Source organism: Aquisphaera insulae (assembly GCF_011064615.1).
Lineage (GTDB): Bacteria > Planctomycetota > Planctomycetia > Isosphaerales > Isosphaeraceae > Aquisphaera > Aquisphaera insulae.
The window spans coordinates 1-57,671 of the sequence record NZ_JAALJH010000023.1; the positions used below are offsets into that span (position 1 = coordinate 1).

At 68.6% G+C, this 57,671-nt stretch carries 45 protein-coding genes (1 of these 45 running past the window's edge); 9 read left to right on the forward strand and 36 right to left on the reverse strand.

The genetic code is table 11. From position 1 onward, the window contains the following. The 4 genes from G6O54_RS14520 to G6O54_RS14535 form a co-directional block, all read right to left on the reverse strand. Positions 1-1,124, reverse strand: a 1,124-nt coding sequence (locus tag G6O54_RS14520) for an ABC transporter permease family protein (protein ID WP_205678802.1), incomplete at its 3' end; no start/stop codon positions are given. Between the two features lie 52 nt (positions 1,125-1,176). Next, positions 1,177-1,986 (reverse strand): ABC transporter ATP-binding protein, encoded by an 810-nt coding sequence (locus tag G6O54_RS14525; protein ID WP_165226368.1) that lies wholly within the window; start codon positions 1,984-1,986, stop codon positions 1,177-1,179. Between the two features lie 36 nt (positions 1,987-2,022). After that, positions 2,023-2,484: a DUF4198 domain-containing protein gene (locus G6O54_RS14530; RefSeq protein WP_165226369.1), complete on the reverse strand. Its 462-nt coding sequence runs from the start codon at positions 2,482-2,484 to the stop codon at positions 2,023-2,025. Positions 2,485-2,533: 49 nt separating this feature from the next. Further along, positions 2,534-3,451 carry a DUF1559 domain-containing protein gene (locus tag G6O54_RS14535; RefSeq protein WP_165226438.1) on the reverse strand — a complete coding sequence of 306 codons (918 nt, stop codon included), beginning with the start codon at positions 3,449-3,451 and terminating at the stop codon, positions 2,534-2,536. A gap of 824 nt (positions 3,452-4,275) precedes the next feature. On the opposite strand from G6O54_RS14535, the gene G6O54_RS14540 reads away from it, so the two are divergent. After that, positions 4,276-4,725: an acyltransferase family protein gene (locus tag G6O54_RS14540; protein ID WP_165226370.1), complete on the forward strand. Its 450-nt coding sequence runs from the start codon at positions 4,276-4,278 to the stop codon at positions 4,723-4,725. 58 nt (positions 4,726-4,783) lie between these two features. Here the strand turns inward: G6O54_RS14540 and G6O54_RS14545 are convergent, their stop codons facing one another. From G6O54_RS14545 to G6O54_RS14610, 14 genes are all read right to left on the reverse strand, one after another. Beyond that, positions 4,784-5,956, reverse strand: a complete 1,173-nt coding sequence (locus tag G6O54_RS14545) for an HlyD family secretion protein (protein ID WP_165226371.1) — start codon at positions 5,954-5,956, stop codon at positions 4,784-4,786. A gap of 32 nt (positions 5,957-5,988) precedes the next feature. Further along, the gene (locus G6O54_RS14550) at positions 5,989-6,759 is read right to left on the reverse strand and encodes an ABC transporter ATP-binding protein (protein ID WP_165226372.1); all 771 of its coding nucleotides are present in this window, start codon (positions 6,757-6,759) and stop codon (positions 5,989-5,991) included. A gap of 51 nt (positions 6,760-6,810) precedes the next feature. After that, positions 6,811-8,019 carry an ABC transporter permease gene (locus G6O54_RS14555; RefSeq protein ID WP_165226373.1) on the reverse strand — a complete coding sequence of 403 codons (1,209 nt, stop codon included), beginning with the start codon at positions 8,017-8,019 and terminating at the stop codon, positions 6,811-6,813. A gap of 51 nt (positions 8,020-8,070) precedes the next feature. Then, complete coding sequence (locus tag G6O54_RS14560; RefSeq protein WP_165226374.1) at positions 8,071-8,529, reverse strand: hypothetical protein; 459 nt, start codon at positions 8,527-8,529, stop codon at positions 8,071-8,073. Between the two features lie 107 nt (positions 8,530-8,636). Beyond that, positions 8,637-10,922, reverse strand: coding sequence for a serine/threonine-protein kinase (locus G6O54_RS14565; RefSeq protein WP_165226375.1), 2,286 nt, complete (start codon positions 10,920-10,922; stop codon positions 8,637-8,639). A 2-nt stretch (positions 10,923-10,924) separates the two neighbouring features. Then, positions 10,925-11,497 carry a sigma-70 family RNA polymerase sigma factor gene (locus G6O54_RS14570; protein ID WP_205678804.1) on the reverse strand — a complete coding sequence of 191 codons (573 nt, stop codon included), beginning with the start codon at positions 11,495-11,497 and terminating at the stop codon, positions 10,925-10,927. A gap of 223 nt (positions 11,498-11,720) precedes the next feature. Beyond that, the gene (locus tag G6O54_RS14575) at positions 11,721-12,848 is read right to left on the reverse strand and encodes a Gfo/Idh/MocA family protein (protein ID WP_165226376.1); all 1,128 of its coding nucleotides are present in this window, start codon (positions 12,846-12,848) and stop codon (positions 11,721-11,723) included. Between the two features lie 3 nt (positions 12,849-12,851). After that, entirely contained in the window at positions 12,852-13,655 is an 804-nt protein-coding gene (lpxA, locus tag G6O54_RS14580) for an acyl-ACP--UDP-N-acetylglucosamine O-acyltransferase (protein WP_165226377.1), read from the reverse strand. A 60-nt stretch (positions 13,656-13,715) separates the two neighbouring features. Further along, complete coding sequence (lpxC, locus tag G6O54_RS14585; protein ID WP_165226378.1) at positions 13,716-15,059, reverse strand: UDP-3-O-acyl-N-acetylglucosamine deacetylase; 1,344 nt, start codon at positions 15,057-15,059, stop codon at positions 13,716-13,718. 223 nt (positions 15,060-15,282) lie between these two features. Further along, complete coding sequence (locus G6O54_RS14590; protein ID WP_250846896.1) at positions 15,283-16,005, reverse strand: OmpH/Skp family outer membrane protein; 723 nt, start codon at positions 16,003-16,005, stop codon at positions 15,283-15,285. A 424-nt stretch (positions 16,006-16,429) separates the two neighbouring features. Then, positions 16,430-16,843, reverse strand: a complete 414-nt coding sequence (locus G6O54_RS14595; protein ID WP_165226380.1) for an ArsR/SmtB family transcription factor — start codon at positions 16,841-16,843, stop codon at positions 16,430-16,432. A gap of 383 nt (positions 16,844-17,226) precedes the next feature. Next, positions 17,227-18,129, reverse strand: coding sequence for a 4-hydroxy-tetrahydrodipicolinate synthase (gene dapA, locus G6O54_RS14600; RefSeq protein ID WP_250846897.1), 903 nt, complete (start codon positions 18,127-18,129; stop codon positions 17,227-17,229). A gap of 202 nt (positions 18,130-18,331) precedes the next feature. Then, positions 18,332-19,063, reverse strand: a complete 732-nt coding sequence (locus G6O54_RS14605) for a pyridoxine 5'-phosphate synthase (protein WP_165226381.1) — start codon at positions 19,061-19,063, stop codon at positions 18,332-18,334. A gap of 178 nt (positions 19,064-19,241) precedes the next feature. Next, a complete protein-coding gene (locus G6O54_RS14610) occupies positions 19,242-21,524 on the reverse strand; it encodes an ATP-dependent helicase (protein WP_165226382.1) in 2,283 nt (760 codons plus the stop codon). A gap of 265 nt (positions 21,525-21,789) precedes the next feature. Between G6O54_RS14610 and G6O54_RS14615 the strand changes: the two genes are divergently transcribed. Together G6O54_RS14615 and acpS are read left to right on the forward strand one after the other, a co-directional pair. Beyond that, positions 21,790-23,949, forward strand: coding sequence for a PAS domain S-box protein (locus G6O54_RS14615; RefSeq protein WP_165226383.1), 2,160 nt, complete (start codon positions 21,790-21,792; stop codon positions 23,947-23,949). 79 nt (positions 23,950-24,028) lie between these two features. After that, on the forward strand, positions 24,029-24,454 hold the full coding sequence (acpS, locus tag G6O54_RS14620; RefSeq protein ID WP_165226384.1) for a holo-ACP synthase: 426 nt from the start codon (positions 24,029-24,031) through the stop codon (positions 24,452-24,454). 6 nt (positions 24,455-24,460) lie between these two features. On the opposite strand, the gene G6O54_RS14625 is transcribed toward acpS, so the two are convergent. Beyond that, positions 24,461-25,498, reverse strand: a complete 1,038-nt coding sequence (locus G6O54_RS14625; protein WP_165226385.1) for an alpha/beta hydrolase — start codon at positions 25,496-25,498, stop codon at positions 24,461-24,463. Positions 25,499-26,238: 740 nt separating this feature from the next. On the opposite strand from G6O54_RS14625, the gene G6O54_RS14630 reads away from it, so the two are divergent. After that, positions 26,239-28,794, forward strand: coding sequence for a right-handed parallel beta-helix repeat-containing protein (locus G6O54_RS14630; RefSeq protein WP_165226386.1), 2,556 nt, complete (start codon positions 26,239-26,241; stop codon positions 28,792-28,794). Between the two features lie 142 nt (positions 28,795-28,936). Here the strand turns inward: G6O54_RS14630 and G6O54_RS14635 are convergent, their stop codons facing one another. Further along, complete coding sequence (locus G6O54_RS14635; protein ID WP_165226387.1) at positions 28,937-31,507, reverse strand: ComEC/Rec2 family competence protein; 2,571 nt, start codon at positions 31,505-31,507, stop codon at positions 28,937-28,939. Between the two features lie 101 nt (positions 31,508-31,608). Between G6O54_RS14635 and G6O54_RS14640 the strand changes: the two genes are divergently transcribed. Continuing rightward, positions 31,609-32,871: a DUF362 domain-containing protein gene (locus G6O54_RS14640; protein ID WP_165226388.1), complete on the forward strand. Its 1,263-nt coding sequence runs from the start codon at positions 31,609-31,611 to the stop codon at positions 32,869-32,871. Between the two features lie 202 nt (positions 32,872-33,073). On the opposite strand, the gene G6O54_RS14645 is transcribed toward G6O54_RS14640, so the two are convergent. From G6O54_RS14645 to G6O54_RS14690, 10 genes are all read right to left on the reverse strand, one after another. Further along, entirely contained in the window at positions 33,074-34,501 is a 1,428-nt protein-coding gene (locus G6O54_RS14645) for an MFS transporter (RefSeq protein ID WP_165226389.1), read from the reverse strand. Positions 34,502-36,140: 1,639 nt separating this feature from the next. Beyond that, complete coding sequence (locus G6O54_RS38835; RefSeq protein WP_165226390.1) at positions 36,141-37,400, reverse strand: FliM/FliN family flagellar motor switch protein; 1,260 nt, start codon at positions 37,398-37,400, stop codon at positions 36,141-36,143. Then, entirely contained in the window at positions 37,390-38,304 is a 915-nt protein-coding gene (locus G6O54_RS14655; RefSeq protein WP_165226391.1) for a hypothetical protein, read from the reverse strand. The genes G6O54_RS38835 and G6O54_RS14655 overlap by 11 nt, the downstream gene beginning before the upstream one ends. A gap of 13 nt (positions 38,305-38,317) precedes the next feature. Next, on the reverse strand, positions 38,318-39,091 hold the full coding sequence (locus G6O54_RS14660; protein ID WP_165226392.1) for a response regulator transcription factor: 774 nt from the start codon (positions 39,089-39,091) through the stop codon (positions 38,318-38,320). Positions 39,092-39,175: 84 nt separating this feature from the next. After that, positions 39,176-40,414: a hybrid sensor histidine kinase/response regulator gene (locus G6O54_RS14665; protein ID WP_165226393.1), complete on the reverse strand. Its 1,239-nt coding sequence runs from the start codon at positions 40,412-40,414 to the stop codon at positions 39,176-39,178. Between the two features lie 255 nt (positions 40,415-40,669). Continuing rightward, positions 40,670-41,239, reverse strand: a complete 570-nt coding sequence (locus G6O54_RS14670) for a response regulator (protein WP_165226394.1) — start codon at positions 41,237-41,239, stop codon at positions 40,670-40,672. Between the two features lie 126 nt (positions 41,240-41,365). Beyond that, on the reverse strand, positions 41,366-43,837 hold the full coding sequence (locus G6O54_RS14675; protein WP_165226395.1) for a PAS domain S-box protein: 2,472 nt from the start codon (positions 43,835-43,837) through the stop codon (positions 41,366-41,368). Between the two features lie 127 nt (positions 43,838-43,964). Then, entirely contained in the window at positions 43,965-44,975 is a 1,011-nt protein-coding gene (locus tag G6O54_RS14680; RefSeq protein ID WP_165226396.1) for a DUF1559 family PulG-like putative transporter, read from the reverse strand. 90 nt (positions 44,976-45,065) lie between these two features. Beyond that, positions 45,066-45,593, reverse strand: a complete 528-nt coding sequence (locus G6O54_RS14685) for a DinB family protein (RefSeq protein WP_165226397.1) — start codon at positions 45,591-45,593, stop codon at positions 45,066-45,068. A gap of 91 nt (positions 45,594-45,684) precedes the next feature. Continuing rightward, the gene (locus G6O54_RS14690; RefSeq protein ID WP_165226398.1) at positions 45,685-46,317 is read right to left on the reverse strand and encodes a hypothetical protein; all 633 of its coding nucleotides are present in this window, start codon (positions 46,315-46,317) and stop codon (positions 45,685-45,687) included. A 453-nt stretch (positions 46,318-46,770) separates the two neighbouring features. Between G6O54_RS14690 and G6O54_RS14695 the strand changes: the two genes are divergently transcribed. The 3 genes from G6O54_RS14695 (at position 46,771) to G6O54_RS14705 (ending at position 49,861) form a co-directional block, all read left to right on the forward strand. Beyond that, the gene (locus G6O54_RS14695) at positions 46,771-47,589 is read left to right on the forward strand and encodes a lipoate--protein ligase family protein (RefSeq protein WP_165226399.1); all 819 of its coding nucleotides are present in this window, start codon (positions 46,771-46,773) and stop codon (positions 47,587-47,589) included. A 289-nt stretch (positions 47,590-47,878) separates the two neighbouring features. Then, entirely contained in the window at positions 47,879-48,751 is an 873-nt protein-coding gene (locus tag G6O54_RS38355) for an FHA domain-containing protein (protein ID WP_165226400.1), read from the forward strand. Between the two features lie 87 nt (positions 48,752-48,838). Further along, the gene (locus G6O54_RS14705; RefSeq protein WP_165226401.1) at positions 48,839-49,861 is read left to right on the forward strand and encodes an AAA family ATPase; all 1,023 of its coding nucleotides are present in this window, start codon (positions 48,839-48,841) and stop codon (positions 49,859-49,861) included. 253 nt (positions 49,862-50,114) lie between these two features. Here the strand turns inward: G6O54_RS14705 and lgt are convergent, their stop codons facing one another. From lgt to G6O54_RS14735, 6 genes are all read right to left on the reverse strand, one after another. Further along, positions 50,115-50,984, reverse strand: coding sequence for a prolipoprotein diacylglyceryl transferase (lgt, locus tag G6O54_RS14710; protein WP_165226402.1), 870 nt, complete (start codon positions 50,982-50,984; stop codon positions 50,115-50,117). 77 nt (positions 50,985-51,061) lie between these two features. After that, complete coding sequence (gene panD / locus G6O54_RS14715; protein ID WP_165226403.1) at positions 51,062-51,478, reverse strand: aspartate 1-decarboxylase; 417 nt, start codon at positions 51,476-51,478, stop codon at positions 51,062-51,064. Between the two features lie 13 nt (positions 51,479-51,491). Beyond that, positions 51,492-52,373: a pantoate--beta-alanine ligase gene (gene panC / locus G6O54_RS14720; protein ID WP_165226404.1), complete on the reverse strand. Its 882-nt coding sequence runs from the start codon at positions 52,371-52,373 to the stop codon at positions 51,492-51,494. A 428-nt stretch (positions 52,374-52,801) separates the two neighbouring features. Continuing rightward, positions 52,802-53,170, reverse strand: coding sequence for a (2Fe-2S) ferredoxin domain-containing protein (locus G6O54_RS14725; protein ID WP_165226405.1), 369 nt, complete (start codon positions 53,168-53,170; stop codon positions 52,802-52,804). Positions 53,171-54,603: 1,433 nt separating this feature from the next. Then, complete coding sequence (locus tag G6O54_RS14730; protein WP_165226406.1) at positions 54,604-54,762, reverse strand: hypothetical protein; 159 nt, start codon at positions 54,760-54,762, stop codon at positions 54,604-54,606. Between the two features lie 422 nt (positions 54,763-55,184). Further along, positions 55,185-56,366, reverse strand: a complete 1,182-nt coding sequence (locus G6O54_RS14735) for a cysteine desulfurase family protein (protein WP_165226407.1) — start codon at positions 56,364-56,366, stop codon at positions 55,185-55,187. Between the two features lie 214 nt (positions 56,367-56,580). On the opposite strand from G6O54_RS14735, the gene dndC reads away from it, so the two are divergent. After that, positions 56,581-57,671: the 5' portion of a DNA phosphorothioation system sulfurtransferase DndC gene (dndC, locus tag G6O54_RS14740; RefSeq protein ID WP_165226408.1), read on the forward strand. It continues 88 nt past the right edge of the window; the window shows 1,091 of its 1,179 coding nt (coding positions 1-1,091); its start codon is at positions 56,581-56,583; its stop codon lies beyond the right edge, outside the window.

Consider the following 57,671-nt stretch of genomic DNA (forward strand, 5'->3'; position numbering starts at 1 on the left):
GTGGTGAAGATGATGAACAGGGCGGCGAGCAGCGAGATCCCGGTGGCCGAATACGCCTGCACTCGCACGGTTTCGAAGGTCGTGCTGCTGTTGACCTCGCTCTCGACGCTCTCGGCCGTGCGCACCTCGACCGGCGGCGTCGCCGAGGCAAGCCGCGCGCTCCAGCCCGGGAGGAAGCCGTCGACGGTGTGGCCGGTCTTGAGGGCGACGCCGGCATAGGTGATCCGGGCGGGGGAGCCGGAGAGCCTCTCGGCGGTCGCCATCGGGACATACACCGCGTTGGCCGCCGGGCCGCCCCGCAGCGCCGCGTCTCGCGACGGGGGCAGGCCGACCATGAACTTCGGGCCCGGCAGTCGCTTCGGCTGGTCGACGATCGCCGTGATCTTGATCCGCCCCCCGGCGGGCACGGGAGCGGATGCCCCGCCACGGCCGCCGGCTCCCGGGCCCCCGCGGCCGAACGGGTCTGAGATCACCGCAACCTCGTCACCGAGCTTGATCCTCAGTTGTTCGGCCGAGTCTCTCGTGATGGCGCCTTCCTGGAGCTCAGGCCGACTGGGATCGAACCAGCGGCCCTCGAGGACCTTCTGCGGGGGCTGGGCCGCGTTCGTGCCGACGAGGGTCGGAACCCGGCTCTGCGACCGGAGCTGGCCCATGCCGCCCATGATGATCGGGCCCGAGCCCGATTTCGGCGCCGCCAGGCCGCCCGGGATCGGCTCGGCCTCGGGGTCGGCCGCATTGCCGCCACCACGACCGGCCGGCGCGGCGCCGGCGTTGCCGCTCCGGACGCGGGCGCGGGTCTCGTAGACCGGATCGACCGCCGCCACGGCCGGGTCCCGCCGAATCGCGTCCACGAGATCCGTGGAGAGCGCCGCCGAGACCCGCTGGCCGAATCCCTCCGCGGGATCGGCCGCGGAGCTCGGGAGCAGCAGCATCTCGTAGGGACCCACATAGTCCTCGCCCATGTCGCCGAACCGTCCGGCGAGCGAGTCGTAACCGCTGACGACCCAGACGACGACGCAGGCCGCGGCCATCGTCGAGATGCTGGTCAGGAGGATTCGGCCGGGGTGTTGCCGGACGTGGGCGATGACCAGCCGGGCGACCGCCTTCCATTCCGCTCTGCTCATGGGACGTCCTCCGGGGCGATGAGGTTGGATGCGGGATCGACCGAGGATCGCCTCAGGTTGGCATGGCACCCACGACTTCCTGGTAATGGGCGGCGAGCGAATGGGCGTCCTTGAAGGCGTCGGCGCGAAACTCGTCGAGGATGCGCCCGTCCTTCATCACCACCACCCGGCCGGCCCAGATGGCCACCGCCGGCTCGTGGGTGACGACGACGATGGACCGGCGCCGCTCCTCGGAGAGCTCGCGGAGGAGCCGGCAGGTCTTCTGGCCGGTGACCGAGTCCAGGCTGCCGGTCGGCTCGTCGGCCAGGACCAGGGCCGGTTCGGTGATCAGGGCGCGGGCGATCGCCACCCGCTGCTGCTCGCCGCCGCTCATCGCGTCGGGGCGGTGATTCCGACGAGCGGCGAGTCCCAGACGGTCCAGGAGCGGGTCGAGTCGTTCGGCGATCAGGTCGTTGCGACCGTCGGTGAGCAGGGGGAGGGTGATGTTCTCCGCGGCGGTCAAGGTCGGGATGAGATTGAACGCCTGGAAGACCAGGCCGATCCGACGGCGTCGGAAGTGCGTGAGGCGCGCGTCGGAGAGCGAAGCGAGGTCGATGCCGTCGATCAGGACGTGCCCCTCATCGGGCCGCGTGAGGCCGGCCAGGACGTGCAGCAGCGTGCTCTTGCCCGAGCCGCTGGCCCCCATCACGGCGACGAATTCGCCGCCATCGATCGCGATGGAGACATCCCGGATCGCCTCCACGGCCCCTTCGCCCTGGCGGAATCGTTTGGTCAGGTGCTCGGCCCGGACGGGAGTCGAAGCCGTCGGCGAGGCGACTCCTCCGGGGCCCGCGGCCGGGGTCATCGTCGTGGTGGTCGTCATGGGGATGGATCTCTCGAAGATACGGTCGAAGTCGGTTCAGCGTCCGGTCTTCGCCTTGAGGCTCAGGTGGATGGGGTCCAGGGTGTTCTCATCCTCCTTGATCGTCACCCGCAAGCCGGAGCGATGCGGGTCGTTGTATCGGCCGTTCAACTGGTCGGCCCCGGCGACCTCCTCGCCGTGGTCGACCCGGATCTTCCGCCAGACGACCGTCAGCGTGTATTCCCCGGCGGGGGCGCCGTCTTGCGACAGCCGCGTGCTGGGCCGGAACGAGCCGTCTTCCTCCGCGATGGCGATCGGCTGCGGTGCCTGCCTGGACCGCGGGTCCAGGGGATGGAAGGAGATTTCGGCCTTCGCCGCAGGCTTGCCGTCGACCAGGATCCTCCCCGACACGGGGTAGACTCTCGGTCCGGTGTCCTCACCGCGGCAGCCGACGACGAGGAAGAGGCCGAGCACCAGCCAGGCCGGGTCGTGGCGGGAGCGATGGGTCGATTCGAGCATCGGGGCCTCGCCTGAGACAGCGGGTGCAGAGCTTTTGGTTCGCTGGGACTCAATAGTCCGTCACCGACAGGAGCTCGCCGCCATTGCGGGTCGCCAGCGCGAAGACGATGGCGACGGGGACGGTCTCCTTGAGGAAGCGGACGCTGCCGTCACAGAAGCCGACATTCGCCCCGAGCGGGTGGAAGCTGTAGATCCCCTGCCCGTTGTTGCAGTTGATCGAACAGGCCCAGCCCAACTTGCTGCCGTCGGCGGTGTAGCCCTGGTACTGGAAGTGCGAGTACGACGCCCAGGCGTCCCACCAGTTGACGTCCGTGAGATTGGCGTTCGACGCCTGCATCTTCTCCCCTTTGAGATAGAAATCGGGCCGGCCGGCCTGTTCATGCACCAGGGTGGTTTGCGAGGTGCCGTCGGTGATGGCGCTGAGCTGCTGGTACTTGCCGGCGCGGAGCAGCACGGGGTTCCCCGCGGCGCCGTTGACCTGATACATCGAGTTGAGCAGGTGATTGCACTTGTAGTCGCCGACGAACCCCCGCGTCCCATACACGGTCTTGCCGAGGCCCAGGGGGACATCACGGAGCCCCTCGGGCGTGGAGGGGCAGACGAACACCTGGAGCGCCACGCGGACGACCGTCTGATTGTCATAGTCGTAGAAATTCTTGTTGAGATTGAACCCGTTGTAGAGGACCTGTTGTTCGAGGAAGGGGAGCAGGTTCACCGCCCATCCGTAGCTCGGTGTCTCGGTGCGCACGGGCGGCAAGGCGTTGTAGTTGACGACATGATTGTGGAAGGCCAGCACGATCTGCTTCATGTTGTTGGTGCAGGCGGCGCGGCGAGCGGCCTCGCGTGCCGCCTGGACAGCGGGCAGCAGCAGCGCAATCAGCACCGCGATGATCGAAATGACGACGAGGAGCTCGATGAGCGTGAAGCCGGCCCGACGGCGATGCCTACGCAAGAGGAATTGACTCATGGCCAGGAAGGTTCCATTCCGAGCAAGGTGGGTCGGGTGATGGTCCATGTCCTGCGAGGGGGGTTAGCAGGTTATACGCCAAACGGAAGGCTTGCCTGACCGGTGTGCTGAAGGCATGAGCCCTCAATGAGATGCGTCGAACAAGTGTCCTGATGGCAGGCGATTCCCGGTTTTCGTCGGCTTGCAGATCGGAGAGGAATTGGCCGCGCGGGGATACTTCTTGACCGAAGGGAATCCTGCCAGCTCACAAGACGCCGCGCATGGCCGACGGCCATGGAGTTGCTCGACGTGTGCCATTCATCGGAGATCGGCACTGTCGTTCGGGTTCAGAAAGGACCACCGTCCCCGGTCATCGGCATTAAATGATTTGTACATGTCGTTTCTCATCGGAGGATCCCTGCTGTATACCGTCGCGGTGAACAGTGACTCGTGTGGATCATCGGAGTTCGTGGATTGAGGGGGGCTGTAGCAGGCCGGATTCTCAAGAGGCTGTAAGAGGCCAGGCACCCAAAGCGAGGCACCCAAAGCGGGCGGTCCGGGCAGTCCAGAGAGGAAGGCGGTCAAACCAGTCGGGATTGCCGGCTGTCCGGGGCGGTCGGCGCCGGCTCCAAGTTCAGCGAGGAACGAGCGGGGCGGACGACGCGAGGGCTCGGGCGGGTTTGGTGCGGTCCGGAGCCGGAGGCGGGCGGCGGGGAGGGATCGGATCAGGACCGGGGCGTGTGGACCCTGGGTCGGCGGCCTTGACGGCCGCGACCGGAGGGGGAGGACTCGGCGCTGGGACGCTCAGGCGTTGGCCGCGAGGCTCATCGGACCGGGTGTGAAGGGTGCGGGGCGGGGCCCCGCGAAAGCCGGCCGGCGAGGCGGCCGCTCGGGCGGCTCTCCTCGCGTTCTGCAAGCTGCCGTGGAGATTCATCCCGTTCCCGGCCGACGCCTTGCAGCTCGAACCGATCGAGGTGATCTTCCCCGTGGCCTTGCCGTTCCTCTTCGCGTACACCAAGCGCAATCGGATCGATCGGCGGATTGGAGAGCTGTCCTACCCCGTCTATCTCGTCCACTGGCTCGTGATCGACCTCCTGCGGATGTCCGGCTCGCCCTGGGTGCAGCGCAACCTGGGAGCGTTGACGGGGCTCCTGACCCTGGCGTCGGCGATCGTGATCTGGTACGCCGTCGATCGTCCGATCGATGCCTGGCGGCAGCAACTGGCCGCCAGGGCGACGGGGCAATTGCCGGCCGGACAAGGAGCGGACACGGTCCCCGCCTCGACCGGCGGATAGACGTTGCCCCACTCCGTCGGGGCGAGCGGCATGCGGAACGGGAGCAGGCCGAACGCGGTCACGAGTCGGTTTTTTCGGGAGCCCGCTCGGCCTGCGATTCAGGCTGTCTCCCGGTCCCGCCGGGGGAGGTTTCGAAGGGGGCGGCCGGACGGCCGACCGCGTCGAACGTCGCGTCCCAGCGCTCGCTCGGCACCCGGATGTAGACGTCCATCTGCTGGCCCACGTAGACCTCTTGCTGGCAGCCGTCGGGGAGGGAATAGACCACCCGGAGGACCCGAGTGTCGACTCGCTCCGAGGAGGAGCCGGTCAGGCTCTGCTTGGGGATCATGTACGGCTCGATGTACTCGAATCGGAGCGGGAATCGCCCCAGCGACCTCCCCTTCATGTAGGCCATCGCCGCGCTGGCCTTGTCGAAGAGGGGGACGTCGTTCTCGTCGATGTCGACGCGGACGTGCAGGCGGTTGATGTCGCCGAGGACGATCATCGGCTCGTTCCAGGTCATGGCCGCGAACTGGCCCAACCGCACGTTGAGCTGGAGGACATCCCCCTCGATGGGCGCCCGGACGGTGAGCCGGTTGAGCAGGATCTGCATGTTGCTCAGCTCGCTTTCGGCGAGCTTGACGGCCGCCTTGGCGACGGATATGTCCTCGCGCCAGGTCCCCTTCCTGGCGCGGTCGAGCTCCGCCTTGGCCCGCGTCAATGCGGCCGCGGCCGCATGGTAGGTGAACCGATCCTTGTCGAGGTCGCTCGACGTGGCGGCCCGGCGATCGTGGAGGTGCTGGGTCCTCCCCAGCGACGTTTCGGCGTCGTTCAGCCGCGCCTGGGCCTCCTGGACCGCGGCCTCGAGCGGGGGCAAGTCCTCGGCGCGAGGGGCGGCCTCCAGCCTGTGAACCTGGGCCTTGGCGGATTCCAGTTGGGCCCGCTTCACCCCCATCTGACCCTGGATGTCTCGATCATCGGTCCGGAAGAGCGGGTCTCCCACCTTGACGTGGTCGCCTCGCTTGACGAGGACCTCGATGACCACGCCGGGGACGTTCACGCCGATCGGGATGTTCTCCCGCCGCGCCTCGACGAGACCCGATCCGGCGAGCATTCGCTCCTTGGATGGCCGGGGGTGGGGCTCGAGGACCGGCTTCGACGGCTCGGCCGGCCTGGCGCCGATGACGGTCGAGATGATCGAGTAGAGGACCCCGGCGATGGCCAGGATCGGGACGATGCGACGAGTGAACATGGTATGGGTCCGTCTTTGGGGCCGTGGGCGACTCATCCCGCCGTGGTCGTGGAACGCCGCACTTCCTTGAGGATCCGGCCGTCGTCCATGTGGATGATCCGCTCTCCGTAGTGGAAGATTCGATTGTCGTGGGTCACGACGATGACCGCGCGGTCGGGCCGGACGACGACCCCGCGGAGCAGCTCCATGACGTTCTGGCCCGACTCATGGTCGAGAGCCGCGGTCGGCTCGTCGCAGACCAGCAGCGAGGGCTCGTGGGCCAGCGCCCTCGATATCGCCACGCGTTGTTGCTGGCCGCCGGAGAGCTGGCTCGGCAAGTTCTCCGTCCGGCCCGCTAGGCCCAGCAGCTCCAGGACTTCGCGGGCCCGCCGGACGGCCTTCGCCCAGGCCCAACCGGTGAGCACCAGGGGGACCGCCACGTTTTCCGCGGCCGTCAAGGCGGGGAGGAGATTGTACTGCTGGAAGACGAAGCCGATGTGGCGGGCGCGGAACCTCGTCTTGGCGCGGTCCCCTAGCGAGGTGAGCTCATGGCCGAAGATCGAGACGGTCCCCTGGTCGCCGTCGAGGACTCCCGCGATCACGGAGAGGAGGGTCGTCTTGCCGCAGCCAGAGGGCCCGACGATCATCGACATCTCGCCGGCGTGGACGTCCCAGTTCACCGATCGCAGCGCGGCCACCCGTTGCGCCCCGGATCCGAAGGACTTGGAGAGTCCCCGGATCCGGACGGCGACGTCCGACGAATCGCGGGGCGTCCCCTCCGGAAGGTCGTCGGCTGCCCGCTCTGGTGCCACGGCCTGAGTCATCACGAAGCCTCGACCCGAAGTGAGGAGGGAACATCGCCGACGCCCGACGTCCTAGCCCCGGAAGACAACGGCGGGCTCCAGCACCATGACGCGACGGATGCAAAGCAGGCTGGAGAAGATGCAGATGAGGACCACCACGATCGCCGTCATCGGCAGCAACGGCCACCAGACGAAGAACTCGACCTCGCCCCCGCCGGCCGACGCACGATCGGCCACGAAGGTGGAGATCCCCACGCCCAGGCCGTAGCCGATGAGCCCGACGACCGACGCCTGAAGGAGGATCATGCCGACGATCCTGGGATTGGTCGCCCCCATCGCCTTGAGCGCCCCGAACTGCTTCAGGTTGTCCACGGTGAACAGATAGAACGTCTGGCCGGCGATCGCCGTCCCCACGAAGAGGCCGAGCAGCGAGGTGATCCCGAAATTGATCACGATCCCCGTATTCGTGAGGAAGAAGAAGATCGTCTGGCGGGCGAAATCCGCGGCACGCATGGCCCCGAGCCCCGTCTTGGCGCGGATGTTCCTCGCCACGTCCTCCGCCTTCCAGGTCGGGTCGGTGCGGACCAGGATGAAGCTGAGGACCTTCCGCTCCTGGGCGACGAACTGCTTGGCGCGGCCGTAGGTCGTGTAGACGACCGCGTTGGACCCGAAGGTGGGGGCGGCCTTGCAGATCCCCACGATCGTCGCTCGGTGGTCGTTCATCTCCATCTCGCGGCCGAGGAAACGCCGATAGAAGGCGTCCCCCAGCTTCTCGAGGTCCCCCCACGGCTCGCCGGGGTAGTACTTGGGGAGCTGCATCTTGTCGATGATGATGGCGTCGGGCATCCGGAGGTCCAGCAGCTCGCCGACGACGATCTTCTCGGGCTGGGGGGCGCCGACGAGCGTGGTGTCGTCGAGGCCGAGCAGGATGACCGACTCGATCATGGTGGCCGGCTCGCCATTCGCGTCGGTCGTGTTCAGCTTGGCCCGGCCGGAGCCCTTGTAGAGCGGGACGGCCCAGAGGACGCCGTCGACGCCCCGGACGCGGTGGAGGTTGCTCTCCATCATGGCCTTGACGTCGTCGATGTGGCGGACGTTGGGGTCCATGACCCAGAGGTCCACGCCCGAGATATCGTTGATCTGCCCGGCGGTGCGCTTCATCAGGCCGCAGAAGATGGCGCCCTGCTGCATCATCAGGATCGCGGCGAAGGTGAGCCCCATGAGGATGCCGCAGAACTTCGCCGTGTCACCCAGCAGCATCTTGAGCGCGATCCGCCACATACTCGGTTCACCTCTCCAGCCGTGGACCAGACTCCCAGGGACCGGCGACGCTCAGCGGTCGGTCGCGCCCACTCCGGTGCCACGCCATCGGTCTTGCTCCGCCTCGGCGTATCGCTCGACCGCGCGGAGCAGCCTCGCCCGGAGCAGGGCGCCCGGCCGCCGGGCGTAGCCGACGAGGATCAGTCCGGCGAGGATGGCGAGGGCCGGGATCAGGCCCCAACGGCTCTCCGAGTCGAGCAGGAACCCGACCGCCGCTCCGGCGGCCACGACGGCGAGGATGGCGGCGGCCTGCGAGACCAACCTCCTCGAGAGGAGCATCAGGCCGCCGATCACCTCGGTCCAGCCGATGAGGACCCAGGGGACCTCGCCGAACCATCCCGGCGCGGGCCGGTAGGAGGACAGCTTGGCCGTCCCCATCGCGACGAAGAAGCCGGCCAGCGCGCCGGCGGCGATCCGCCATGCGGGCGGAACCTTGATCGATCTCCGATCGGGTCGACGACGACTGCCCATGCTCCGGCTCCCGCGATGCGATGCGACGGAAGGACATTCGCCTCCCCTGGGAGAGAGGATGCGTGGGCCGGGCGAGTGAAGCGCGAGAATTCCCGGGGACCGGTTCGTCACCTACCCGGGACCGGGGGGGCCTCGCGACGCGGCGTGAGCGGGAACGGAGTGGCGACCTGGAACGGCGGTCCGATCATCTCGTCCCAGGTCGCCTGCTGGGAGGGCGTGAACAGGCCGAGGATTTCACGATTGGCCCTCCTCCACACCTCGACCTGTCGCATCCAGGCCTCGCGGGGTTCCTCCGCCGGCCCCATCAAGTTCAGGATCTCCCGGCCGGCCTCGACCTGGATATCTCGGATTCGCTCCTGCTGGGCCTCGGAGAGTCCCAGGCGACGGATCGTCTCCGGCTGCGTGAACGAGTGCGGGCCCGGATGCTGCAACGCGATCTGATCGAGTCGGCGGGCCTGCGACGGCGTCAGCGTCCGGGCCAGGGCCTGTCGGGCGGTGCGGGCCAGGTCCGCGAGCCCCTTCCACCTCGCCGGCCGGCCCGGGAGCTCGGGACGACTCCGGAAGAGGCGTTCCGGGAGCGACAGGACGTCCGTCCTGAGCTCTCCCAACTGTTCGGCGGAGAGCCCAAGCTCCGCCTGGGCGGATGGGTTCGACAGCAGGAGGCAGGCATCCAGCACCGACATGGCCGCGATGTCCTCCACCAGCCGGTCGAGTCGCGCCCGGCTCGACGCCAGCTCTCGACGGAGCGCCGGATCGTCCGGACGCCTCTGCTGCAACTCGCGGTAGTAGGCAACCGACGCCTCGAGCAGCCTGCGACGGACGTCCATCATCGGCGGGAATTCGAGCAGCTCCTCGCGGCTCAACTCGGCGAAGAAGTCCACGGCCTTCCGCGCGCTGAGGAAGTTCGCCTCGGCGACGGCCCGCTGCTCGCCGGCCTCGCGCGTCTTCTCGCGCTGGCCCTCGAGCGCGAGCTTGGTGAGCGAGTGCTCGCGGGCGAGGATCGCGGCGAAGACGGACAGCCCGACCAGGGCCGCGGCCATGCTCGCCACGCTGGCCAGGGCCAGGGCGCGGTGCCGCCTCACCCAGCGGGCCGCGACCTCCGGGAGCGTCGGCCGCCGTGCCAGGATCGGCCGGTCCTGGGCGAACCGCCTGAGGTCCTCGGCCAGCTCCCCGGCCGTGTCGTAGCGCTCGGCCGGATCCTTGGCGATCGCCTTGAGGACGATCGTCTCGAGCTCGATCGGGATCGAGGGATCGATGGCCCGGGGCGGCCTGGGCTCCTCCGCGGCGATCTGGCGGAGCAGCTCGTGGCGATCCGGGCATTCGAAGGCCGGAGTCAGCGTGAGGAGCTCATAGAGCGTGATTCCCAGCGAATAGACGTCGGTCCGATGGTCGACCAGGCCCCGGCTGCCGCTCGCCTGCTCGGGGCTCATGAATCGCGCCGTCCCGACCAGCTCTCCCGTCATCGTGGGGCCCGGGTCGCTCCGGAGCAGGGCGAGCCCGAAGTCCGTGATCCAGAGGTCCCCGCGGGCGTCCAGCAGCAGGTTGGCCGGCTTGATATCACGGTGAATCACGCCCAGCTCATGGGCATGCTCCAGCCCCTCCGCCGCCTGGATGCCGAGGCCGGCGACCCGCTCGAAGTAGCGCCGGAATCGAGCGCCTCGCTCCGCGGAGAAGGTCGAGAGCACCGCCGACGCGACGGCCGACGGGGCCCGCGGCCCGCGACGTCCCTCGGGCACGATCGGCAGCGGATAGGCGAGCGTGTCGGACGAGTCCGGTCCCGGCCGCGGCGGGACCCACCCGGTCGAGCTGACGTCGCGAGTACCGGATTGTTCGCTCACCCCCGCGGGCCCGGCGCGGCGAAGCCCCTCGATCAGCTCCGAGAGGCTCTGGCCGTCGATGTACTGCATGGCGTAGTAGTGGACGCCCGACTCCATGCCGACCGCATAGACCGGGACGATCGCGGTATGGTGCAACTGGGCGGCCGCGAGCGCCTCGTTGCGGAACCGCTGGAGCTGCCTCGGGTCGAACGTCGAGGCGAACGGCAAGATCTTGAGCGCGACGCGACGCCGGAGCGAGACCTGCTCGGCCTCGTAGACGACCCCCATGCCGCCGGATCCCACCTCCCTGATGAGCCGGAAGTCACCGATCCGACCGAGTCCCGGCTCGTCGAGGGTTGCCGAGGCGGTCCCGACGCGGGCGGGCGCGCGGAAATCCGTGGTCAGCCGCTCGATCATCCTCCGGCCGCCGAAGAAGACGGAGAGATCGTCGGCGAGATCCGGATGGGCCGCCAGGATCGCTTTCGTGTCGGGATGTTCTCCTCGCTCGACGGAATCCACGTAGTCGAGGAGGATCGCGTTCAGGCGTTGATCGTGGTCTCGACCTTCATCGGTCACGGCTATCCCTCCCCCGACACCTCCTCGAGGAGTCCACGCAAGGCTTTGAGTCCGCGGAAGATAAGGCCCATCGCGGCCGCCCTGGTCCGGCCCATGCGCAGGCCGACCTCGGCGACCGTCAGCCCCTCCAGATGATGGAGCTCGATGGCCTCACGCTGGTCGGACGGCAGCCTCGCCAGGGCCGCGGCCAGTCGGAGTGCCTGTTCATGGCGCGAGGCTCGCTGGCTCGGCGATGTCTGGTCGGCCGCGAGCCAGCCCTCCATACGGGACGCCGAATCGTCCAGTCGCGCCTGGAGCGACCGCTCCCGCCCGAGGTCCCTCGTGTCGGACGCGTAGCGGCGACGAGCCATGGCGATGACGTTGCCCAGGATCGTCCTCAACCAGGCCATCCACTCGGCCTCGGTTTCGCCGCGGAATTGCCCCGCCTTCTCGTGGGCCCTCAGGACCGTCTGCTGGACGACGTCGGACGGGTCGAGCTTGCCGCGGAGGCTGACGCCGAGATGCAGCCGGGCGAGCACGCGGAGGTAATCCGAGTACGGGGCGGCCGACCAGATCCTCGACGCTTCCTCGCGCACGCGTATGTCCTTCTTGATGCCGGTCACGAGGATTACGGATGCCGTGCTGCCGCCGATGAAGCGCGACGCCTAGCCGATTCTTCGGCGCGGCGGCCCCGACATCAAGGCGGCGGCCACAGGATCGAGCCATCGCGCTCGCGGGCACGGGCGATGGCCGTGGCAGGTCCTGATCGAGCCGGCCCGGGGCGCCGGGCACCGAGGGAGGGAAGGGGTTCGGCCGCAATCAATGGCCGACGGTCCGGGGCGACTGGCTCCGCTTGAGGCTGTTGAGGCGCCAGGCGTGGGGGCCGCGGAAGACCGAGGCGGAGGGCGGCGGGAGGGATGGGGCGGTCGCCACGGAGGGCTCGCCTTCCCAGCGGTGAGCGTCCAGGCTCTTGAGGATCTGGTCCGCCAGCCACATGGCGCGGAGGGCCTCTGCGCCGCCCACGCGCGGGCGCGCCTGGCCGCGGACGGACTGGACGAACTCCTCGAGCTCCAGGGCCAGGGGCTCCCGGCCCGCGGCCTCGACGCGATCGACGCGGAGGATCTTGCCGAAGAGGTGCTCCTTGACGGCGGCGGGCTGGGTGATGTCCAGGCCCTCCAGCCCGAGCTGGCCGGCGAGGAAGGCCTCGGAGGGCTCGACGATGGTCGCCTGCTTGGCCCCGAAATCGAGCGAGGCATAGCCCTCGGTCGCCCAGATCCGCATCTTCCGGACGGCCGTGTAGCTCGCCCGGCTGGCGGTGATGTTGGCCACGGTGCCGTCCTCGAACAGCACCCGCGCGTCGGCGACGTCCTCGCGCTCGCTGAAGAGGCTCAGGCCGACGGCCGAGACGGACTGGACCGGGGCCGCCACCATGGACAGGACCAGGTCGATGTCGTGGATCATCAGGTCGTGGACGACGCCGATGTCCGTCGAGCGGAACGTGTAGGTCGAGAGCCGCTCGGCGTGGATGAAGCGGGGCCGGAGTGCCTTGTTCTGGAGGGCGGACAGGGCCGGATTGAAGCGTTCGATGTGGCCGACCTGGAGGACGGTCCCCGTGGACCGGGCGAGCGCGACCAGCTCCTCCGCCTCGGCGAGCGAGCCGGCCAGGGGCTTCTCCACGAGCGTGGGGATGCCTCGCTCCAGGAAGGCGCCGGCGACCTCGCGATGGAGGGTGGTGGGGACCGCGACCGAGACGGCGTCGACCTGGTCCAGCAGGTCGCGGTAGTCGTCGAGGGCGCGAGTGCCCAGGCGGCTGGCGACGAGCCGGGCCTGCTCCGGCCGCGAGTCGGCCACCGCCACGAGCTGGACCTCGGGGAGTGCCGCCAGGATCCTCGCGTGATGCTGGCCCAGGTGTCCCACCCCGATCACGCCGACACGCAGTCGCTTCATGGATTAACCCCTTGCTCGTTCCTGGCCGCGCCCGTGCTTGCCCTGCTGCTGGCGCTCGATGAACTCGATGAGCCGCTTGACCTCGGCCGTGAAATGCCCGTGGGCCTCGAGCACGGCGGACGCCTGGGTCGGCGTCATCCGGGCCCGGAAGAGGAGGCGGTGTGCCTCGTGGAGCGCGGCGATGCCCTCGGCGGAGAATCCGCTCCGCTTCAGGCCGACGACGTTGATGCAGCGGACCTTCGACGGGTTCCCCTCCACCAGCATGTACGGCGGGGCGTCGTGGACGATCCGCGAGAGGCCGCCGATGTAGGTGTGGCCGCCGACCGAGACGAACTGGTGCAGGCCCACGCCGCCGGAGATCGACGCGTAGGACTCCACCTGGATGTGGCCGGCGAACATCGTGTTGTTCGCCACCAGGATCCGGTCGCCCAGGACGCAGTCGTGGCCGATGTGGACGTTGGCCATGAAGTAGTTGTTCGAGCCGATCGTGGTGACCCGGCGGTCCTTCTCGGTCCCGCGATGGACGGTGACGGCCTCGCGGAAGACGTTGTTGTCGCCGATCTCGACGCGGGTCGGCTGCCCCTTGTAGGAGTAATCCTGGGGCTCGCCGCCGAGGACCGCGAAGGGATGGACGGTGTTCCCCTCGCCGAGGGTCGTGTGGCCCTGGATGCAGACGTGGGCGATCAGCCGGCAGCCGCGGCCGATCCGGACGTCGGGACCGATCACGCAGTAGGGGCCGACTTCGACGTCGTCCGCGATCTCGGCGCGGGGATCGATGGACGCGGTGTCCGCAATCATCGTGGCCATGGAACGGTTCCCTCCGGAGCCATGGATTCCTCGTTTTCGAACGGGCCAGGCCTCATCGCATCATGCGCTGAGCCTGGCCTCGACCAGCACGAACCGGATCTTGGCGGCGGCGGCCACGGCGTCGTCCACCCGGGCGACGGCCGTCACGCTCGCCGACGTCGACTTGATTCGCTCCGCGACGACCTCGATCCGGAGCTGGTCCCCCGGGACGACCGGCCGGCGGAGCTTGACCTGGTCCACCGAGGCGAGCAGGGCGATGCGGCTGCCGGGATCCACGGTCGCCGCGACGAGGACGCCCCCCGCCTGGGCCATCGCCTCGATGATCAGGACGCCGGGCATGATCGGGCGATCGGGCCAGTGGCCCTGGAAGAACGGCTCGTTGGCGCTCACGTTCTTGATCGCCGTGAGCGAACGGCCCGCGTTCACCTCGAGCACCCGGTCGATCAGCAGGAACGGGAAGCGATGCGGGAGGATCGCGCTGATCCCCTGGATGTCGATCGTCCCGTCGTCGCGGAGCGGGAGCGTCGGCGGTCGGGCGACGAGCTCCTTCTCCTTCTCGACCGCCTGGACCAGCCGGCGGACGAGCGCGGCATTGGTGTGATGGCCGCTCCGGTGCGCCACCACGAAGCCGTGCAGGTCCATGCCCAGCAGCGCGAGGTCCCCGACCATGTCCAGGACCTTGTGGCGGGCGCATTCGTCGCGGTAGCGGAGCGAGTTCCCGACCACGCCTTCCGGGCCGAAGATCAGGACGTCCGCCGCGGTGGCTCGCCGGCCGATCCCGGCGGCGCGGAGGGCCTGGGCCTCGGCCTCGAGCACGAAGGTCCGGCTCGGGGCAAGCTCGCTGCGGAACGGGGCCGGGGCCAGGTCGATCAGGTAGCTCTGGCTGCCGATCGCCGAGTCGGCCCCGTAATCGAGGTGATAGGAGAGGGTCAGCGACTCGGTCGTGCCCGGGTGGGCCGCCAGCAGGGCGTCCCCCTCGCGGACCGTGAAGGATCGCTCCAGGGCGAACGCCGGGCGGGGCTGATCCTGGTCGACGATCCCGGCCTCGTCGAACGCCTCGACGAAGGCGCGGCTGGAGCCGTCGCAGCCGGGGCATTCCTGCGCGTCGATCTCGATCCGGCAATTGTCGATCCGGAGGCCGGCGAGGGCGGCCATGACGTGCTCGATCATCTCGACCCGGGCCGGGCCGTCCTCCACGGTCGTCCGCCGCTGCGACGGGACGACGTGCTGCACCGTCGCCGGGACGGACGGCCCCCCCTCGAGGTCGGAGCGGACGAAGACGATGCCGCTGTTGGGCTCCGCGGGATGGAACCGCATCGCGACGTCGTCGCCGCGGAAGAAGCCGATGCCGCGCACCTCGGTCGTGCGGGCGAGCGTGCGCTGGAGTCGCCTGGACGTGAGCATTCTGCGGGCCTTTTTTCGATGAACGGTGCGGTGCGGCCGCCGGCGGAGGTGGGATCGGCCGGGGCCTGCGTCGACCCTGGCGCGGCGGACCGCGTCCGGCTCCGGCCCCCGCGACTCCTCCGAGACGGGAGGGGCCGCGAGACCGTGCAGGGAGATTGGGGCCGCCCGATCGACGTGGAGATGCCGGACGACCCTGGATTCGACTCGACCGATGGGATCGGGCTCAGTTACCGCCTTCCGGCTGGGCGGCGGCACCGGCGGCGGCCGGGGCGGGGGCCGTGGTGGCGGCCGGCGTGGTCGCGGCGGCTGCGGCGGCCGGCTTGGCCGCGGCGCCTCCGGTGGCCTTGTACATCCGGTTCAGGTTGTACACCACGTCCTTGGTGATATCGTTGCGGGGATCGGCGTAGACCATCGTGTTGGCCATGGCGGCCATGACGGAGTTGGGGTTGCTGCCGAGGACCGGCTGGTTGGAGATCTTCACGACGTAGGTGAGCTTGCGCCACTGGGCGACGCGGGCCACCATCGCCTGGACTTCCTTGTAGAGCGTGGCCATGGCCTCGGCCTCGCGGCCGGCGAAGTCGCGCTCGGCCAGCTCGCGGCCGGCTTCGAACCTGGCCTTCAGCTCGGTGACGCGATTCTCGTGCTTCTTGAAGTCCTCGGTGCCGGGGATCAGCTTCTGGAGCTGCTCGGCCTCGCCCGCGGCCTCGGCCTGGAGCTTCTGGAGGTCCGCCTTGCGGGCCAGCGCGGCGGACTTGAACTCCTCGCTCGAGACCTTGACCTTCTCGTAGCTCTTGAAGACCTCGTCCATGTCGATGGTCCCGATCACCGCCGGCACCGGCGCCGCGGGCGCGGGGGTGGCGGCCGGCGTCGTGTTCGCGGACCGACGGACCGCGGGATCCTGAGCCTGCTGGCCGAGGGATGGCCCGACCAGGAGGCAGAGCCCCATCGCACCAGCTCCCATTGCCATGATCGCACGCGAAGCAATGACCATCGGTACAACTCCTTTTCTACCGCTGGTGATCCGTAGCTACCGCCCACGCCGGTCCCGCCCGCAAGAGGGACTCGGTCGCCCGAGAGGGTCGCGGCACGATCTGTCGGACGAGCAACCCTCGTGGAGACGCCCTGACCGAGACCCCGGGCCGGGTCCATTCAGGGCGGCATTCTGCGCGGAAGGTAATCGGCGGTCAAGGCGAACCGCGCGGAGAAGGGGGGCGGGGGCGGGGGGCGGGAGAGCGAGGGGCGACCGGGCCGGCTGGCGGGCGGGGCTCTTCCGGGGGCCTCCTCAGCCCTCTCCCGCCGGGCGGGAGGGGGGAGGGGACCCGGATGGCCGCGAGGGACGGCGCGGAAATCGTGGCCGGAGGACCGCGGGATCACGCGCCGTTGTAGGCGAGGACGAAGTCGTGGAACTTGTACTTCTTGTTCCGAGGGACCTCGCCGGCGGCGGCGAAGAGGCTGAGGAGGAGGTCGCCGAAGTGCTCGGTCCGGACGCTGTAATAGTTGTGCTTGCCCTCGCGGCGGGACTCGATCAGGCCGGAGACGCGGAGCAGGGCGAGATGGTGGCTGACCGCGGGCTGGCTCTGGCCCAGGCGGTTGCAGAGGTCCGTCACGTGGAGCTCGCGATTCTCGGAGAGCGCCAGGTAGAAGAGGATCCGGAGTCGGGTCTCGTCGCTGAGGAGCTTGAAGACCTGTGCCAGCTCCCGGATCGACTGGTCGGAGACTTCGGGTTGGCCGTCATGCGACTGACCGTTCGTGGTCGGGACCGACTTCGGGTCTTTGCGAGCCATGAATGAATTCCTTCGGGTTAGAGATTCCGTCGTCGGAGGATCTTGCCCGGTGGGGGGGGCGGGGAAATCGCACCTCGGATCGGAGATGATGGAACGGGATTGAAGTTCGAGGGACGGCTGGCCGTCGTTCGCGGACCTTGCGGTGCGAGGACGGCCTGGGACGCGGGTTGATCTCTTGGCCTGGCTGATGGATTGCGAGGCTGGGCGCTTGATCGGCCTGCGGGCCTCGGGCGAGGGCCTTATCTATCCGGCGTGCGTGCCGCGGCGAACGCGTGCCTCCGCTGAACACTAGGGAGACGGCGACGGCCTGTCAAGCCTCTCGCGGGGACGGTGGCCCTGATGGAGTATCTGTTGTAACATGATGTCATCATTGATTCGGGAACTCAGCGTTGGGCATCGGTCGGGAGTCCGTAGCGATCGAGCGCCGACCGCAGCGTCTCCAGGGGCGGGCCGTCGAGCGGGCAGAGCGGGAGCCGGAGCTCGCCGCGGCCCCGGCCGAGAATCGAGAAGGCGGCCTTGAGGGGGACCGGGTTGGGCGCCAGGCCGAGGAGGTCCTTGCAGAGCGGGAAGAGGCGGGCGTGGGCCCGCCGGGCCTCATCGAGGCGGCCCTCGCGGAATGCGGCGATCAGGCTCATGACGTCGCGCGGGACCAGGTTGGCGACGACCGAGATCACGCCCTCCGCCCCGACCGCGAGCATCGGCAGGGTCAGGCTGTCGTCCCCGGAGAGGACGGTCAGGTCGGTCCTCCCGAGGAGCTCGCTCACCTGGTCGAGCGACCCGGCCGCCTCCTTGATGCCGACGATCGGCGCCAGGCGGCAGAGCCGCTCCACCGTCTCCGGCTCCATGTTGCGCCCGGTCCGGCCGGGGATGTTGTAGAGCACCTGCGGCAGGTCCGTGGCCTCGGCGACGGCCGCGAAATGCCGGAAAAGGCCCTCCTGACTGGGCCGGTTGTAGTAGGGGGCGACGAGCAAGGCGCCGTCGGCACCGGCCCGGGCGGCGAATTTCGTCAGGCGGATCGCCTCGGAGGTCGAATTCGACCCGGTCCCGGGCAGGACCTTGGCCCGCCCGGCCGCCGTTTCTACGACGACGGCGATCACCCGCTCGTGCTCGTCGTGCGAGAGCGTGGGGGCCTCTCCGGTGGTCCCGACGGGGCTGATCGTCGGCGTCCCTTGCTGGACGTGCCACTCCACGAGCTCCCTGAGCGCGGGCTCGTCGACCTTGCCGTCCCGGAACGGCGTGATGAGGGCTACCGTGCAGCCCGCGAAAATCCGGCCCTTCGTCGCCATGCCACTTTCCCCGCCGCCGCCGCTCGCCCCGGAGGGCCGGTCGATGTCCATCGGATCGACCGCTCGATGATCAGGGTCGATTGATCACAGGTCGACCCGTCTCGCAGCATGCGTCTTGTATAATTTAAGGAATTGCCCGACCCCGATGGAAGATCCCGATCACGGTTTGTTGATAAGAACTCGCATCACCCCGGCCGAATCGTCACAGGCCGGGGGGCTCCCCGCGCATCGCCGCGAGCATCTCGCGGACCGCGCGCTCCATCCCCGCGAAGAGGGCGCGTGAGACGATGCTGTGGCCGATGTTGAGCTCGCACATGCGGGGAAGCTCCGCGACGGGCAGGACGTTCCGATAATTCAGCCCATGCCCGGCATGGAGCTCGACGCCGCCCGAGCCGATGATGGCTGCACCCTCGCGGAGGGCGAGGAGCTCGCGATCGCGGGCTGTCCCTTCCGGGCTATTGGCGTACCGACCGGTGTGGAGCTCCACGGCCTGGATCTTCAGGTCCAGGGCGGCCTCGAGCTGGGCGGGCTCCGGATCCAGGAAGAGGGCGACCTCGATCCCGGCGTCGTGGCAGCGGGCCGCGGCCCGGCGGATCCGCTCGCGGTGGGCCAGGACGTCGAGCCCCCCCTCCGTGGTCAGCTCCTCGCGGCGCTCCGGGACCAGGGTGACCTGGTCGGGGCGGACCTCCAGCGCCAGGTCGACGATCTCGTCCGCGGCGGCCAGCTCCAGGTTGAGCCGGACCTGGACCGTCTCGCGGAGGAGCCGGAGATCCCGGTCCTGGATGTGCCTGCGGTCCTCGCGGACGTGGATCGTGATCCCGTCGGCGCCACCCAGCTCGGCCAGCGCCGCGGCCCAGACGGGATCGGGCTCCTTCCCGCCGCGCGCCTGTCGCAGCGTGGCGACATGATCGATGTTCACTCCCAGCCGGACCATCTTCTCTACATTCTCCGGGGCCACACCTGGCCGCCTCTCGGCCCGCGCCGGGGCTGTCGCGGGCCGCCCTCGCCCGCGATGCGGGTCCATATACTTATAGCGTGTTCGCGCGACGAATTCGCCCCCGGTCCGCCGAAAAACGGCCGGGCAGGGGGGCCTCCGTCCCGAGGCCGACCGATCAGGTCGACCGGGGCGGCCCTGCACCACCCGGTCGGACCAGCGGTTTGAGCGGGGAGAGGGCCAGGATGAACGTCCGGGACTGGCCGGTGGCGAACGCCACCGTCCCCTTGCGTTTGGGCCCCGCCCCCTCGACGGCCGTGATCCGACCCATGCCGAACTCGGGATGGATCACCGTGATGCCGGGACGGAAGGCATCGAGATCGGCCTGCGACCCGGAGGGCCCCGCGCCGGATAGCTGCGACGCCGTCGTCAGGCGGAATCCGCCGGGCTGCTGATGGCGAGGGACGCCGGGCGGGGGCGGCCGCCGGCCCCAGGCCCCCGAGGCGCTCCCGCGAGAGGCCGGATATTCGGGGTCGGAGATGCCGGATTGATCGTGCAACTCCATCTCCCCGAGCGGGAGCTCCTCCAGGAACCTCGAGGGGAACGTGGCCTGCTGCTGGCCGCGGAACGTCCGGATCCGGCAGCGGCTGAGATAGAGCTCGCGGCGGGCGCGGGTGATGCCCACGAAGAGGAGCCGCCGCTCCTCCTCCAGCTCCTTGTCGTTGGTGTTGGCCCGCGAATGCGGCAGCAGCCCCTCTTCCAGCGCCACGATGAAGACGACCGGGAATTCCAGGCCCTTCGCCGCGTGCAGCGTCATGAGCGTCACGGCCCCGGTCTGCTCGTCCCAGCGATCGATCGCCGAGGCCAGGGTGATCTCGGCGAGGAAGTCGTGGACGTGGGAGCCGGGATGCTCGAGCTCGAACTCGTGGGCCGCGGAGACCAGCTCGTCCAGGTTGGCGAGCCGATCTTCCCCCTTGTTCTCGGAATTCTCGGCCAGGTACTCGGGATAGCGGGTGCGTTCCAGGACCTGCCGGATGACCTCCTCCGCGGGATGGTCGCAGAGCGAGGTCAGCTCCTCGATGAGCCGGGAGAATTCCCGGAAGCCCCGGACGGCCTTGTCCTTCAGGCCCTCCGCCTGGTCCGCCAACTTCGCCATGGCCAGGAGCGGGATGCCCCGGTCCCGCGCGGCCTTCACCAGGTGGTCGAGCGACGTCTTGCCGAGGCCCCTGGCCGGGACGTTCACGACCCGGGCGAAGGCCAGGTCGTCCTTCGGGTTGGCCATGAGGCTGAGGTAGGAGAGGATGTCCTTGACTTCCTGACGCTCGTAGAAGGAGACGCCGCCCACGATCTGATAGGGGATCCGAGCCGACCGGAGCGCCTGCTCGATGGGGCGGGTCAGCGCGGTCATCCGGCAGAAGACGGCCACGTCGGAATAGTTGTACTCCCCCTCGCGGACGATCGCGGCGATCCGCGAGGCGACCGCGTCGGCCTCGTCGGTCTCGCGGGCCAGGATCGTCAGGTTCACCGGCGCGCCCCGCGGGTTCTCGGTCAAGAGCGACTTGGGCTTGCGAGCGAGGTTGTGCCGGATCAACTGGTCGGCGGCGCTGAGGATGTTTTTGGTGCTCCGGTAATTCCGCTCCAGCTTCACGACTCGGCAGCCGGGATAGTCCTGCTCGAATTCGAGGATGTTGGAGAGGTTGGCGCCGCGCCAGCCGTAGATCGACTGGTCGGGGTCGCCGGTGACGCACAGGTTGGGGTGGTCGACCGAGAGGGCCCGGACGATGGCGTACTGGGCAAGATTGGTGTCCTGGTACTCATCCACCAGGACATACCGATACCGGCGGTCCAGGCCGGCGCGGACGTCCGGATGTTCCTTGAGGATGGTGACCACGTGGACCAGGAGGTCGTCGAAGTCAACCGCCGAGCAGGCGCGGAGCTTCTCTTCATAGGCGGCGAAGGCCTTCGCCGCGAGCGCGTCGGCCTCGTCGCGGGCGCGTCGGCGGAGGACCTGCGGGCTGACCAGGTCATTCTTGGCGCGGCTGATGATGGCCTCGACGCGTTCCGGCGTGACCTTGGCGTCGTCCCCGGCGAGCTGCTCGAGGACGTCCTTGACGGCGCGGAGGCGATCGGACTGGTCGTAGATGGTGAACCCCGGGTCGATCCCCGCGAGCTTGGCGTGGATCCGCAGGAGCCGGGCGCAGAACCCGTGGAACGTGCCGACCCAGAGCCTGGCGCCGGGCGCGATGGCCTCGATCCGCTCGCGCATCTCGCCGGCGGCCTTGTTGGTGAACGTGATCGCGAGGATATTCTCGGCCGCGATCCCGGACTCCATCAGGTGGGCCACCCGCCGGGTGATCACCCGCGTCTTGCCGGACCCCGCGCCGGCGAGGACCAGCAAGGGGCCATCGATGTGGGTCACGGCGGCCCGCTGGTCGGGCGTGAGGTCGGAGAGGAGGTCCATGTCGAGTCTGTTCATCCCTGGGCAGGCCGCGAGAGCCGCCGTCACGCCCGTCGCCGCGGGTCGTCCGGCGGATTGACAGGCTCCATTATATCGACCACGGAGGAGTCCGACGACCCGGCTCGTCCGGGGCGGGTTTGCTCGCCATCGCCGCGGGACGTCCTGGAATGTCCGGGATGAATGGCTTATCCTGATCGATCAGGGTCATGTCTCGCGCTCCGCCGGAGCTCGTCGAAACGCGAGCCGCTGTCCGAGGGATGGATTCACCATGTCAGATGGCTCCCCCGACGACGCTGATGAGGATGTCGCCGCCAGGGCGAAGCTCGCGACCGATCGGACGGTCATCGATCCGCTCCTGACGCGTCCCAGCCCCGCGGGTGACGGCGCGTCGAGGGATTCCCACTCGAGTCCCCTCGTCCACGCACTCTCCACCTACTCGTTCGACGGTGCGGCGTCCCCCTATGCCGAGGGATCGATGGGGACGATCCTGGTGGCCCGGGACGAGACCCTGGGCCGCGACGTGGCGATCAAGGCGTTGCGCCCCGAGCACCTGGCGGATGAAGAGCTGCGGCTTCGGCTCCGGCGCGAGGCGGCGATCACGGCGCGATTGCAGCATCCCGGCGTCCCGCCGGTCTTCTGCATCGGCGCGATCGACGACGCCCGGCCGTTCTTCAGCATGCAGCTCGTGGTGGGAGAAACCCTGGCCCGCGTGCTCAAGTCCTCATCGGACCGGGCCGCGGATCGCCCGCGGCTGCTGACGATCTTCGGGCAGCTCTGCCAGACCATCGCCTACGCGCACGCCCGGGGCGTCGTCCACCGCGACCTCAAGCCCGAGAACGTCCTCATCGGCGACTTCGGGACGGTCTACGTGCTGGACTGGGGCGTGGCCCGGGTGCTGGACGGAAAGCGCGTGCCTCACGAAGGGGGCTCGCCGGTGGGCGACCTCCCGCTGGCCTCGGAGATGACCGTGGCGGCCGGGGGACGGCGAGGGGCTCGCGCCGACGCGGGCCGGCACGCCGACAGCTCGCTGACGCTCGCCGGGGAACTGCTCGGGACGCTCCAGTACATGGCGCCGGAGCAGGCTCGCGGGGATCCCGATCAGGACGAGCGGGCCGACGTCTTCAGCCTGGGCGCCATCCTGTTCGAGATCCTGACCGGCGAGCCGCTCCGGCCCGCCGCCCTGGTCAGCCCCGCGGAGATCGATGCGTTCGCCATCGAGTACCTGAAGACGATGTCCGTGAGGCTTGGCGCCGCGAAGGCCGATTGCCCGATCGCCAACCTGGCCGCCGTCTGCCTCGAGCCGGACCGCTCGCGACGGCCCAAGGATGCGCGCGACGTCGCCGCCGAGATGACCTCGTACCTGCTCCACGTCCTTCGCCGGCCGGAGCGGGAGATGGCCCGGTTCTTCGAGCTCTCCCCCGACCTGTTCTGCCTGGCGACCCTGGACGGCTATTTCACGCGGATCAACGACAATTTTTCGAGGGTGCTCGGCCACAAGAGCGAGGAGATCCTGTCGCGGCCCTTCCTCGACTACGTCCATCCCGAGGACCTGGAGCGGACCCGCGAGCAGATGGCCAAGCTCGTCGAGGGGAAGCCGGTCGTCCGCTTCGAGAACCGCTACCGCGACCATCGCGGCGAGTATCTTTGGTTCGAATGGAACGCCAAGACCGTCCCGGACGAGGACCTGGTGTTCGCCGTGGCCCGGGACATCACCGGGAGGAAGAACCTGGAGCGCCGGCTGATGGCCATCGTCGAAACCTCCCCCATGGGCGTCGCGATCGTCGATATGGACGGCCGCGTGGTGCAGGTGAATCGCGAGTTCGAGCGGATCTTCGGCTATCGGCGCGACGAGCTCCTGGGACGGATGGTGGAAGGCCTGATCCCGGCCCGGTTCCGGGACGAACACCCGGCCCGGCGCGCGGAATTCCTCGGCAGCCGCGAGTCGAGGCCGGGCCGGGGGCGCGAGGTCCTCGGCCTGACGAAGGATGGGGCGGAAATCCCCCTGGAGCTCGGGCTGAGCCCGTTCGAGACCGAGGAGGGGACCTTCGTCACGGCGGTGATCTCGGAGATCGGCGACCGGCGGCGGCGGTACGCCTGGCTCGAAACCCTGGTGCGGACTCACCCCGAGGCCGTCCTCCTCGTGGATGAAGCGGGCCTGATCGCGATGGCGAATGACCGGGCGGAGCCACTCCTCGGACTGCCGGCGTCGGAGTTGTCCGGGCGTCGACTCGAGGAGTTCCTGCCGGGCTTCCGCGTCGACTCGCCGGCGACCACTCGGGTGATGAGTCGCGGGGTGGACGGCACGGGATTCCCAATCGAGGCCCGGCCGCTGGCCGTGACCGGAGGCGGGGCCGTGGTCACCGTGCGGCGAGTCGGCGAGGCGAGCGAACCGGCCGCCGGCGCTGGACACGGCGCCAGGTCGTCGTAGACTGGCATTGGCGAGCACCTCGCCGGAAGAGTGGCGCCGTCGAGGCGGATGCAAGGTCGGGTGGCGGAGGGAGTCGGCGATGGAGATCCTGGGGATCGGCACGAACATCGTCGAATGCCCGCGCATCGGCAAGATGATCGAACAGTACGGCGAGCTCTTCCTGAGGCGGGTCTACACCGAGCGTGAGGTCCGCTTCTGCCAGTCGCGAAAACATGCGATCGAGCACTTCGCCGGGCGATGGGCCGCCAAGGAGGCCATCCTCAAGGCCCTCGGCTCGGCCTGGATCCGGGGGATCTCCTGGACCGACATCGAGGTCCGCACCGGCGACGACGGCCATGCCCGCGTCATGGTCCGAGGCGCCGCGCGGGAAGTCGCGATCGAGCGCGGGATCGGCGACATCCTCGTCTCCCTGTCCCACTGCCGGACCTACGCCACGGCCCACGCCATCGCGCTGGCCGGCCGTCCCGGCCGGCTCACCACCGAGGATCCGGATCCCGCCGAATGAGGCGAGTCAGGTCGCCCGAGCCGGTTGCCCGTCGCGTTCTTGCCCCGCCCGTGCCATCGCGGAGTCCAGGAACGAGACGACGTCGTTGAGCAGGGCCTCGCCGCCCACCGCGACGACGTCCACATGGCCCGCCTCGGGGACCTCGACGACTCGGGCGGGCGTCGGAAAGGCCGCGGCGAGCCGCCGTGCGGCGGGGGTTGAGACCAGTCGATCGGCCTGGCCATGAAGGATCAGCACCGGGCAATTCACGCGTCCTGCCAGCCTGATCGGCCGGGGCCGCGTCAGGGAGACCCTGGCGATCCGAGCGGCACGCATCGTGACGAGCCGGGCGAGCAGCCACGACCCCGGGAATCGTCGCGAGCGGAACCAGACGCGCATGGCGTCGTTCAGGTCCACCATCGGGGACTCGAGCACGACCGCCCGGATGCGCGGATCCTCGGCCGCGGCCCGGATCGCGATCGCGGCCCCCATGGAACGCCCCCAGAGGATCGGATCGAAGGCGTCGGCCGGATCGTCTCGCGGGACCATCCGCGCCAGCGCGTCGAGCCAGCGGACGACGTCGCGGCCTTCCCGCCCGCCGAACGAGGCATACGCCCCGTCGCTCTGGCCGTATCCGCGGAGGTCGATCGCGGCGACCTCCCAGCCCGCCGCGTTGAGCGCAGCGACCCGGATGGCCTGGACCTCCCTCGCCGCTTCCGCGAACCCGTGGATCAGGACCGCGATCCGGCCCGTGGGTCGCTCATTGGTGATCGGATGCCATCGGGCCGAGAGACGCGTGCCGTCGTCGGCCTTGATGGCGATGTGGCCTCGCTCCGGGTCGGTCGACTTATCGAGATGATCCGTCGCCTTGACCCGCGGCGGGACGACCAGCGCCCAGGCACCGTATTCGATGATGGCCATCAAGGCGCAGGCCGCGAGCCCGAGCAGGAAGCCGCCGGCGCCGATCGCCAGCCCGTGCAGGTTCGCGAGTGATGGGATGTCATCCATCGTCGTCAAGCTCCTCACGGCGGCCGTCGCCGTGGTCGTCTGGATCTCGTCATTCATCCGGCTGAGGCTTCATCGCTTCCGGCGGATCGACGAAGCCCCGCCGAGAGGGGTCGGCCGCTGGAGACTTCGAAATGTACCGCGCCGCGAGCCCGTGTTCGGGGCATGTCGTTTTTTCAGGCTCCCGCGAGTCTGCGGCGCGTCGGCGACTCCGAGCTGACGCCGCCGCCGGCCGACCACGACGGCCCGAAGAACGGTCCGGGCGTACGGTGTGGCGGGATTGGCCGTCTTTCCGCGGTGTCAGGAGGAAGTACGGAGCACCGATGTCCGCGAGCGGCCATCCGATAAGGATGGGCGGGGCCTGGCTACGATTCCTCAGATCGGCCGACGCGGAGCTTCTCAGTGGCAAGGGGCGACGGTCCACTTCGAACACTCGAGGTTGTGGTTTGACGAGGTCGTGGACTGCGTGACCGGGTATGCGGCCGACTCGGGACCCAGGGGAACAAAGGATCGTGTCGGCGGAACTCGTGTTCTCCTTGGGTCCTGCTGCACTGAGGAATCGAGGTTGGTGTTACGCGAGCCTTGTCCCGTCAACCTGTGGCCGTCGATGGCCTGCCCCCCGCCGAAGAAGATCTCAATCAAGGGGCGTGTGTTCTATGGTTACAAGCAAGAGATTGAAAACGACCTGGCAGGTCGTGCACCTGGAGCGGCCACCGACGCGACGCCAACGCCCGAGGAAGTGCGTATCTCTCCCGACGCCGTCGTGACGCGGTCTGGCCGAATTTACGGTCGAGGCCAACATGATCAAGCGACGTGGAGCCCCTGGGCGTCGTACCCGCCCGTTTGCGCTGGAAGCCCTGGAGACCCGCGAGTTGCTGACCACGATCGTGGTCACGAGCCCCATCGACGGGGCCGCGGGGTCGCTGCGAGACGCGGTGGGACGTGCCTCGGCAGGCGACGTCATCACGTTCGCCAAGTCGCTTCGAGGTGCGACACTCCATCTCACGGGCGGCGAGATCGACGTGACGAAAGCCCTGACCATTCAGGGCACCCGACAGACCCTGGATGCCGACCAGGGTTCACGGATTCTGCGGATCGAGGGTGCGAAGGCGACGCTGAGCGGCCTCACCTTTCGGGACGGCCGGGCGTCCTTCGACGACCTCTATGGCTATGCCGGCGGGGCCATCCTGGCCTCGGGTTCCGATCTGGTCCTGAACAACTGCACGTTCCAGTCCGATCAGGCCGTCGCCGGGACGGAGAGCCTGGACGGCAACTTCGTGGCCCCAGCCTTCGGTGGCGCCGTGTTCGCCGACTCGGGGACCGTCGGCATCGCGAACTGCGTCTTCCGCCGGGACGCCGCCGTCGGCGGCGGCAACACGTCCCTCATGCAGTCGGGCCGGGCGGCGGGCGGTGCCGTCTTCGTCAATGAATCCCCGCTGACGATCCGCGGTTGCTCCTTCGAAGGCAACGTCGCGAAGGGCGGAGATTCGCTGAGCGTCATGACGAAATGGCCTTCCAGCCTTGGAGGTTCGGGGGGAGGCGGGGCCATCTATGCAATGGGATCCCCGGTCAGCGCCTCGGGAACGCGGTTCGTCAGCAATCGGGCGATCGGTGGCAAGGGGCTCGATGGGTCTCTCGCCCAGGCAGCGGCCTCTCCGGAGGTCGGCGACGGCGGGGTGGCCGGCGCGGGAGCCATCCTGGTGGAGGGCGGGACCGACGCCTCTCCCGTCCTCGACTTCTCGGTCCTCCGCTGCACCTTCCAGGGCAACGCCGCCCTCGGGGGAAATGCCGGCACGCCGGACGTGCAGATGACCGGCGGTGCCATGCCGGGTGGCCAGGGTGGCGAGGCGCAGGGGGGCGCCGTTCTGGCCGTAGGAAACATCGCCCTCCTGATCAATAACTCCGTGCTCGATGGGAATTCGGCGACGGGCGGAGGCGCGGGCCCGAATCCTGCGGGCCTGGGCCTCCAGGTCGGTTGGGGAGGCGTCGTCAAGGGAGGGGCTGTCTTCTCCGAGAAGGGGCACAGCGTGACGATCCTCAATTCCCGGATCGTCCATAGCCTCGCCCTGGGCGGCCAGGGATCGGACTCGCCCGCGGACGGCTCGTCGTACGCCGGTGCCGGCGGCTGGGCCTATGGCGGCGGAGTCTACGTGAATAACGGCCGAGGGGGCGCCGGCACCGACCCGTATGTCGAGCCGGTCCTCTTCCGGGACACGACGTTCAGCGGCAACAGTGTCCAGGGCGGAGAGCCCGGCAAGGGTGTGCTCGCCGACATCCACGCCGGCGGAGGTGCCCAGGGCGGAGCCGCCGACCTGAGCGGCAAGCTCGGGATCGACATCCTCCGCTCCAACTGGACCTCCAACAGGGCCGTCGGCGGGACCGAGACCCTCGCCTCCGGAGGGGCACTCGCGACGCCCTTCGGCGCCGAGGAAAGTCATACAACGATCGTCGGAGGTCAGTTCCGCTCCAACCAGGCCATCGGCGGCAAGGACGCCAGGAACGCGTCCTATCGCGAGGGCTCGGGCGGCGCCTTCATGATCAACTCGCCGAACACCGTGGTCGTCGGCGTGCGATTCCAGTCCAACGCGGCGATCGGCGGAGCCGACACGGGCTCGGGTTACGCCGGGACGGGCAAGGGCGGCGCGGTCTACATCGTGGGCCAGCATCCCACGACCGAATTCGACGCGTGCAGCTTCCTGAGCAACCAGGCCCTCGGCGGGACGGCGGCCGGCGCGGGAAACGGTGGCTCCTACAATGGCCAGGGCCTCGGCGGGGCGATCTACGCCGAGAACGGCGACCTGACCGTGCGCGGCGGGTCGTTCCTGACCAACCTGGCTCGCGGCTCAAATGCCGGCAGCGGCCGCGACGCGAAGGGGGGCGCGATCTTCGCCAGCCCCATCGCCAGCCCCCCCGACTACGACTACCAGACCAACACCCATTTCACCGGTGTGATCTTCAAGCAAAACCAGGCGGTGGCCAGCGGTGACAGCGTCGCCTCGGGCGGTGCCGTCTTCAACGGCGGCAACGTCCTGACGGACGTGGGCTCGCGCTTCTTGCACAACCAGGCCGTGGCCACCGACGGGACGGCCTATGGCGGGGCCATCGTCCACGAGCACGAGATCGGCCAGACCGGCACGCCCTACGTCCCGGCGATGACCCTGACCGCGACCGAGGTGAACGGCAATCTCGCGATCGGCCAGGCTGTCCCGCAGGGCCCGGCTGCCAGTGGATTCGGCGGCGGGATCGCTTTCCTGAACGACCCGATCGGCGTGCTGCGCCTGGTCAGCTATCGGAAGAACCGGGCTTCCACGATGGGGAATGATGTTTGGGGGACTTACCACGAATCCGAGAGCTGAGGCCTCTCGACGGCGATTCGCCGTGGCGAACTCGATGCCGGCCCGGGGGCAACTCGGCCTCCCCGGGCCGGCCGGGTTTGACCTCCGGAGACACCGTACTTCCTTGCTTGTGGACAAAAGAAACTCGGGTGGCGTATCCGCTTCAAGGCCGGTCACGTCGATCGAGAAACCCTCTCGCCTCGACGCAATCCGGTCGCCACTCGACGTGGATGGCACCTCGCTGCCAGGTGCGGAGGAATGGAATGCCATTTCGCTCGATCGGCGTGAGGGCGTCCCTGGTTCCCTGCGTCGGCATGCGCTGGCTCACCATGACGGTTTTGGGCCTGGCCCATGTGTAGAGCATTGGCGTATTTGCCGTCTTTCCGCCGTGGTGCGGCGACAGGAAGATGTCCGGGGGCGGGTCGGGCCGCGGCGAGTCCAGCAAGGCGGCCGTGCCCTCCGCGTCGAGATCGCCCGTGAGCAAGATCCGACGGCCGGCGTGCTCGAGATCGAGGACCAGGCTCCGCGCGTTGTCGGACGACTCCATCGGAAAGTCGGTCGGCGGGTGGAGGACCGTGAATACCACACCGGCACGTCGCCACGACGTCGGCGCGGTCAGGACGCGGATGGGAATCCTCCGCGCCTTCAGGTCGTCGAGTAACGCCAGGGCTCCCGGATTGGCCGCCCCGCCGAAGCCGGGAGGGACGAGGACCTCGCCGACGGCGAATCGCTCGAGGAGGTCGGGAAGGCCGTTGTAGTGATCGAGGTCGGCATGGCTCAGGAAGACCTGGTCGATCCGCGTGATGCCCCGGATCCAGAGCGCGGGGGCGATGATCCGCCGGCCGACCTTCGGATCACCCATCCGGCCGCAGTCATAGAGGATCGCCGTGCCGTCCGCGAGGCGTACCGACACCGCCAGGCCGTGGCCGACCGCCAGGACGTCCCCCTCGAACGGCGGCGGATCGAGGCGGATCCCGGCGAGGAGCCAGCCGGGGATCAGCACCGAAACGGCCGCCAGCAGGATCGCCCCGACGCTCCTTCGCCGCCTTGCGGGGATGATGACCGACGTCGTCCCGGCGACGATGGCCAGCGTGATCAGGACGTAAAACAATGCGACCGACCAGGCCGTCGGACCGGCGACGAAACGATGCCCCCAGGGTAGCGAGGCTCCCCATCGCACGATCCACTCCGTCAGCCTCAAGAGCCACTCCGCGGGTCGGATCAGGATCGCTCCCAGGGGGCTCCAGATCAGGCCGAGGCCGAGCCCGGAGGCGCCCAGGAGGAGCGCGACGGTGGTCAACGGGATCAGGGGGACATTCAAGAGGATCCCGATCGGTGCGACGAGGTGGAAGCGAAATGCCACCAGCGGGACCGCCGCCAGCCAGACGACGGCCGAGAGGATCATCCCCTTGACGGCTCCGACCACGAGCAAGCGAGGCCAGGCTCGCCATCGAGGCTGGAATCTGCGCTCGAGCGCCTCGATCGCCGTCGGCTTGCCGCCGATCCGGGCGGAGAGACGACCCCAGCAGGTCGTCGCGAGCTCCTGAGCCGGCCGGACCACCCAGATCAACGCGGCGATCGCCAGGAAGGAGAGCTGACAGCCCACGTCGAAGGCGTAGAAGGGACTCCAGAGGAGGCAGAGCAGGCCCGCCAGGGCCAGGGTGTTGGCGGGCCGCGCGGACCGGCCCGCGACGCCCGCGAGGCAGAAGGCCAGGGTCATGGCGGCCGAGCGGACCACCGAGGGAGCGAGCCCCACGAGCACGGCATAGCCGACCGTCGCCACGCCGACGGCCCCGTAGGCGGGAAGCCTCGGCACCGAGCAGAGCCGGAGCAGCCTGCCAAGGAACCACGCCAGCGCCTGCAATTGCAGGCCGGAGATGGCCAGGAGGTGGGTCGTGCCGGTCAGCGTGAAGGCGTCCTGGTCCTCCGGATCGATGTCCTCACGCCGCCCCAGGATCAGCGCCGAGGCCAGTGCCGCGGTCGGACCGTCGAGGTGCGACTCCAGCTCGGAGCGGCAAGCGTCGCGGATGCGGGCCAGGCGGAGGGTCCAGGGCCAGGGCTCGTTCTTCCGATCGATGGACAGGGCGCCCGGGCTATCCACGAAGAGTCGCGCGTCGATCCCCCTGGATCGCAGCAAGGCGCGATGGTCGAATTCGCCAGGATTGAGAGGCCCCTCGACCCGGCTCAGCGAGCCCGCCGCTTCCACGGGCTCCCCGGCGTGGAGGTCGGTCCGGTCGCCGGCCACCGAGAGGGCCACGCTCCCCGACGCGGGCCTCCAGCGGCTGCCGTCGGAGATCTGAGTCGCGGCGATCACCATCCGGGTGATCTCGCGGTCGGGCTCACCGCCGCCATGAGGCTCGGAGCGTTGTCGGCCCGCGACGTCGGTGATCACGCCGCGAATCCAGGCCGGCCGGGGCGTGTCGTCGGCCGCGAGGCCGATATCATCCGGGGCACGGCCGTTCCAGCGATGATGATGCCAGGCGGCACCGAAACAGGACGTCGCCACGAGGGCCGCGGCGAACGACGCGCGGTGCGAGCTCAGGCCGAGCACGCACACCGACAGGGCCCCGAAGCCGACGTCGACCCAGGGGCGAGTCCCGAATCCTCCCCAGGCGCGATCGAGGATGATCCCGGCCAGCGCGGCGACGAGCAGCGGGACCAGCGGAGGGAAACGAACCGGGGACGGGCGGGGGGCCCCGTCGTCGGGGGATCGACCTGGAGTTGGAACCGGCATGGGTCCACCTCGTTCCCGGGGTAGGCCGGGACTCTCGATTCTGACATAATGAGCCGGCGATTTCGGCCCAGCTCCATCCCCGGCCCGAGGTTTTCCAGCTCATGGATCATCGTTATCCCTGCGGCGGCGTCAAGCGGCGCGGGTTCCTGGCGGCGGCGGCCTCTCTGCCCGTGATCTCCGCGCTCCCCGCCGCACCGATCCTGGCCGCGGACGGGCCGAACGATGGCCGGATCCGCGCCACGCCGAGCCATGTCGGGGCCGGCCCCGGGGCGGCGAGCAAGTTCGGCGCGCCCGGGCTTCATCCGGGCCGGGTCGTGGAGGCCCGCAATCCGGGGATGATCCGCGGCGGCGTCAAGGACCGCGCGGCCATCAAGGCGACGCTGGAGAAGGGCCTGGCACGCCTGACCGGTGCCCCCACGGCGGTCGATGCCTGGCGGACGTTCTTCGAGCCCGGCGACGTCGTCGGCATCAAGGTCGTCCCCAACGGGCAGCCGTATGCCCATTCGTCGTTCGAGCTGGTCCTGGAGATCATCGAGGGGCTGAAGTCGGCCGGGGTGAAGCCGCGCGACATGTTCGTGTACGATCGCTATCGGGATGAGTTCCTCGCCGCCGGCTACGACAAGATCCTCCCCGCGGACGTCCGCGGCGGCGGGCTGACCGCCGAGGGCGGGGACCAGTTCCAGCTCGACTACCCGAGCTTCCGCGCCGATCCGATCGCCGGCTATGACCCCGACGCCTTCGTCTGGATGGACCTGGTCCCCTATGGCGACGACCCGAAGGACGATCGGAAGTATCGCTCACACCTCGGCAAGCTCGTGACGAAGGTCGTGAACAAGATCGTGGCGATCCCGGTGATGAAGGACCACGGCTCGGCCGGCGTCACCGGCGCCCTCAAGAACATGAGCCACGGCTCGGTGAACAACGTGGCGCGGTCGCACACCAACAGCGCGACGAACGTCTGCAACCAGTTCATCCCCCAGGTCGTCAGCCACCCGACGATCCGCTCGAAATTCGTCCTCCAGGTCATGGACGGCATCCGCGCCGTCTACCAGGGTGGGCCGTTCGCCTGGGAGAACGACAAGGGGAAGTGGACCTGGGAGAACAACGCGCTCCTGCTGGCGACGGATCCGGTCGCGCTCGATCACGTGGAGTGGGACATCGTCGACGCGAAGCGTGAGAAGGAGAAGCTCCCGAAGGTCGCCGCCTGCGGCCTGCTCGCGGCCAATCCCCTGGGGACGGAGGGCTTCGACGTCCGCCAGCCCCAGCACATCGCGCTGGCCGGCGCGCTCGGCCTGGGCCACTTCGACTACAAGTCGCCCCGCGGCCGTCGATTCTCGATCGAGCATATCGTCATCGACGCATGAGCTGAATGGAAAGGGGCGGATCCCTCCGCCGAGCCGCCCTCCCGGGCCTTTCCGCCATTCTGGTTGAGTTCGTGATCGAGGGCAAGCACCCAGCGCCGGAAGTTCGTCCTCCGCACGCGGAATCGGCCGGTCCGACCGCGAGGGACCGTCCCCGCGAGGTAACTTGAACCGGAACGGTCGGTCACGCCTCTGCCCCGGATCGTCATTCCGGCAGCGGCTGGCCGCGGGTCTCCGGGGCGAAGGGGAGGACCAGGAGGCCCAGGAAGAAGACCGAGCACATGGCGATCCCCGCGTATCGCATCGGCTCGGGATAGCCCGCGAAGACCTGGTCGGTCAGCCGGCCAAGGAGATAGGGACCCGAGGCGGCGACGAGCCGGCCGACGTTGTAGCAGAACGAGGTCCCGGTGCTCCGCAATCGGGTCGGGAAGAGCTCGGGGAAGTAGATCGCGTAGCCGCCGAAGAGGGCGAGCTGGCAGAAGCCCATGATCGGCAGGAGCACGAAGATCTGCCAGAAGTCGTTGAGCAGCCAGAACGTGGATGCCGTGGCGACGGCGGCGAGCAGGAAGCTGATCGCGAACGCGGGCCGCCGGCCGATCCGCGCGGTCACGTAGGTGAACGCGTTGATTCCCAGGAACGACCCCGCGTTCTGGACCAGCGACGCGATCCCCGTCCAGAGGGTGAGGTTGCCGGCGATCTGCTGGGCGGTCAGGCCCTGGGCCTCGAAGTGCTTGCGGAAGACCGAGCGGATCAGGTCGAAGCTGAAGAAGCCGATCCCCCAGAGCCCCACGACCCCGACGAAGGCCAGCACCATCCCCACGATCGTGTTCCGCCGCCATCGCGGATCGGTGAACAGCTCGCTCATCGAGCCCAGCTTGTGGACGGTCTTCGGGTCCCCGGCCAGGGCCGCGTCGTCCTCCTCCTCCCGCGCCGCGGCCTTCCAGCGCTCCGGCTCCTTGAGTCGCAGGAAGATGGGGATCGCCAGCAGGGCCGGGGCCAGCCCGATCAGGAACATGACCCGCCATGCACTCCCGATCGTACCGGCTTCCTCCAGCTTCCCCAGCACGATCCCGCAGGTCGCGGCCAGCATGTTTCCCAACGCGGAGAGGGCCTGCAGGCTGCCCAGCGCGTATGGGCGGGCGTGATCGGGCATGACCTCGGCGACGAGCGCCACCCCGACCGCGAACTGGCCCCCCACCCCCAGGCCCGTGAGGAACCGGTAGAAGGTGAAGTCCCAGAAGTTCCGGGACAGGGCGCTCAACCCGGTGAAGGCCGAGTAGCAAAGCACGGTCAGCATCATGGTCTTGGCCCGGCCGATCTTGTCGCCGAGGATGCCGAAGACGATCCCGCCGAGGGCCCAGCCGATCATGAAGACGGAGGTGGCCTTGGTGCCGTACGCGTCCACCATGCCGGCCGTCGCCGGGTCGCCGGGCGTGGCGTCGAGCAGCTTCGTGACCGCCGGCTTGCGGGCGAGGTTGAAGAGCTGCTGATCCATCGTGTCGAAGAGCCAGCCGAGCGAGGCGACCACGAAGACGAACCACTGGTAACGGTTCACCCCTCGCCACCACGGGGCCGCCCCGAGGGGGGCCTGGTTCTCCGAGGTCGCTCTTCCGGCCGGGTCGTCGATGTGCATGGGGGGTGGACCTCCGCGAGGCGAGGAACGTCAACGCCCCAAGATCAGACCACGACCGGCGCCGGCTGGCAACCGGCCAGCGTCGGCAGGACGACCGCATGACGCGTGCGATCGCACGCGTTAAGATCGGGGCATGAGAATCCGCGTCCTCCTCCTGCTCCTGGTGCAGACGACCCTCGTCCTCCTCCTGGCGGCCGCCGTCGCCCGCCGGTGGATCCCGCTCGGGATTCCCGGCCAGTGGGTCTGGCTGCCGGCACCGGCCCCGAAGACCCTGATCGCCCCGGCGCTCGCGGCCCTGGCGGTCGTTGGCTACGGCGTCTTCGCCGCGTTCGGCCTGAAGTCGCTGACCGACGGCCGTCGCCCGCCCGGGAGGCTCCGCGAGGCGTGCTGGCTGGCCGCCCTCCTGTTCGCGGCGATCGCGATCCAGGCGATCCTCCCGACCGGCGCGGCCGACGGTTTCGGGCTCGAGCGGTGGGGCTACGTGAACTTCGCCATCTCCTCCTCCGGCTATCATCGGATCGCTCGGGAGCAGGCCGCGAGCGATCCCTGGAAGTTCCTGGCCGACTATCCAGCGTGGATCCGAAAGCAGGACACCCTCCACATCGGGACCCATCCCCCCGGCCTGATCGCCCTGGAATGCGTCCTGCTCAGTTCGATGCAGGCGCACCCGGGGGTCGCGGACGCCGTCGAGCGCTTCACGCCGAGGGCGACGACGATGGGACTTCGACTCTTCGAGGAGGCGACGCGCTATCCCCTCTCGCGTCCGGATCGCGCGGCCCTCTACCTCACCAGCCTGCTGACCCTCCTCGCCTGCGCGGGCACGGTCGTGCCGCTTTACCTGCTGGGCCGCTCGGAGATCGCGGCCGGCCCCGCATGGGCCGCCGCGGCGCTCTGGCCGCTGGCGAGCGCCCCGAACCTCTTCCAGCCGGTCGCCGACACCGCCTACCCCTTCCTCTCCACGCTGGCCGCCTGCCTGGCCGCATGGGCCGCACGCCCGGTCGCGACTTTGGGTTGGCGGGGCCCGGCGCTGGCGGTCGCGAGCGGCCTGGTCCTCGCTTTCGGCAACTTCTTCACCCTGGCGTTCCTGCCCGCCGGCCTGGTCGTGGGGCTCCTGATCGCAGCGGCCCCGGGGGTGGACCGGAATCGGAAACGCACCCTGATCGCGGCCGTGGGGATCGGGTTCCTGGCACTCAATGCGCTGGGCTGGGCCATCACGGGGGCCAACCCGATCGTCATCTGGTGGTGGAATGTGCAGAAGCACGCCGGGTTCTACGACCAGTTCCCGCGGACTTACCTGGCCTGGCTGCTGATCAACCCCGTCGAGACGGCCGTTGCCCTCGGTTTGCCCGCGGCCGTCTGGCTCGCCTGCGGCCTCGCGGCGGGCCGGCGGGCACCGCGGGCGGCGCTGATCGCGTTCGGAGTCCTGCTACTCCTGAACGTTCTGGGCCGGAACATGGGAGAGGTCGCCCGGCTCTGGATCCTCTACTTGCCGCCGCTGCTCCTCGCGGCCGGCGCGGGGATGGACCGCCTCGGTGCGGGGCCGCCGGCCCTGGCCGTGACGGCGGCCCTGCTCGGGTTCCAGGTGCTGGCCCTGCAGGCGACGGTGCAGTTCGTCCTTCCCATCGAGATCCGGTCGATCTCAGAGGAACACGTGGGTCACCCGGACGCCCAGCTCCGTGTCGATCAGGACGAGCTCGCCGCGGCCGACGAGGCGTCCGTTGGAGGTGAGCTCGACGGGCTCCCGGCTGTGCCGGCCGAGCTCGACGACGTCGCCGGGCTTGAGGTCCGCCAGGCGGCTGAGGGAGAGGTTCACGCGGCCGAGCTCGACCGCGAGGGTGACGGGCACGTCCAGCGGATCCGCCTGAGGCGGGACCGGGGCGGCCGGGGCAGGGGGGCGGGATTCACCGGTCATCTTGGCGTTCATCCCCAGGTTCAAGGGTTCACGGGTTCGGCGTTCGCACTCGAGCGGGCCGGAGAGTCGGAGGAGCCGTCCGCCGGAGCCGGCCACGGGCATGGCGGGGAAGGAGAAGCACTCTCCCGAGCCCGAGAGGTCGCAGGCCAGCCGAACCTCCCCTTCCGGGCTCTGAGAAGTCCCGGCGAGGCGAGATTCGGCCAGCGGGAGGACGCCGCCGGCTCGGAGTCGACGCAGGCCCAGGGGCATGGCCACCTGGCCGGCCCGCGCCACCCACTGGGATGAGAGGGACTGCGTGACCGTCGACCGTCCTTGCCCTGCGCCGCCCGTCGTCCCCCCGACGCCGCCGAGGATCTCCCCGAGGGCCTGCTCCGGGATCCAGACGCGGGCCGTCCCGCTCGTCCCGCCGATCCGGATTGGGCAGAAGATGGTCACCATCGCGCCCAGGGAATCCGGATCGAACGGGTCGGGGCCAACGCGATCCAGCCGCAGCTCGCTCGCATCCCAGCCGGCCGATCGCCACCCCAGGTCCTCGGCCATCACCTGTAGGGTGCGGGTGGCGAGGTAGCCCCAGATGCCCCACTCGACGGGCGAGATCTGAAGGCGGGTCTCCGCGAGCGGTCGCTCGTAACCCAGGAGTTGATCGACGACCGCATGGGCCAGCGGGACATCCAGCCCGATACCCAGCCTGGTCCCCAGCCGCGGCCAGCGGAGCTGGGCGATCAGGCCCGGTCGAAGCAGGCCCGACGCCCGCCAGACCGCCTCCGGCTCGCCGAGGACCAGATCGAGGTTGAACTCGGCGCGCAATCGGTCCAGCCAGGCAAGGGTGCCGGAAGCGGATGACCAGCGGCGGAGTCGGCTCGCGATGCGGACGTCGCGAGATCCCAGCCGAGGGAGCCACGACCAGACCTCCTCCACGACGGGCGATCGGCGCGAGTCGTCCGGATCAGGGGTCTCGAACCGGGGATCGCGGGCCTCAGTCGGCATGCTCGGCCTCCCGATCAGGTGCGACTCTCGCCGTGGGGGCCGATGGCTGCCGCCGGAGCCTCGCCCGGGCCGCTTCCAGGATCAGCAATTCGATGTCGCTCACTCCGGGGGAGATCGCTCCGGCCGCCGCCATCAGCCCCCGCATGCGTTTGGCGACGGGATAGGGGAGATGCTGCAAGGCCCAGCGGACGCGGTGGGGGTCGCAGGCGACGAGGAGTCTCGCCAGCGAGACCAGGCCGAGCGATGCGAGGGACCTCCGCGGTGAAATCTCGGCGTCCTTGCCCGAGGATGGGGTGCGACCGGGAGAAGGAAGCTCCCGCGCCGCCCAGGCTCGGGGCCGGGTCTCGCGGTCGCCGAGGACGGCGTCGAACCTCGACCTGAACCACGCCGCGTGCTCCCGCCAGGCCGGGCGGTCGGCGAGCCATCCCTGGGGATCACCGGCGAGGGCGGCCTTCGCCACGCCGGCGAGGAAGGCGAGCCGGAAGACGTCGGATGGCGGCTGATCGGTCAGCGCGAGGATCGCGGCGGGCTCGGAGGGGTCCGGTGGCTCGCCCCCCACCAGCCGCTCGGTCCAGAGCGAGCACGCCCACGCGACGGCCGCCTCCGCGGGCGAATCGCCGGCCCCGGCCCACGCGCCGCGGCCGTCGCCGAGGTCGATCCCGCGGGCCAGGATCAGGCAGCGCACCGCGGGCGACTCATCCTGGAGGGCGCGCCGGAGCCAGCTCGGATGGACGCGGCGGAGATCGGGGCGAGCCTGGGCACGGTGGGCGTCGCGGAGTCGTTCCATGGCCGCCGCGGCACGCCCGTCCGGCGAGCCCGACGGTCTCCAGGCCAGGGCTGCGAGCTCCGAGGCGACCCCGGCGTCGACGACGGTGCGAGCGGAAACGGTGCGATGGGGTTCCAAGGCGACAGGCCCCTCAGTCGGCGTGAGTTAGCTCCCTCGTGAGCACGGCCGACGGAGGCATTCCGTCGATCTCGATCCGGTCGAAGCCGGCGAGGTAGACCGCGCTGCACGGGTCGAGCGACAGGCCCTCGATCCGTCGCACCCAGGATTCCGAGCCCCGGAAACGCAGCTCCAGGCGAGCCTGATCCAGGCTGTAAGAGAGCGTCCGATCGACGTCATCGCCCGGGGCGCCGGCGCGGTCATGGGGGGCGAACAGGGCCTCGCGGATCGCCGCGTCGATCGCGTGGACCTGGTCCGCGCTCAGTCCGCTGCGGGCGAAGACCAGGCTCCGGAGCTGGCCGAGGAGCCTGAGGATCTCGCCCTCGTCTCGCTTCCGGTCGAGCGTGATCTCTCCCCGGACGACATCCTGATGACAGAGGGCATCCCAGCGTCCGGCCCGCTGGAGTGCCTGGAAGATGTGCTCGGGCGTGTAGGGCTTGGCGATGAAGTCGTCGGCGCCCTGGGCGAAGCACTCGATCCGGTTCTCGGCCGCGATCCGGGCGGTGACGATGATCACCGGGAGCAGGCTCGTCTCGCGGACCGACTTGAGGGACTTGCAGATCTCGTAGCCGTTGAGGTCCGGCAGCATCAGATCCAGGAGGACGACGTCGGGGCGGCCGGTCTCGATCTGGCGGAGCGCATCCTTGCCGGAGAATGCGGAGAGGATCTGGAACCCTCGTAGCTTCACGAGCATACCCAGGAGCTTATTCGCTTCGGGCTCGTCTTCGACGATCAGCGCGGTTGGCATCGGAGCATCTCGCGAAAGTGACGACGCGACCGGCGAGGTGAGGCGGAGGTGGCCGGCATGGCCCGGCCCGCCGTCTCCCTCGTCCTAGGTCGAGGCCTCCTGGTACGGGGCCGGTGTCGGCGGGGTACTCGCCCGATCGTCGACGACCGGGCTGACGCGGCGGGGGATCTCGACGAGGAAACGGGTCCCCTGTCCCGGGGTGCTCTCGACGGTGATCCGGCCCTCGTGCATCTCCACGAACTGCTTGGCGATGCTCAGGCCCAGGCCCAGCCCTCGCTTGTTGAACCCGAAATCCCCGGAGGAATGGCGACTGGGATCGAACTGGGTGAAGAACGGCTGGAACAGGTGCTTGAGAGCCTGCGGCTCCAGTCCCGCCCCGTAGTCGCGGACGCAGATGGACGCCTCATCGTCGCCCGAGAGGCTGGCGATCAGCTCGATCGTGCCCCCGTCGGGCGTGAACTTGATGGCGTTGGTGATCAGGTTCACCAGGACCATGGAGACCTTGTCGGCGTCGATCTCGAAGATCCCGAGGTCGGGCGCGATGTCGACCGCCGGGTGGATCTGCCTGGCGACCAGGAACGGGCCGACCTGGTCCAGGACCTCACGGATCAGGTTCCCGAGGTCGACGGGGCGGCGCAGCAGGGTCCGGCGGAAGTCCTCGGCGCGGAGCAGCGTGAGCATGTTGGTGACCAGCCGCGCGAGCTGCCGGCCGCTGGCGGTGATCTGTCGCAGGATCTCCTGATCGTCATCGGTCCGGTCGGGGTTCGACAGCCGGAGCAGCTCCGTCAATCCCAGGACCAGCGTGATCGGCGTGTTGAATTCGTGGCTGGCGACCTCGATGAAGGCCGTCTTGAGCTGGCCGGCCTGGGCCAGCTCCTCGTTGGCGTGCACGAGCTGTGCATTCGCCCCCTGGAGCTCGGCGATGAGCTGCTTCCGCTCGGCGAGGAGGTTGTACTGGTCGGCGGCCTGGCGGATGATCCCCTCGAGCTCGACGGTGTCCCAGGGCTTGAGGATGTAGCGGAAGATGTGCCCCTCGTTGACCGCGTTGATGACCGCCTGAATGTCCGCGTAGCCGGTGAAGAGCATCCGGATCGCATCCGGCTGGATCCGGCGGGCGCGGCTCAGGAAGGCATCCCCCTGCATGCCGGGCATCCGCTGATCCGACAGGATGAGATGGACCTGGTTCTGTTCCAGCAGGGAGACGGCCTGGTCCCCCGAGGTCGCGGTGAGCACGCGGTACGCACGATGGAACTGATGCCTCAAGCTCTCGAGGACATCCACCTCATCATCGACGATCAGTAGGGTGTGCCGCCTCTGCTCCATCCGCTCGCTCCGAACCCGAGGAATGGCTCCCGTCCTTCGGGACCCTCGATGACCGACCTCAATTTCGGACCCGGCCATCTCGCGCCGGACCGTCTCGAGCCCATGCCATCGAGCCTGCCGGATGGTCGACACGCGACGCCCGGCGGGTTCCATTCCGCGTGACCTATCATAATACGGTTTCAAGTCATCGTGCGGTTGGGAATTACTGCTCCGTGTGGCTTTTCATCCGCTCGGCCATAGGCTGCGAGTCAACGCCTAGTTTGACGATATGGGCGACACTGGACCGTCTCCTCCCGAGTCTCCCGATCCGGGCAACGCCGTGGCGTCCGTCAGCGGGAACCGTGCCGACGAGAGCAGGCGGACCTGGGATTCGAGCGTGGCGAAGCGGCCCTTGAGGTCGCGGATCTCGGCGATCAGCTCCTCGCGTTCGCGGGCGGCATCCTCGAGCCGCTCGTACTCCGCGGCGGCCTGGCGGACGGCCGCGAGCAGCTCTTCCGGCTGCCACGGCTTGCGGAGGAACTGGAAGACATGTCCCTGGTTGATGGCGGCGATCACCGACTCCAGGTCGGCGAAGCCGGTGAAGAGCATCCGAATGGCCCCGGGATGTCTCGCCTTGAGCTTGGTGAGCAGCTCCACGCCGGAGATCTGCGGCATGCGCTGGTCCGACATGACGATGTGGACCTCCTCGCGCTGCATGATCTCGTAGCCCTCCTCGGCGCTATGCGCCTTGAGGACCTTGAACTCGCGGCGGAGGAGGTCGTGCACCGAGTCGCAGACGTGCGGCTCGTCGTCGATGACCAGGAGGCAATGCTTGGGGCTCGGCATGGTCGGGGTGGCCCTCTTGCCGCGGGGTGTCACCGAGGTCGATCCTCCGGGTGGGTACGCGACATCCGCGCCCCAGGCCGTCGGATCGGGAGATTCTATCACGCGAGCCGCCGCCGGTCATGCAACTTACGGCGTGGATTGTACGCCGACCGCCGTCGACGTCGTGCGTCTTTGCGGCCGCCTGGGGAGGAGGATGCGAAAGCAGCTCCCCTGGCCGGGCCGGCTATCCACCTCGATCCGTCCCCCGTGGCCGGTGATGATCCCATGGCTGATCGCCAGGCCGAGGCCCGTCCCTTCCCCCACGGGCTTGGTGGTGAAGAACGGGTCGAAGAGCCGCTCGATGTGTTCCGAGGGGATGCCCGGCCCGTTGTCTCGCACTTCGATCCGGATCCAGGGGCCGGACGGAGCGGCCTCGATTTCGATCCGGCCGCCTTCCTTGCGGCCGGTCGCCTCGATGGCCTGGAGGGCGTTGATCAGCAGGTTGAGCAGCACCTGGACGATCTGATCGGGGACGCACTCGATCTTCGGCACGTCGCCGATCCGCACGGCGACCTCGACGCGCTCGTGCTTGAGGCGACCGCGCATCATCTCGAGCGCGCCCTCGGTCAGCTCGGAGAGCGGGACGGATTGCCATTCCGGCGGCGTGGTCCGCGCCAGGCCTCGCATCTTCCCCACGATCGACGCCACGCGCTGGACGCCGGCGCGAGTCCGTTCCACCATGGGCTCGAGATTGTCCCGGAGGTAGGCCCAGTCGATCTCTTCGGCCAGGTCGTCGATCCTCGAGATGACCTGGCTGTCGGCCGCGGAGATCGCCCCGCGAGCCGACTCGTAGAGCCGGATCATCTCCTGCAGCCCTTTCACCTCGCGCTGGAGGACCGCCAGGTTGTTGAGGATATAGGCCAGCGGGTTGTTGATCTCGTGGGCGATCCCCGCGCTCAGGATGCCGATCGAGGCGAGCTTGTCGGTGTGGGCGAGCATCGCCCGCATCCGTTGCCGCTCGGTCTGGTCGCGGATCGAGCCCAGGAACTGCGGCCGGCCGTCGACCTCGACGCGGCTCAGCGACAGCTCCAGGGGGAATTCCGTCCCGTCGCTGCGACGGCCCATCAGCTCGACAGTGCGGCCCACGTTGGCCGACAGGAGGCCGGCTTGGCCGTCGCCGTCGGGCTCGGGGGCCGAGGTCTCCGCCCCGTCCGGGCTCGCCGCGAGGCCCGGGATCAGGTCCACCAGCGGCTCCCCCACCACGTCCAGGCGGTCGTGGCCGAACATCGTCGCGGCCGCCGGATTGAAGAGCGAGATCCGGCCCTCCTCGTCGGCCACGACGATCCCGTCCAGGCTGGCCTCGGCGAGCTGCCGGTAGCGCGACTCGGATTCCGACAGGGCGCGGTTCTTACGCTCCATCTCCTGCGCGTTCCGCATCTGGGCCGCGGCGAAATCGCGTCGGGTTCGCTCCAGCGCCTTCCGCTCGGTGATGTCCCGGAACATCGAGAGGATCGCCGTCTGGTGGTCGATCCGCACGGTCGAGCTCGTCACCTCCACCGGGATCAGGCGCCCGGACTTGGTGCGATGGAGGCCCTCGCAGCTCAGCTCCCCCTCCCGGAGCTGGCGTCGGAGCCGCTCCTCGAAGCCGGCGGCGAAGTCCGGGCTGTCGATCTCGCTGGTCGTCATCCCCAGCAGCTCGTCGCGGGTGTACCCCAGGATCCGGCAGGCCGCCGGGTTGACATCCAGGATCCGGCCGTGCTGATCGTGGAGGAACACCGCGTCGTGGATGCCGTCGAAGAGGATCCGCGCCCGACGCTCGGAATCGATGAGTCGGGCCTCCGCCTCCTTCCTCTTGGAGATGTCCTGGATCGCGAACCGCAGCCCCGTGACCCGGCCCTCCGAATCGCGGGCGGCACTCTCCTGGATCTCGAGCACGATCCGCCGCCCGTCCCTGGTCCGGAAGGCCTCCTCGTGGGGGAGCAGGGGGCAATCTCCGACGAGCTTCTCGTCGAGCGATGCCTCCACCGCCGTCCGGGAGGATGGTTCCATCAGGTCCAGGACCGACAGGCCCGTCGGCCGATCGCCGTCGTATCCGAGGATCTCGCAGGCCGTCCGATTGATGTTGAGGATCCGCAGCCGTCCGTCGATCTCGATGTAGCCGACGGGCGCGCCGTCGTAGAGCTCGCGATACTGCGCCGCGGAGACGCGCAGGGCCTCCTCCGCGCGGAGCCGATCGGTGATATCCGTGGCGAAGCAATAGACCCCGACAGCCCGCCCCTCGTCATCCCGGAAGACATCGGCCATGACCTCGACGCGGACGGGGACGCCGTCGCGGCGGCGATACTCCTTGAGGATCCGCTGGTTCTTCCCCGTCTCGACGATCGCCTCGTGCTGGTGCCGCGTCACCTCTTCCGGCTGGGAGGCGGTGATATCGGTCACTCGCATCCCCAGGAGCTGGCCCGCTGGGTAGCCGAGGAGCTCCTCGAACGCCCGATTCGAGTGGATGATCCGCTGCTCGAGGTCGGCCACGGCGAACGGCTGCGGGCTCGAGTCCAGCAACTGGCTGAGCGCCCGCGCGGGCAGGCTGCGTGGCGGCTCGGCGCCGCCGTCGCTCGCCATCCTCGTCGGGTGATCCGCTTGGGGAGAAGGAATCACGGGATTGGGTCCCCGCGGCGAGCCGACTGGTCGTCCGCCACAATCTCATTATATCCGCGGCGGGTCCGCGGGAAATCAGGCGGACCCTTGCTCAGTCCATGCCGTTCGAGATCACCTCTCCTCCGGCGCGGGTCGAGACGCCCTTCCAGATCGCCCGGTCGATCGTGTCGCGGACGAAGGAGGCGTGGCCGTCGCAGTAGAGCACGTCCACCCCCCCCGGATGCAGGCTGCGAGCCGCCTTCCAGCCGGGATTGTGATAGGTGATGCAGTCGGGCCGCGGGCCGTTGGGCGGCTCATGGTTGTTGAAGAGCGTGTTCAGGTAATTGCCGTCCCACCAGCCAGCCCCCTTGTTCAGGAGCCATCCGGCCGGCGCCGGGGCGCAGGCCCCGTCGGTCAGGGGTCCCGAGGAGACCCGGGCGAAGGCGCGGGCCTCCGGCGAGGGGACCGGCGTGGGCGTGGTCTGGGTGTATGGCCCGGCGATGCCCAGGAGCTGCTCCGAGACCCCGACGGTCCCGCTCGACCCGTCGACCAGGCTCGCCAGCGAGATCGCGCGGCCGAGGATGAAGACCCCGGGCGCGTCGGTCGCATCCCCGCCGTTCGAGCCGTCGCCCGTGCAGAAGACGTAATTCGTCGGCCCGGAGTCCTCCGCCGGGGCCGGTGCGCCGTCGCTCGGGCAAAGGAACCCCGCGACCCGCGTCGCCATCGCCGTCGTGTTGGCCGGATAGAACGGCCAGAATGCCGTCGCTCCGGACGGGCGATAGGCCAGGGGGAAATCGAAATTGATCGCGTGGAACAATGCGGCCTGCTCCAGATGCGGCGTCAACTGCGCGAGCGCCGACCAGCGGTATTGCAGGGGCGATGTCGTCGCCGGGACGCTGCCCGTTGGATACAGGAAACCGACCGGGAAGGTGCCCATCGAGGCGTGGTAGTTGTGCAGCGCCAGTCCGATCTGCTTCAGGTTGTTCGTGCACTGGGCCCGCCGCGCGGCCGCTCGGGCCGCCTGCACCGCCGGGAGCAGGATCGCGACGAGGGTTGCAATGATGGCGATGACCACCAGCAACTCGATCAGCGTGAAGCCGCGACGGCCAGTCCTGTCCGACATGGAGCACCTTCTCCAGGCCCTGGAACGCGGTCGGAGCATCGAGACTCGGTGTCCTTCTCCGGGCCGGGTCGAGCCGCGGCCACGACTCGGTCAAGACCTCCCCAACCGGGAGGCGACGATCCTCATGTGGTGCCGCTCGTGGCCGACGATCACGAAGGCGAGGGCACGGACGCTGATGGGACTGCCATTGGCGACGCCGATCCGCGTCCAGGCCCCGGCCGGCAGGTGGCGGAAGAAGGCCAGGTGCGATTTCCGGACGTTCTCGTACTCGTCGACCAGCGCGGCGAGGGGGATCGGATCGAATTCGGAATGGCTCATGTACAGGTTCTCATCGAAGCCGGGAAGCTCCGCGGGATCGTGGCGGGCGATTGCGTGTGCGCGGAACCCAAAGACACGCTCGCAGTCGACGATGTGCCCGAGCACCTGCTTGAGGCTCCAGGTATAGGGCTCGTGCCGCACCAGGGACTCGGCCTCGGACAGCCGCCGGAAGGTAGTCGTCGTGCCCTCGAGGCCGGCTTCCATGGCGGCGAGGACGTCGTCCTCGGAGACCAGGTCGATGTAGGCACCGGGGGGGGCGGAATACTCGTTGGGGCCGGGTCGGGAGGCGGTCGGCGGCATCGGGCTCGGTGCTCCTTCGGTACGGCGCTCTTCCGACGCGGCGGCGGGATTTACGGGATCCGGCCGGATCGAGGGCCGGCCGGGTGCTCGGTCAGGAGGAGGGGCGGACGATCCCCCGCCGTCGGGGCCTGGGGATCTCGCCCCGGACGAAGGCGCTGAGGTCCTCGGGGTCGTCCAGATTGAGCTCGAACGAGGCCCACTCGCCCGTGGACTCGTCCAGGATCGCCGCCTGAGTGGTCCCCGTGAGGGTCATCCCGGGATTGCACCACACCAGGTGGTCATTCTCGTTGGTGAAGCCGTGGTCGTCCCACTGGCCGATCCCGCCCACCGCGTCATGCAGGGCGCTCCGCACGGCGAAGACGGCGTTGAGCGCATCAGGGTGCTTGAGGATGGACTCGGGGTAGATGCGGATCGCGTAGATTGCCCGGATCGTCTCCAGGTAATCGCTCAGCCAGCGGACGGCGGACGGCGGGCCGCCCGACTCCAGGCTGTCGATGAACTCCGCGACCTCCTCCGCGCCCAATGTGTTCGGCGCGACCGGATTGCGCTCGACCGTGGCCCAGACACCGTGGAGATCGTGGATCTCCGGCCCGATGGCGAGGTAATTGCCAAGCGTGCCGGGATGGTCGACGGACCAGACCGCGCCGAAGGGGACGGCCCGCTGGAGAGTGGCCAGAGGAACCTCCCGATCGTTGATGGTCAACAGTCGGAGGTAATCACCCATCGGCCGGCTCCGTCACCAGGAATTCGAGGCGTCCCATCGAGCCTTGCTGGGCGTGCGGATGAACGGGAGCGGCGGGGGCGGCCCCGGTCGGTCCCTCGCTCGGAGGATGCGATCGAAACCCCATGCAAGACCAGGTTAGCATCGCCCCGACGAGCCCGCAAGGGGATGAGGAACACAAGAACATCACCGTACCCCGGGGCCCTCGTCCGAGCCTGCACGCCTCGACGCATCCAGCCCCCGAGCCCCGCATCGCGTCCAAGATTGTAAGAGAAAAAAATCACTTGCCAAGCGTCTGGAGAATCCGCCCGAGAATCGGGGGCCGGGCCGGGGGCCGCTCGAGGTCAATCCGGGCTATCATCCGTCGACCCGAGCCGCCATGATGGAGGGGCGTCCGCCGCGCGGGCCGGTCGCGGCGAGCGGACCCGCCCCGGCCGGACTGGAGGGGCCGGTCTCGTGAGTTTTGACTGCTACCTGCTCCCGTTCGCGACCGCGGACGGGCCCGCCAACATGGCCCTGGACGAAGCCCTCCTGGAGCGGGTCTGCGAGACGCCCCAGGTCGGCTACCTCCGCCTCTACGGTTGGTCGCCGGCGACCCTCAGCCTCGGCTACTTCCAGGACCTGGAGGATGTGGCGGCCGATCCCCGCTGGCGAGGGGCGCCGGTGGTCCGCCGGGCCACCGGCGGCGGAGCGATCTGGCACGACCGGGAGCTCACCTATGCCCTCGCCCTCCCGGCCGGCCACCCGGGGGCACTGCCTGGCCCGTGGCTCTACCGGGGCGTCCACGGGGCGATCGTCGCGGAGCTTCGGGCCCGCGGGCTGGACGCCCGATCGCGCGACGAGGCGGAGCCCGATCCGGCCCCGGCGCCCCCCGTTGTCGGGCGGCCTCATCGCCCCTTTTTGTGCTTTACCGATCGCGATCCGTCGGATATCGTGGCCGCATTGTCGAAGGTGGTCGGCAGCGCCCAGAGGAGACGATCCGGGGCGGTCTTGCAGCATGGGTCCATCCTCCTCAGCCGATCCGAGCGAACGCCCGAGTTGCCCGGAATCTGCGACCTGATCGACGCCGATGCCACCCCGGAAGCCTGGGTTGAGCCGATCACCCGGAGCATCGCGGCCGTGCTGGACCTCGCGATGATCCCGGCCGATGCCCCCCTCTCCGAGAGTCTCCATGACCGCGCGCGTGAGCTGGAGCAGGCCATCTACCGCGACGCATCCTGGACGGGCCGGCTGTCCCCGGCCGCTCGTCGTCGAGCCAGGGCCGTCGCCGACTGACCGGTTCCCCGGTCGCCGGCCCGAGATTCGGAAAATCTCGCGCTTGCACTCCGACTCGGGACCTTGGAAGTCCGAAACACTAAGTTACAATGCATCGAGCGCGGGCGCCCGGCTTCCGTATCTCGCCCGTCCTCGGCTCGAGGGTCCTCGCGGCCGGCCGCACATCGCCTCGCCGGGCGGTCGAGTCCCGGTAGGCGGTTCGACTTTTCCGTGGATGTGGATCGCACTGACGCCCATGTGTTGACGCTGGCCACCATCGTTGTTGACCGCAACGGTCAGGACGGTTCTCATGAAAGTGCAGCTAGTCGTGGTCCGGGGCAAGCCTGAAGGGAAGGTGATCCCGCTGGCCGGGCCCAAGTTCAAGATCGGCCGCGGTGAGACGTGCCATCTGAGGCCCACCAGCGAGCAGGTCAGCCGCGAGCACGCGGAGTTCGAGCTCCAGGGGGACACGCTGACCGTCCGCGACCTCGGGAGCCGCAACGGGACGCTCGTCAACGGCAAGGCACTGACCTCCGGCGCCTGCGCCCTCCACGATCGCGACCTCGTCCAGGTCGGCCCGCTCACCTTCGCGGTGGCGATCCAGGAGACCAAACCCGCCGCCAAGCCCGCCCCCACGGCCGCGGCCGCGAAGCCCGCCAAGCCGGCCTCCCCCGACGACATCTCGACCGACGACATCGACTCCTGGCTGCTCGGCGACCGCAGCGGCGACTCGGCCGACCAGGCCACGGCCGTCTACGGCGGCGACACTATCACCATCGCCGCCTTCAAGGATGCCCAGGTGCCCCCACCGGCACCCTCCAAGTCCGCCGTCGCCGCGGCGACCAATCGACCCCCCTCCGTGGCCGATGACTCCGAGTACGAACGCCAGTCCGAGGCCGTCGACGAGGCGGCCGAGGAGGAACCCGAGGAGGAGCAGCCCGAGGCCGACGAGGAGGCCCCCGAGGAGGCCGAGGAAGAGGCCGCGGAGTCGAACCCCGAGGAGGAGTTCGTCGATCCGTCCAACCCCTTCTACGTCGCCAAGAAGGCGCAGAAGGACAAGGACAAGGAACCCGCCAAGACATCGACCACCGGCGCGGCCAACCAGACCTTCAAGGACAGCAGCGACGCCGCCAACGAGATCCTCCGGAAGCTGATGGAGCGGCGACGCGCCTCCAAGTCCTGACGATCCCCGGCCGCGGGCCCCTCGACCGGCGCCGGTCGGGGCCCGGCCTCGACCCGCCGTCGCCTTCGCGAGGGACTCGACTCTTTCATGGTGAACGATGATCCCTCGCGTGCGATCGCCTCGACCGGCGAGATCCCGGCCTCGGCCCCCGAGAGCCTCGAGAGACTGATCGGGCGCCTCGAGCACCTGGTCGTCGGCCAGCGCACCCTGCTCGAGCGGCTGATCGTGGCCCTGCTCGCCGGCGGCCACGTCCTCATCGAGGGCGTCCCCGGCCTGGCCAAGACGCGGGCCGTCCGGGCCCTGGCCAATGCGCTCGACCTCCCCTTCCGCCGGATCCAGTTCACCCCGGACCTCCTCCCGGCCGACCTGACCGGGACGCAGATCTACCGCCCGGCCACCGGGACCTTCGACGTCCGCCCCGGGCCCATCGTCACGAGCGTTCTGCTCGCCGACGAGATCAATCGTGCGCCGGCCAAGGTCCAAAGTGCGCTCCTCGAGGCCATGCAGGAAGGGCAGATCACGGTCGGTGACGAGACCATCGTCCTGCCCGAGACGTTCTGGGTCCTCGCCACCCAGAACCCGATCGAACACGAGGGGACATACCCGCTCCCCGAGGCCCAGCTCGATCGGTTCCTCATGAAGCTGGTCGTCGGCTACCCCGACCGCGACTCCGAGCTGGCGATGCTCGAGCTGCCGGACGTCGCCGAGGCGAGCCACGTCGAATCGCGGACGAGCGACGAGCCGGCGATCTTCAGCCCCGCGCAGGTCCTCTCCTTCCGGAAGCTGACCGAGTCCGTGCGGGTCGCGCCCGCGATCAAGGAATACGTCGTCGACCTCGTGAGGGCCACCCGCGACCCCACCGCCTACGGCCTCGGCATCGCTCCGCTGCTCGAGCTGGGGGCCAGCCCGCGCGCCACGATCGCGCTGATCCGGGCCGCCAGGGCCCACGCGCTGCTCTGCCGCCGCGACTACGTCACCCCCCACGACGTCAAGAGCCTCGCCCGCGACATCATCCGCCACCGAATCCTGATCAGCTACGAGGCCGACGCGGAAGGCCTCTCGGCCGACGACATCCTCGGCCGGATCCTCGACCACATCCCGGTCCCGTGAGCCGACCCGCCACAGCGGCCTCTTGCCTTGTCGGAGCTTGATCTTCGGGTTGAGTTCAGGACGGGCCAGAATGCCTGTCCTCCGCCTGGCCTTGACTTCGGGGGACAGACATTCCTGTCTGTCCTTCACGCCGCTTGATCTTCGGGTCGAGTTCAGGACGGGCCAGAATGCCTGTCCTCCGCGTGGCCTTGACTTCGGGGGACAGACATTCCTGTCTGTCCTTCGACCTCAAATCCTGGACGTTGACAGGGCTCTATCCGAGCGCCCCCGCCCCCGCGACCGCCACCGGCTCCTCATCCGCCTGAACGGTATCCGCATATCGTCCGACCGGACGCCGGCGGAGCCACGCCCAGTAGAGCAGGCCGCCGGCGAACAGGACGGTGCTGATGTTCTGCGAGATCGTGAACCCGGCGAAGAAGTCCCCCTCGTCACTCCTCAGGTACTCGATCAGGAACCGCGTGATCGGATAGGTCAGCATCAGCAGGCCGAGGACCTCGCCGTCCCGGCGCCGGAGCGGATAATAGGCCGTCAACAGGGCGAAGATCACGAGCGCGTCGAAGGCCGAGTAGAGCTGGGTCGGATGCAGGGGCAGCGACCAGGACGAGGCGGCCGGGATCAGCTTCTGGTCCACCTCGGAGGCCCAGGGGGGCGACGGCTTGGGGAACGAGACCGCCCACGGGAGATTGCAGACGTCCCCGAAGCAGCAGCCGTTGAGGAAGCAGCCGAGCCGGCCGAACCCGGTCCCGACCATGATCGAGGGCGCCAGCGCGTCCACGTAAGGTCGCAGCGGGAAGGGCCGGAACCACCGGTAGACGAAGAAGGCGAGCGTCCCGCCGAGGACCCCCCCGTAGAAGACGATCCCCCCCTTCCAGTACTGGAAGACCTCCATCAGGCTGTGGATGTGCACGCCCCAGTACTGGATGCAGTAGAAGAGCCGGGCCACCACCAGGCCGATGAAGAAGACCCAGAAGGCCATGTCCAGGACGACGTCCGGGTCCAGCTTCTCGCGCCGGCACCGCCAGGCGGCCAGCCAGGTGGAACCCACGAAGGCCAGCACCAGCATGGCCCCGTATCCGAAGACCGGCCAGCCCAGGAACGGGATCGTGAACAGGACCTGTCGCATCCTCCCGCCATCCTCCGGTGATGAGATGAGTCGAGCCGTGCCGAGGCGACTCAGCTCGCCTCCGCCGCGCGGTCAATTCAGCCCGGCTCGAGCATCGAGAAGAAGCTCGGGTCGCACGCCTGCGAGATCGGCGGGTATTCCACCCGCTCCATGACCTGGTTCTTCTGGTCGAGCGCCACGACCCGCGGCTGATAGCCCTCGATCTCGTCGGGCTCGAGCTCGGCGAACGCCATGACGATCACCCGGTCGCCCACGGCGCCCAGGCGGGCCATCGCGCCGTTGAGCTCGATCGACCCCGAGCCGCGACGCCCGGGCAGGACATAGGTCTGGGCCCGCAGGCCGGTCGCCACGTTGCTGACCAGGATCGCCTCGTAGGGGATCAGGCCCACGGCCTCCATCAGGTCGGGGTCGATGGTCAGGCTGCCGTGGTAATACAGGTCGCTCCGGGTCACCGTGGCGAGGTGGAGCTTGCTCTTGAGGACCGTGAGCCGCATGGGCAAGTTCACCTCATTCCGCGAGCAGGGCATTGTCGATGAGCCGGGTCGTCCCGACCCGCGCCGCGACCAGCGCGACGGCACGTCGAGACGCATCGATCGAGACCAGCGGCTCGAGCGAATCGGCGTCGGCCACCTCCGCGTAATCGAGGCTGGCCAGCCGTTCCAATGATATCGTCCGGTCAAGGATCTGTCGAACCCGGCCGGCCTCGCGCTCGCCCCCCCGGACCGCCGCTCGGGCCGCCTCCAGGGCCCGGTGCAGGACCGTCGCGGCCGCCCGCTCCTCCGGGCTCAGGTACCGGTTTCGACTGCTCATCGCCAGCCCGTCCGCCTCCCGGACCGTCGGCTCCGTGACGATCTCCACCGGCACGTGCAGGTCCCCAACCATCCGCCGGATCAACAATTGTTGCTGAAAATCCTTCTGGCCGAAGACGGCCAGGTCCGGCCTCACGATCTCGAACAGGGCCAGGACCACGGTCGCCACCCCGCGGAAGTGGGTCGGCCGCACCGCGCCTTCCAGGACGTGCGAGATCCCGGGGACCTCCACGAACGTCGCCGCCTTGCCGCGCGGATAGATGATCTCGTCGGTGGGCGTGAACACGACCGAGGCCCCGGCCCGTTGGGCCACCTCCAGGTCGCGGTCGAGCGTCCTCGGGTACTTCGCCAGGTCCTCGGTCGGGCCGAACTGGGTCGGATTCACGAAGATCGAGACCACCACGCGATCGGCGACCTCCCGGCATCGCTCGATCAGCCGGGCATGCCCCGCATGCAACGCGCCCATGGTCGGCACGAACCCGACCCGCAGCCCCGCGGACGAACCCCGCGCCCGCGCCACGGCCTCGCGGATGCCCTCCACGGTCTGGACCACCTCGAGATCGATCGAACCCGCCGCCATCCCCGCCTCCCTCCACGCCCCTCGCCGGTGCCGGCCGCCTCGCGAGTGCCCTGTCACGGCCTGGTTTTCGAGTTCGAATCCGGGACAGGCCGAAATGCCTGTCCTCCGAGATCTCCGCCTCCAGGCCCGGGGGACAGACATTCCTGTCTGTCGGCCTGCCCCGGGGGACAGACATTCCTGTCTGTCATCCAGGCCCAGGGGACAGACATTCCTGCCTGTCGGCCTGGCCGGGGGAACGGATATTCCTGTCTGTCGGCCTGGCCGGAGGAACGGATATTCCTGTCTGTCGGCCTGGCCGGGGGACAGACATTCCTGTCTGTCGGGCTGGTTTTTGGGATCGAGACAGGACAGGCAGGAATGCCTGTCCTCCGGGATCGCCGACGGGCATGGCTGTCTGTCCTGCAATCCGAAACCCTGGTGTGGACGGATCACGAGGCCTCTCTCGGCCCAAGTCGATGCGGGCAGCCCGGATTGTTCAGGCAGCTCTCGTCGATGACGAGATCCCCGAGGATCTCGCCCCCCAGGATGGTCTTCTCGACGATCCTCGGCACGTCCTCGGGCGTGACCCGTCCGTACCAGATCCCGGTCGGATAGACGACCACGACCGGGCCGTGCTCGCACTGGTCGAGGCAGCCGGCGTGATTGGCCCGGGTCGTCGCGCCCACCCCGCGCCGCTTCAGCTCGACCTTGAAGGCATCCTTGAGCGTCTGCTTGCCGTCGGGGGCGCAAGAGCCGCGCTTGTGCCCCGGCTCCCGCGTGTTGCCGCAGACGAAGATGTGGTGCGTGAATGAAGCCATGAGCCGTCGCCATGTCGGTAAGGCACCGTCCCCAGGTTCGCCCCGGAGCCGTGGTCCGCGCCGCGCCCCAACGATAGCAGAGCCGGCCAGGTCCCGGCAGACCACTTGCGGGCCGCTCCCGGCCCAACGGCCATCCCCACGGCCCCTCCCTCTCGCCGTCCACCCGCCCCCGCAAATTGGCTTTGTTCGTCGCGCCACAGTCCCCGGCGCGTCGATCGTAAGTTCTGATTGGAAAAGGATTTTGATGCGGTTTCGCGATTGGCTTTGATGGCACCCTCTTCGATCGCGAGGGCTCACCCTGACCCCCCTTGCATGCACGAGAGGTCCCCGGGTGGCCGTGGTGGAACACCACGGGATCGCCGCGTCCCTTACGCCGAGCTGGTCCGACGCCACGGCCCGCCCTCCGCGGTGTCCCACCACGGCCACCCGGGGGCTCGCACCCGGCAGAAGGCGCCGGAGCCCGGGGTCGTCACGCCGGGCCGTGCCGGCTGGCAAGCCCCCCAAGGTCACGTCACCACGTCTCGGGACGGTGCCGCTATGATGGCATCGATCCGGGTCGACGATCCTCGTCTCGACCACGCGGCGCCCACCCGAGGCGAGCGAAAGCCGGCCCACGTCTGGGTGGCCGTGCTGGAGCGAAGCGACTCCACGGGATCGCCTTCGCCCCGGGATGGCCTGCCCGCGTCGAACGCCCGTGGGCCGAGCGCTCGCTTCGCCCACCCCCAGCCCCCCGAGGCAAATTGGCTTTGTTCGTCGCGCCGTAGTCCCCGGCGCGTCGACCGTAAGTCCTGATTGATCATGGACTTCAACGCGATTTTTCGATTGGCTTTGATGGCGTGATTCTGGCGTTTCCGGCGTGGTCGCGACCCTCTCTCCGCGTCCGTTCCGGGTCGCGTCCCAACCCCGGCCGTCCTCGGCTCCGCCCCGAAGCCGGCAGAGCTCCTCGAGGATCTCCCTCAACTCCCGCTTCATCGCCGCGATCTCCCGCCGCCGTTCCGCGTGCGCGGCCTCGGCGTCGAGGACGTCCCCGGCTCGTCCCCGCCCCGTTGCTGGTTCGGTCCCCGGTCGTCCGTCTCGCCCGTCCCCCTGAACCTGGGCTTCGGTCGTCATCGTCGGAAGCCTCCGCGTCGGGATGTCATGCCCTGAGGTCGATCGATCGAAACACGGAGCGCGCGCAGTCGCCCGCGTCCTCGCGCCGCGTCTACTCAATACAATCCCGAAAAGTCGCCGGCCAGTTTCAGGAATCCCGAAAATCGAGGTCGAGAGCAGCAAGTCGGCCGAGGACCTCGGCGCCGGCTTCAGCTCGGTGCGTCGACGGACCCGAGGCGGACGGCGCCGGGATCATGGCCGCCGTCACTTCGGTGGCTTCCCCGACGACGGCACCGGCGTCGGGCGGTCAAGTGGATCATCGGCCGGAGTCTGCCGGCCCTCGATCAAAATCGTTCACGAGCCCGGCGGACGGACTCGTGCAGGGCCTTCTCTCGCCGCTCGCTCGGCGGCAGGTCGGTCAGGTATCGGGCGACGCGGATGCCGCTCGGGTCGACCTGAGGCCGCACGTCATGATCGTCCGACTTGTCGGCTGAACCGAGCACCGCCGAGCCCCCGATGGTTTCGGGAAGGTTCGAAAGGAGTTCCGGCTACAAGGTCCGAACCCTCTAAAACCGGCACTTCCTCCCGCCTTACCAATTTTCCCATTTTAAGTTCGTGGCCAATGATCCCTACGCGTGGCCAATGATCCCTACGTGGTCGATGATCCATATTTTAAGTTCGTGGCCAATGATCCTCCCGGGTCCCAGCCCCGAGCCTTGATCCCGTTTGAGGCCAGAAGGCCAACGTCTCGCCTGTGGCCGCATCCGTAATCGAAGACAGAGAAGTCGGGTGCGATCAGCCCGTCACGCATGGCACATTTGACGGGCAGTGAGTGGTCGTGGCGGTGCTGTGCCGTTCGGTGCCTTGGGATTACCGGCCGGATCTGGTCCATGGCAAGTCGCACCACCGGCCTGAGCCTGCGAGGCTAGATGAACGCCTCATCGGCCAGTCTGCGCAGGCTGTGAACTGTGGGAATGATCATTTCTAGGGCTCGGCGAACCTCTTTGAGCGTCGTCGGCTTGCCGAAACTGAATCGAACGGAGGACTTCTGTCTTGGCACCGGCAGACCTAACGCCTTGAGTACGTGACTGGGCTCGATCGAAGCCGCAGTGCATGCGGAGCCAGTACTGGCAGCGATGCCGTCTAAGGCCAACAACAGACTCTCGGCATCGACCCCAACGAAAGACATGTTGGAGATGTTCGGCAGCCGAGGGCTATCAACCCCGTTCACGAACGTGTCTGGGATCTCGGCAAGCAGCGTCGATTCAAAGTCATCCCGCAAGCCCCGAACTCTCTCGGCATCCTCGGTCATCTCGCTGACGGCGATTTCGCAGGCCACGCCAAGCCCAACGATTGCGGGCACGTTAAGGGTGCCGCTACGCATCCCTCGCTCGTGACCACCGCCATCGATGATCGGCGTAAGTATCTTCGTTCCGGCTTCACGACGGAAAATCAACGCCCCTATCCCTTTCGGCCCGTATAGTTTGTGCCCCGAAACGCTCATCAGCGTCAGCCCGAGCTCTCGCGCGTTGATCGGGATCTTACCTGCCGCTTGGCTCGCGTCGGTGTGGATGGCGATTCCGGCCTTACCGCAGATAGCGCCGATCTCCCGTAGGGGAGTCAGGGTACCCAATTCGTTATTGGCTGCCATCAGGGTGACCAAGACTGTCTCTGGACGAATTGCCTTCTCGACGACACTCGGATCGATCTGGCCGTTGGCGTCCACTTCGAGCAACGTGACATCGACCCCTTCCCGCCGCAGCGAATCTAGGGGGTCAAGAACTGCCTTATGCTCGATTCTCTGACTGACTATGTGGGGAGAGCGTCTTCCGGCCGAGCGGACGAAGCCCTTGATGGCGAGGTTGTTGGCTTCAGTTGCGCCGCTCGTCCAAATGACATCACGACTGAAACAACCCACCAAGTCGCTTACTTGCTCTCTGGCTCGTTCTACGGCCTCAGCAGCTGCACGCCCCATTCGGTGGAGGCTAGCGGCGTTTCCAAAAGCTGTACGAAAACAAGGGAGCATGGCGTCAAGCACGCGCTCATCGACTGGCGTCGTGGCGGCGTAGTCCAGGTAGATCGGATGTTCGAGGACTTCAGTCTGCATTGCGCACGCCACCGTAAAGGCAGAGTATCGGAGAGCTTCCGGGACCAACTTGCTCGGCGGAAATTTGAGTTGTAAACTGTTAAACGAGAATCGGTTCGGAATTCCTGTGCCGGCTTTCTCGGTTGCTCCTAGCAGTCGGATAGTATGGATTACGAAGGCCTCGCGAGCCGAAGAAATTCTTTATAGATTCGCCCGGCCAAGTTGGAGGCTCTTGATGAAGGTAGCGACCGCAAGGACAAGCGAAACAGCCCTTTACGCGATGGCTGATGTCAGCACGCTCCCAGACCGACTCCGGGAGATTCGGCGAACCATCCGAGAAGAGTACCTGCAATCCCATGATAAACCATGGATATTAGGTTTCTCTGGGGGGAAAGACAGTACGCTCCTTCTACAGGTGGTGATCGAATCGATCCTGACGATTTCGCCCGATCAGCGCACTCGATCGGTCTACGTCCTTTCCAACGACACGCTCGTCGAATCCCCAGTTTACCAATCGCAAGTGGTTAAAACACTGGCGCTGATCAGTGAGGGCGTCTCGGCCCTGGGGCTCCCCATCGAGGTCGTCCAGACCCATCCCGAAGAGGATTGGACCTTTTGGGTCAACCTCCTTGGGCGGGGCTACCCCGCTCCGAACCGGAATTTTCGCTGGTGCACCGACCGAATGAAGATTCGGCCGACTACCCGATTCATCCGGGAAAAGGCGAGCGCCAGTGGCGAGGTCATCCTACTCCTCGGTGTACGGAAGGCCGAGTCAATCGCAAGAGCCAAACGGCTCGAAGGATACGAGGCGAAAGCGACGGAAGGCAGGCTCAGCCCGCACAACGATGTAAAGGGTTGCTTGATCTTCCGACCCATCATCGAGTTGACGAATGACGATGTTTGGCACATCCTCCTAAATGTCCGGGCCCCGTGGGGCGGCAACCATCGCGAACTGGTGACCCTTTACCGGAACGCTCAAGGCGGGGAATGCCCATTCGTGATGAGCGAGGCGGACTCGCCCTCCTGCGGCAGCACTTCGGCGCGATTCGGCTGCTGGACCTGCACCGTCGTCGACAAGGACGGATCACTTACCGGGCTCATCGACGCTGGGTTTGAATACCTGGAGCCGCTGTCGGCCTTTCGCGAGCGCATCAAGGCCGTGTCCGAGTCTCCTGAGCACCGGAGTAAGGTTCGCAGAAACGGGCAGCCTGGCCTCGGACCGCTCACGCTGGAAGCCCGGCGAATGCTCCTTGACGAGCTGGTCGCAATGCAGGCGCAGACCGGGCTTGATTTGATCACCGACCATGAGGTCAGGCTCATCAAGGA

What these genes read in the sequence shown, in the direction of transcription:
- G6O54_RS14525 (WP_165226368.1), bottom strand. Translation starts at nt 1,986, where the DNA reads ATGACGACCACCACGACGATGACCCCGGCCGCGGGCCCCGGAGGAGTC.
- G6O54_RS14530 (WP_165226369.1), bottom strand. Translation starts at nt 2,484, where the DNA reads ATGCTCGAATCGACCCATCGCTCCCGCCACGACCCGGCCTGGCTGGTG.
- G6O54_RS14535 (WP_165226438.1), bottom strand. Translation starts at nt 3,451, where the DNA reads ATGAGTCAATTCCTCTTGCGTAGGCATCGCCGTCGGGCCGGCTTCACG.
- G6O54_RS14545 (WP_165226371.1), bottom strand. Translation starts at nt 5,956, where the DNA reads ATGTTCACTCGTCGCATCGTCCCGATCCTGGCCATCGCCGGGGTCCTC.
- G6O54_RS14550 (WP_165226372.1), bottom strand. Translation starts at nt 6,759, where the DNA reads ATGACTCAGGCCGTGGCACCAGAGCGGGCAGCCGACGACCTTCCGGAG.
- G6O54_RS14555 (WP_165226373.1), bottom strand. Translation starts at nt 8,019, where the DNA reads ATGTGGCGGATCGCGCTCAAGATGCTGCTGGGTGACACGGCGAAGTTC.
- G6O54_RS14560 (WP_165226374.1), bottom strand. Translation starts at nt 8,529, where the DNA reads ATGGGCAGTCGTCGTCGACCCGATCGGAGATCGATCAAGGTTCCGCCC.
- G6O54_RS14575 (WP_165226376.1), bottom strand. Translation starts at nt 12,848, where the DNA reads ATGAAGCGACTGCGTGTCGGCGTGATCGGGGTGGGACACCTGGGCCAG.
- lpxA (WP_165226377.1), bottom strand. Translation starts at nt 13,655, where the DNA reads ATGGCCACGATGATTGCGGACACCGCGTCCATCGATCCCCGCGCCGAG.
- lpxC (WP_165226378.1), bottom strand. Translation starts at nt 15,059, where the DNA reads ATGCTCACGTCCAGGCGACTCCAGCGCACGCTCGCCCGCACGACCGAG.
- G6O54_RS14590 (WP_250846896.1), bottom strand. Translation starts at nt 16,005, where the DNA reads ATGGGGCTCTGCCTCCTGGTCGGGCCATCCCTCGGCCAGCAGGCTCAG.
- G6O54_RS14595 (WP_165226380.1), bottom strand. Translation starts at nt 16,843, where the DNA reads ATGGCTCGCAAAGACCCGAAGTCGGTCCCGACCACGAACGGTCAGTCG.
- dapA (WP_250846897.1), bottom strand. Translation starts at nt 18,129, where the DNA reads ATGGCGACGAAGGGCCGGATTTTCGCGGGCTGCACGGTAGCCCTCATC.
- G6O54_RS14605 (WP_165226381.1), bottom strand. Translation starts at nt 19,063, where the DNA reads ATGGTCCGGCTGGGAGTGAACATCGATCATGTCGCCACGCTGCGACAG.
- G6O54_RS14610 (WP_165226382.1), bottom strand. Translation starts at nt 21,524, where the DNA reads ATGGACCTCCTCTCCGACCTCACGCCCGACCAGCGGGCCGCCGTGACC.
- G6O54_RS14615 (WP_165226383.1), top strand. Translation starts at nt 21,790, where the DNA reads ATGTCAGATGGCTCCCCCGACGACGCTGATGAGGATGTCGCCGCCAGG.
- acpS (WP_165226384.1), top strand. Translation starts at nt 24,029, where the DNA reads ATGGAGATCCTGGGGATCGGCACGAACATCGTCGAATGCCCGCGCATC.
- G6O54_RS14625 (WP_165226385.1), bottom strand. Translation starts at nt 25,498, where the DNA reads ATGAATGACGAGATCCAGACGACCACGGCGACGGCCGCCGTGAGGAGC.
- G6O54_RS14630 (WP_165226386.1), top strand. Translation starts at nt 26,239, where the DNA reads ATGATCAAGCGACGTGGAGCCCCTGGGCGTCGTACCCGCCCGTTTGCG.
- G6O54_RS14635 (WP_165226387.1), bottom strand. Translation starts at nt 31,507, where the DNA reads ATGCCGGTTCCAACTCCAGGTCGATCCCCCGACGACGGGGCCCCCCGC.
- G6O54_RS14640 (WP_165226388.1), top strand. Translation starts at nt 31,609, where the DNA reads ATGGATCATCGTTATCCCTGCGGCGGCGTCAAGCGGCGCGGGTTCCTG.
- G6O54_RS14645 (WP_165226389.1), bottom strand. Translation starts at nt 34,501, where the DNA reads ATGCACATCGACGACCCGGCCGGAAGAGCGACCTCGGAGAACCAGGCC.
- G6O54_RS38835 (WP_165226390.1), bottom strand. Translation starts at nt 37,400, where the DNA reads ATGCCGACTGAGGCCCGCGATCCCCGGTTCGAGACCCCTGATCCGGAC.
- G6O54_RS14660 (WP_165226392.1), bottom strand. Translation starts at nt 39,091, where the DNA reads ATGCCAACCGCGCTGATCGTCGAAGACGAGCCCGAAGCGAATAAGCTC.
- G6O54_RS14665 (WP_165226393.1), bottom strand. Translation starts at nt 40,414, where the DNA reads ATGGAGCAGAGGCGGCACACCCTACTGATCGTCGATGATGAGGTGGAT.
- G6O54_RS14670 (WP_165226394.1), bottom strand. Translation starts at nt 41,239, where the DNA reads ATGCCGAGCCCCAAGCATTGCCTCCTGGTCATCGACGACGAGCCGCAC.
- G6O54_RS14675 (WP_165226395.1), bottom strand. Translation starts at nt 43,837, where the DNA reads ATGGCGAGCGACGGCGGCGCCGAGCCGCCACGCAGCCTGCCCGCGCGG.
- G6O54_RS14680 (WP_165226396.1), bottom strand. Translation starts at nt 44,975, where the DNA reads ATGTCGGACAGGACTGGCCGTCGCGGCTTCACGCTGATCGAGTTGCTG.
- G6O54_RS14685 (WP_165226397.1), bottom strand. Translation starts at nt 45,593, where the DNA reads ATGCCGCCGACCGCCTCCCGACCCGGCCCCAACGAGTATTCCGCCCCC.
- G6O54_RS14690 (WP_165226398.1), bottom strand. Translation starts at nt 46,317, where the DNA reads ATGGGTGATTACCTCCGACTGTTGACCATCAACGATCGGGAGGTTCCT.
- G6O54_RS38355 (WP_165226400.1), top strand. Translation starts at nt 47,879, where the DNA reads ATGAAAGTGCAGCTAGTCGTGGTCCGGGGCAAGCCTGAAGGGAAGGTG.
- G6O54_RS14705 (WP_165226401.1), top strand. Translation starts at nt 48,839, where the DNA reads ATGGTGAACGATGATCCCTCGCGTGCGATCGCCTCGACCGGCGAGATC.
- lgt (WP_165226402.1), bottom strand. Translation starts at nt 50,984, where the DNA reads ATGCGACAGGTCCTGTTCACGATCCCGTTCCTGGGCTGGCCGGTCTTC.
- panD (WP_165226403.1), bottom strand. Translation starts at nt 51,478, where the DNA reads ATGCGGCTCACGGTCCTCAAGAGCAAGCTCCACCTCGCCACGGTGACC.
- panC (WP_165226404.1), bottom strand. Translation starts at nt 52,373, where the DNA reads ATGGCGGCGGGTTCGATCGATCTCGAGGTGGTCCAGACCGTGGAGGGC.
- G6O54_RS14725 (WP_165226405.1), bottom strand. Translation starts at nt 53,170, where the DNA reads ATGGCTTCATTCACGCACCACATCTTCGTCTGCGGCAACACGCGGGAG.
- G6O54_RS14735 (WP_165226407.1), bottom strand. Translation starts at nt 56,366, where the DNA reads ATGCAGACTGAAGTCCTCGAACATCCGATCTACCTGGACTACGCCGCC.